Genomic DNA, 54,632 nt, shown 5'->3' on the forward strand with positions numbered 1-54,632 from the left:
TGGACCGTCGTGACAAAGGACAGGTCTCTGTCCGCCCAGTGGGAACACATGGTCGCTGTAACGCCTTCAGGGTATGAGGTGCTTACGGCTTGGCCAGGAGGCACAGGTGCTTACGCGCCGGTTTGACCACTCAGCTTGGGCGAGGCCGGGCCCCAGGCAATGGCGTCAATGCGGACAGGTGGCTGATGGTTTCAGGTCTTGCATTGGTCATGTGGGAGCCGCTGTCGAAGGTCTGTTTATGGCCGCATCGCGCCAGTCAGAATTGGTTGCGTCGCGGGCGAAACCACCTACCCCTTCCATCGAGCGGCCATCAAGCGGAGTACAGTTAGCCTTCGCTCATAACCAGAGTTGGAGCGCATTTCGTACCACTCCAATGGAATTCATAGTAGGTATCCTTCTCGCATTGGCAGTTTCGCTGTCAGCCTCCTTCATCGGGCTTGATAGAGACCGCGCCTTCTATCCAACCGTGTTGATGGTCATTGCCTCCTACTACGGCTTGTTCGCAGTCATGGGCGGCTCAATGCAAACACTTGCCGTCGAGTCAGCGGCGATGCTGGTCTTCCTGGCGATTGCTTCGGTGGGGTTTAAGCGCAATTCCTGGCTGGTTGTCGTCGGTCTGGTTGCACACGCCATCTTTGACTTCGTGCACGGACACATCGTCGACAATTCGGGCGTCCCTCGTTGGTGGCCTGGCTTCTGCCTCGCATATGACGCAACTGCTGGTGCGTACCTGGCCGCTCTTCTTCTTCTTCGAGCAAAGACTCAGAAGAATGCGTCTAACCCTTTCATAGAGAAGATGCCCAAAAGGCAGCGACTTTTGGCCCGCCCTCGTGTCAAACGTAAGAGGTAGACTTAAGACCGAAGCCGGAAATCTGCCTTGGACGCACCAACCACCAACCGCTACCGAGGCGACTTTGTCGCCTGGGTTGGTGGGTGCGGGTTCATCGGCGAGGGCCGGGGCGCTCCGATTTCGCCTCACTCTCACTACGCGATACAGCTTGTGATTGGCGCGCCGACAGGACTGCGCGTTCAGTTCGGCCGGCGCGCACAGTGGCAATCCTGCCCGGCAGCGCTGGTCCCATCGCGAGCGACGCACAGCATTGACGTCAATGACTGCGAATGGAGCGCTGTTCTGTTCATTGAGCCGGAGACACCTGAAGGCAAGGCACTCTCCTCAAGGCTGCAAGGCGGACTTGAGGTTCTCGATGCTGACTTAGTTGCGGCGAGCGCCAAGCGTCTAGACAGGGCTTGGCGCATTGAGAAGAGCTACGACGCGGTCAAAGCCGTGTGCCTTCAACTCGTGCAGGACATCTCGCAGACTACCTTGCGCGAGCCATCAGACCCGCGCGTATTGGCGGCCGTTGAATACATCCGCCAACGGGTAGACCAAACCGTTTTGCTGTCCGAGGTCGCTGAAGCGGCGAACCTGTCTCCGGGGCGATTCCGGCACCTCTTCGTGGAAGAGACCGGCATGCCTTTGCGGACGTACCTGTTGTGGCGGCGGCTCTTGCACGTCTGGACGCTGTTGATGCAAGGCGAGACGCTTTCGACTGCAGCCCATGCTGCCGGGTTCGCGGACTCGGCGCACCTGTCCAGGACGGCACGTTCGATGTTCGGCCTCGCACCCTCAGCCCTGCAGATGAACGGACCGCTCAGTGCCCGCTCGCGAATGCCGCAGCATCACTTGGGCTGATTTACCGGGCCAGTCAGCGTACCCAGGAACGCGACCAAGTCCTTGACGTCGTCGGCGGAGAGTTGAATGGCTTGCCGCTGCGCGTGCGTTTCCCCGGTCTGCGCCAGTTCGCTGTGGCCGATGACGGCTTTGGGCGAGGCCGCGTAATGCTGCACGACCTGCTCGAGGGTGGCGAACTGACCGGCGTGCATGTACGGAGGCCTGGCCGCAACGTTGCGCAAGCTTGGGGTGCGGAACGCGGCGAGGTGACCAGGGTCGTTCGTCGACAGGAACTGTAGTTCACCGCATTGCTCCGGTTTTGCGTCGCTATAGCGACTCAGGCAATTGAATTCATCCTTCAGGAGCTTCTTGAGCCCTTCGGCCCGTCCGCGGTCAGGGTTGGCCGGGTCGATGGGTGGAACGCCGGTGTTATGGAATGCATGGTCCGTGAGGAGTGGTCCGTTGTGGCAGGTCACGCACTGCCCCTTGGTCAGGAAGAGGCGCAATCCCCGAACTTCCTGCCCGGTGAGCGCCTCTTGGCCTCGCCCGTCGCCAGCGACTGTTGCTTGGGCGTACTGGTCGAAACGTGACACGCCATAGGAAACCAGCCGTTCATAGGCAGCGATTGCCTTGCCCATGTTCGCGAAGACTCGATTGACGCTGTCACGTGTGGCCGGTGCAAGCGCGGCCCAGGCGGCGCGTTCGGCTTCGGTTCCGCTTGGAGACGCGTCGTCCGGCAGTTTGCCGACTTCAGGTACTGCGCCGAACACCTTGCCGTACTGGTCCTTGTACTGCGCCAGCACAAGCCTGACGAAGCGGGCACGATTGCCACCGTGCTCTGCCGCGTCTTCAAGAGGTCCGAGGGCCTGCGACCAGGCGCTGTCCTTGCGCCCGTCCCAAAACAGGAAGGAGGAGTGCGCGGCACCCATGACTGGCATAGTCCGACGTTTGCCGGTTCCGATTCCTTTGCCGAACTGACGCCCATCTTCGAACTGGTTGTTGGCAGCGTGGCAGCTGACGCAGGCGACCTGGCCATTCTTGCTGAGCCGGGTGTCATTGAAGAGTGCGCGCCCAAACGTGGCCGCCTCGGTGCGCTTCTCGTATGCGTTCGAAGCGTCTGCTGGCCGTTCGCCAGCCTCTTTCAGGCGCATTGAGGCGATGGTGGTGACTTCCTGAGCTGACCACCTGTCCCGCAGCGGCGCCTGCTTCAAATCCTGCGCGACCAAGACGGAGACGGCAAGAGTGCCAGCCGCAGCCGCAAAGCCGATGACGCGCCTGTTCATGGCGCGCTCACTGCCACCAAGGCCGGGTTTTTAATCATCGTGTTGAAGGTGACCTTGTCCACGCCCTGAGGGCCCTGGATGGTTAACTTCAGCTCCCACCAGCCTGTCATGCTGAACTTCATCCCGTCCAACGCGTAGGTACCGTCTTCAAGCTCGCGAGTCACGCGAGGTTGGGTGGGCAGCCCGTGACCGTGCTGGGGCATACCGCCATCGACCAGGAACTTGGCGCCATGCACTGGCGTGCCTTCTGGCGTGGCAAGCTTCACCTTCCAACTGTGCATCTGGTTGATGGCCGGCATCTGAGCAGGCGGCACTAGCGCCACACGGTAAAGGTCGGAAGCCGATTTCTTGTCGAGAGAAAGGTTCAGGTCCGTTGGCTGCGTGACACAACCGGTCATGAGGGTGGCGAGCGCAGTCAGGGCAGCCGAAGCGGTGAGCTTACGAAGCATGATTTTCCCGGATGCAGGTGTGTTTGCGACTCGAGCAGCGTCGAGCGCTTGTTGCAGGTCCTTCGGAACAGGCATGCGCCGGAACGCACTGACGTCAGTACCGCCGGTGTTGCCTTCGGGCACGAGCCCAGGGGCCGTGAAGATGGAGGCCGCCACCGACCGCCAGAGTTGTCCGTAGGCTTCGCCGTACAGGCTGTTGCGCAGCGCAAACCGGAACATGCGCCAGTGCACGCGGACATGCTCGATGGTTGTCGCTTGACCCAGCACATGTGCTCGCTCCAGGTGCTGGAAGGACGTGTAAAAGTGCCCGCAGGCTTCTGCTGCTTTGGCCGCAGCGAGTTCTGTATGCACACTGGGCTTGATGCGAATTGCGAAGGTGGTCACAAGGTGCTCCGAAGGTTGGTTTCGATGCACTTGATTCTTCCTGCTCCCAGCCCTTTGGGCTTGAACGAAGGGGCTGTTTTGGCAGCCCTTTTGTTCAAGTCGAAAGTTCCTCCCCTCCTGCAGGTGGCGGACGGGTCACAGCGCTGGTCGCTGTCGAGTCGCTGAGGATTAGCTTGGATTCCGGTTCACGTTGCACTTGGTCTCGCGAAGGGGTGCGACCCACCCAGGCGCCATGCAGCCGGCTCCCGGATTAATTTGCCCTCAGCTTTAGGGACGTTCTTTTGAACGTCCGCTTGTGCCGCGAGGTTCACCTTCGGGTACGGTCAAGCTCGAACGTTGAATGTCAGCAATCGGGCTTACTCTTGACGGCCTGCTCCTGGTCGATGGCAAGTGCTCCAGCCGACGAAATCATCGCCACATTGTTGACCGTCGGCCTGTCGATGCCAACTTCAGGCTTGGAGTCAGCAATCCCGACTGGCGTAGGTCGGCTGTCAGTCCACCTCTGCCTCAAATCAAAACAGGTCGCCTGTTGGGTCAGCGGGCTTCTGCGTTGGAACGGGCGGGGACTTTTTTGGCCGTTTTTGAAGCGGCGCGGGGTCCCCGACCAGTTCGCCATGCCATTGTTTGCAATATTTCTCTTTGGCTTCAGCTACCGGGCAGGTAAGCCACTCGTGGAAATCCGCTGGCTCCAGGATGACGACCATCCTTTTCTCGTCGTCAGGGGCGTGAAATTGCTTCATGAACGGATGGTCGTCAGCGTTCACGGTCAACATTGAGAACGCGAACATCTCCCGACCATCAAGATTGGGATACTTGCGGTATATCCCCGCAATGCCCATCGGCTCGCCGTTGGCTTTGCGAATGCGCCAACGGACAGACTGGCCAGTCTCGTCGTATTTTGGCTCGTAAAAAGCCTCAGAGGGAATGATGCAACGGTGACCTTCAGCCCAAGCCTTTTTGTAAGTGAATTTGGTGTCAACAGTTTCAGCCCGAGCGTTGTACGTGTTGCGGGCCCATTCGACCTTTGCAATGAAATCGGGCACAAAGCGAAAGATGCCGTCCGCAACTGTGCGGACCAGTTCGCCCGAGTCCGTGCCGTCCGGTGCAAGCCGAAGAAATGGCGCGAGCCCCGAGGGGAAGACTTCGCGCGTAGGCTCGTCAATGCCACGCACCACTCCAAAAAACTGGAGGAGGCGCTCGGCGCTGGTGACTGGGACGTAGTTGGCGCACATGGGTAATGTGAATCTTAGCGTTTGCTGCAAAAGAACGGTCGAGTCTCTCCGTTCAGTGCGGAGCCGGAGGTCCGACTATCATGTTCACCAGTGAAGTTGAGAAAGCACTTTGAGGGATGAGACTCGCAACCGGAATTGGATTTATCGTATTGGCTGCCGCGCTGGGGGCTGCGATGCTGTGGACGCCCGGCGCAATGGGCGGTTGGCTTCCGAATGGAGCCATGGTGGGTGCGGGACTCGGCGTTATTGTGGCCGCTTGGGTTGTGGGAGCGTGGTTGCGCAATCGTCAGCGCCGGCGGTTGATGGATACGCGAGATTCGGCACTTTGGTAAAACGTCAAACAGACGGCGGCCAAGCACCATCGTTTGCCCGGACGACGGCACCTCAGACCTGAGTCGAGCGCCCGTCGATTGCCCCCTGGGTGTCCCGCCTTCAATTGAACGCAATGGCTGGATATCCATAAAACCGGTGACTTCAGAAGGTGCCGCTTGAACAATGGCGTTGACCCAGTTCAACGGTGGTCCGCCCGAGGTTTTCAGGCTGCGGCATCTCTGATTTGACGCAAATCAATCAATCAGTAAATCAGCTACTGAAACGTACTGAAATCCTCTCCCATCAAACGCTATCGCGCTTGGAAGGAGTATTCCGCGTGAAACTTGATGAACCGGACTGAGCTCTACGGGGGGCTAGGGCGGGACTTGCGGGCTACGGTCCAAAGCAAGATACTGCCAACCGAGCAACAATTTCGTTGCTCTCGTTGTCCGGAGGTTAACTATGCAATTTGCAAGCAACGCACCACCCAATGCACCGAGCAAAACCCCTAATCCGTCAGGCAAAGGCCGTGGCAACAACCCGCCAAAAGGGAAGTAAGGCAGAGGGTAAAAATTTGCGTTTACCCACGCGAAGAAATACGTTGCAAGCTCCTTGCGCCGCGTCGCGTGAGCAAGGCAACAGGCTAATGCCCGGCACCCAACGCCGCTCCGGCCAAAGAGACAACACGCCCAAGTCGGTGCGAAGCAGTCGATTAACCGCTGGCGCTGGACATCCGCGGAATCAGGCAGCACAGAATGTCGCTGCAGTGACATCCGCAGCGCACAGAATATGCCGACCGGTTCCGCAGGTCTTTGCTACTGCATAAACCACCAATGAAATCAAAGCCTTTTGCTTGTTCACGACGGAGACATTGGGCGGTTGGAGCTGCGGCGCCAGGGTGCATTTGTCAAATTTTCGACTGTCGAGTTTCTTTACAACCCCATCTACCTGTTGACCCGAATCTTCAAAATAATTGATGAAGCGTGCGCCTAGTCATTTGATTTCATTGAATATTTCTACAGAGCAATCCTCGATGGCGCACAAATTGCTTTAAGTCAAGTGTTTACAACTGCTTACAAAAAGGGAGTCTTCTTGATTACTAGGAAACTAATCGCCGCAGTATTGCTGGCAGCAGCCGTAACGTCCCATGCTGGAGTTGTCGTCGGGGGCTCAACCCTTGTCGACTCAAGCGGTCTGGCACAACTTGAGAGTTGGCTGGGGCAAGGCCAACTCACCCTGACCAACATTTTCACCAAAACTGTCGGCAGCACGGGCCCAAGTTTCCACGCAGCGGCCGATGGCAAGGGGCCTACGTTTTCACTGATGAGCGCATCGGAAAATGGCGGAGCCACCTGGAAGACGATTGGCGGCTACAACCCGTTGAGTTGGAGTTCCAGTTCCGGCTACAGCTACTCAGCCAACCCAATCGATTGGACCGCGTTCATATTCAATCTCACCGATTCAGTGGAAAAACTTCAGACTGGCCCATACCAGGCATACAACCACGGTGCCTACGGCCCAATCTTTGGTGGCGGGTTTGACATCTATGTCGACCCGGCATTGTCAACAGGATATTCCTTCGGGCATTCCTACGGGACCGACTATCAAAAATCAATTGTTGATGGCTCTTCGTACAACGGCGTAAACATACAAATCGCCGCGCTGGAGGTTTTTACAATTTCACCATTTGCTGTTGTCGATGCCGTGAATGCTGTGCCCGAGCCCGGCACCATGGCCCTGACCGGCTTGGGACTGCTCGGGGTGGCAGCAGTGCGACGCAGAAAAGCAAAGATTGCCAGCGAGTTGGTGGCGTAGACGCCCTTATAGACGCGTATGAGTGCGCCGGCCTTAGCCTGGCGCTGCAAGTTACGGGCTTCAGACGTCGATAGCGCGGTCGAGAAGAGCAGCTCTTCAGCGGGCGTGGGGAGGCGTGTGGATTTCATGCAGGGTCGGTCGTTTTTCACTAAGAAGTCAGTTTCGGATGTCGCTGGGGCGCTAAAAAAGAAGCTGATTTGTCGTCTAGCCACTTAGTTTCTTCTCATCGCAGCTCACGCCCGCTCACCCGGCTTCATCGTGAATCACCAAGAAACCGGAGCTCCAGCCTCAAATTGCCGCACAGGCACTAAGAAGATGCAAGTTTTGTCGCTTAGACACTAAGAACCCGCCCGGCTGTGCTGCCGGGAACTCTGTAGCAATCGAGCTATAGCTGCGTACAACGCTGGCAGCGCTTGGACGGACCGCGCGCTGCCGTGCAGTGGCTGACACCCCACCGAGAGTTACTAAGAAGGCGTGCCGGCCGTCTCTACTGGTCTGCGTTTCTTGAGTGACCCCTAGCCCGTCGGGGACGCTATTCAAGCGCTTCCACAAGCCGCAGACTTAAAGGGCATCGCTGTTCATACCTGGCGGGTCCGCCAGGGAGTACACGTGGCCACTGCGGTTGAGAGCCAGGCGTTTCAGCGGGTCGAGAAGAACAAGGGGCATGCTCACTCGGCACCTGCAGCTTTCACGCACGAAGCCCGTCAAGTGCCGCGTTGGTGGATTGCCCGGGCCATCGAACGGCGCCTCATACACCAACCCAGCGTCCAGGGCCTTGTCGGGCTCCAGGTCGACCGAGCCGACTTTCCATGAGGTGTTTCGGTAGGCAACGTGGTCTTTCGGACACTCTAGGCGCCGGGGCTGAGTAACGGCCCAAAAATCTCTGGAAGAACGCCCCAAATGGGTCCGAAACCCGTGCCAGTGCTAGGTCTACCCGTTTTCTTGGGCCACCAGAGTAGTAAAACCCCCTCTGCGGCGTCAGCCCCACCACGCTGGGCGGGGTCTCAGAGCAAGGCCTTGCACCTGGCGGCGGGACTCCAAGCCAAACGCAAACACGACTTCAGCCATGCGTTCATGACGGATACGCGAGATTGGATGCTTTGGTGAGAAGGCAATGCGCGCTCCAGTATCGCAATCGTTCGCTTGCTACCAAATTGATATTCCGTCCAGGACCGCGGACACGTTGCACCCTCCAGAACCGCGCTGCGAGCGCCAGCCAATTTGGCCGCTCCAAAGTGAAAACAGTTCAGTGGCCACGGAAGCTCACCCTTCTGCCCCAAGTATTTTTGCTATTGAAATCAACACACGGTAGGCGCTGCCGTTGTCTGGCTTGGCCGGGTCGTACCGGTGCTCCAAATACTCCAGCGCTGGCCCTATTTGGTCGGCCGTTAACTCGAGTTCTTCCGCCGCAGCCGTGAGCACTCGGGCGTCGGGGTGCTCATACCCGTCGGCCAGGTCCCCGAGGGCAGCCAGGGCGTAAAGGTATACCGCTTCAAACGCAAAGTCTGCCCGCGAACGCCAAGGCGTCGCCTCACGCTGGGCATCTTTCATAAACGCGTCCGCTATCGTGCGCCGCCCTTGCGATTTCTTGTCAGAGTCAGTCATTTTTGGCACCAATTTTGTCAAGTCCAAGTTCTGTAATCCCGGTTCTTTCATGTATTCGCAAAAAGGTAGCACAGGGCCAAGGTGGTCCGGAAGCGCCTGGTGCGTCATCTCGATTTCGCACAGGCTCAGACCTCAACCAGGCAGGCCCACTGAAACGCGTTATTCTCAAATACGAGTTCTTTGGCGTTCGACGCCGAGTGTCTGTTGCGCGCATAGCCGGCAGGGTTGGCGACGACTCTGCAGCCAAGGACACTGTAGTCAAATGAGTCATGGACGTGGCCATGAATCCACAGGTCAGCTTTGGGCAGGAGTTCGCTCAAATTGCTGACGAACGCTGCATTCAGGGCTTCGCCGACGTAGCGGGGGTGGACTGAAAGGCGATGGGGCCCATGGTGGCTGACGACCACGGTTTTGCCATCATAGGGTTTGTTCAGCTCTTGCTCGAGCCAGGCACGTGACAATTCATGTTCGTCGAGCGCTTGCTGAGCAGTAAATTTACCAGTGCCAACGCGAATTTGGTAATGGTCATTGATTCGCAGTTCAGCGTTCTCCATCAGTTGGCGCTGAGTGCGATTAAGTTCCAGTCGGTAGTCAGTCCAAAGCGTGGTACCGAGGAAGCGAACGCCGCCGAAATCTGCAACGTCATTGTCCATAAACGAAATGCGTGTTCCAGCTGCAGCTCCTCGCAGGGCCGCACGGGTTTTTTTGAAATCGGCGCCGTAAAATTCGTGATTTCCGGGCAAATACAGCACAGGAACGGGCCAGTTTTTGAACAGCTCAATTGCTTGGGTACCGTTAGCAATGTCGCCGGCCAGCACCAGAATGTCGGCATCCACGGCAGGCGAAATCAGTCGCTCTCCGGGGAACTGGTCCTGGAGGAATTCGAGATGGAGGTCGCTGGCAATTTGAAGTCTCATGTTCAGGCTTGAGTTTTGATGTTGGTGTCGACTGCTGCTTGCAATCGCAGTGCGATTGCAAGGAGCCCATTGAGCCGGTCGTGCCCGCAAAGTGGCTCGTACCAGTCTGCAAGATGCTTCACCGCTATTGCCATGTCCCCAGCGTTCCAGTCCAGCCTTTCCGCTGCCCCGGTTAGTACGCCCGGGTGTGGATGCCGGAGTTCTTCGTCCGCCCCGGCCATTGCGACACGAGAGTACATATACGCGGCGTCAAAAGCGGCATCGGCTCGTATGCGCTGCGGCAGCTCTTCGCGCTTCGCCTCTTTCAGCCAGCCGTCACCCGTGGCGCGGAACGCTTCAAGTTTTTCCGGTGTCATGGGCCGTATTTCCTATCCTGAACCGGGCCAAACCACTCTGGCAAGGCGTGATGTGCAAGATGGATTTCCGAACCAAAAGGGTAGTGCCTTAGAAGTGCTCGTGCCTGTTTGCGAACGGCGTCTGGAACGTCAGGGGTTAGCCGTTGGCTCATCAACTCCTCCAGGAAACGTCTGGTTTCAATAATCGCGCGGGTTCGCTCGGATGGGATAGTCATGAGGTCAGGCGTCAGGGTAGGGGTTGTCTGCAGAACGACAGGTGGCGGTGCGAGCCACGGCAGAAATCGACGAAAGAAAGTACGTCGACAGGCGCGGGAGAATGCCTTTTCGACGGCTTCGCAGTCCGTGTGCCAGTACCAGACGCTGATGGCATCCAACTCAGCGGAGACGGCGTAACCGTCGCTATGCTGGGAGCGCCAGCCTGTTTGAAAACCCCAGAGACTGAACAATTCAGTTGCCATGTTTGGTCATGCCCAAGAGTATGTGCACTGTTTCCAGTCCGTCGCCGGGCCCGGGCAGGGAGTGCTTAATGCTCATCTCAGCACAACCCCTGGGTCACCCCCGCTGTCGTCGTCGAACTCGAGCCAGCTTGTGCCGCCTGGCTCGTAGCTGTCGATGCTCGTGTCAAGCTCCTGCAGCCGCACAGACTGCACGACACTGAGGTACGGCCCATGGGCGCGTATTTTCATCTCGGCGTCGTATCGAACGTCTCTCCGCAGCACAACTCGCGCGTCCGGATTTTGCTTTTGCAGAAGTGTTATTAATTCAGCAACTTTCATTCCAGTTCCTCTATCACTATCACGTCCAGCGGTGGCCTGTCGCCTCGGCACTGTCTCTACCGCAGGAGGGGAGCCTTCGAGGGCTGCCGACCGCCTCCCGCTTTCGAGCTCTTTGTCATCAAATTTGCTGGGCAATTGAAATTCACTTTCGTCATGGGAAATACACTTCCCACTTTCGTCATTGGGGTTGTCGCCCCCAAAATCCCCGGACTCAGCGCCGCACTTGTCGAAAAAGTACTCTGATGACTCTTGACCCTGCGTTTTGCCAAATTCCGCTGACCGATGCAACGCTTCGTCTGGTAGGAGGCTATCGATGACCTTCCCGTGCTCCCTCGGCTCAGCATTGGCGAGTACTGCATACTGCTCAGGGGTGAGCGGTTCGAATTCACTGTCACCAAATTTGTCGAAATCCTCGGACTCCGGTACGCCACGGGAGCGCAGCCAGGCAATGACGCGGAAAGGCCACGCGTGGTGCAGCCACAAGTGAAGGCGAAGGCGGGTCTCAGGCCAGTCAATCATGCGCACATCTCCTTGAGTTTTTGTTTGAATTCAGCTTGCACGGCTGGGTCGCTTATGCCGGCGTGCTTGTGCGTTCGAGCGTAGTGCGGAAGCGCGTGCTCCGGCCAGCCAATATGCACGTCATCAAGCGCTAGCCAGTCCCGGGGCTTGCGCCGCATTACGTCCTGCCAAACCTGTAGCCCACGTGGGGTATCAACAAACTCCGCGCGTGACATCCTGCTGTGATACGTTGCACCAACCACGCGCTGGCGTAACGCTGGGCGTAGATTTTTGGCGGATTTGGCACAGCCGTAGCGCACTACCCACATCGTGCTTAAAACAATCTGCACGTACGGATACGGCTCCAACATCTTCTCCAGCAGTTCGCAGTGCTGAAAAAGAACGTAACCCTCACCTTCGCACAAATATGGCCCGATAGTCGGGTGCCAAAGGCAATTTTCGTGATGCAGGACCCCATCGAAATCTAGGTATAGCAGAAGGTGTCCTGTGCCCTTCATTTCTGCACCATCAGTTTCTGGATTTCGTCGGTAGCGTCAGCGATACCGGTGAGCCACGAAGGCGCGTCAATAGTGACACGGACGGTGTCCTTCTTCTCACCCATGAAATCCGGTAACGAAAGCACTGCAAAACTCCACTGGTCGGCCGCTAGGAAGGGGAATCGGGCCGTGTTTTTCGGACCCGCCGCGCACCAGACGAGAAGGAGCCTGTGGCCCCAGGGCGTTTCGCCGTCACTTTCTGCACCAATGCTTGAGAAGCCGGCGTCGCTTTCATCCCAATACACGGTGCCCTGCACGTCCTTTGCCGATAGAAAGGCGGGGCAAATCGTTGCCGTATTTTGTTGGCCGCTTCGGCATTCGACGTACAGACTGATTTCCTCCAATGCTGTGCTCGGCTGTCCCTGTTCTTCATTCATCTATATATCCGGAAGATAAAAACGGAACTGTGTGCCAACTGAGCATGAAATCGCAAGGGGCATAAGACATGGTGGCACTTCATGCCGCGGAACGGTTTGTTGGCGCTAGCTACACAAGGTGACGGGACTTGCCGTCGCACCAATTGAGGCAATCAGATGAAAGACGGAGACACGAAGAATGAACAGAAAGTTAAGAACGCGCTGAAGCGAGGGGGCGCGCAACCGCTCGTGCGCGCGCTCGTTGTCGAGGCGGCGCGCAGAGGCGATACGCTGGCTGAACTGGCGAAACAGCTGGGGGTCACGTATGTGCGGCTGGCGCAATGGCGGCGCCAGGAGGCCGACATTGGCAAGGCGCATGCCTCGGTTCATGAACTGGCGGGGCAATACCTTGGCATTCCGACGGTGTTGGTCCTGGTGATGGCCAAAAAGGTTGGGTTGCTGCAGTTGGTCTGGCCGGCCACGGCCTCGTTGACCGAGCGCATCGGTCGGGAAATGGAGAAATTGCGTCAGAACCCGTTTTTTGGGGCGTTTGTTCCGGCGGAACTGGCCGCGGCGTCACCGGCGCTTCAACTCTTTGTGGTTTTCCTGGTCCACGAAATCGAAGGACGAGGGGCAAACGAGGCTTCGAATTACCGCTGGCTGCGGGCCCTGCACCAGGCAGCGGCAGGTGACTTGCACGGGCAAACTGAGCTGGATGAGCTGCGCAAGCAGTCGAGTGAAAGGGCAGGGATTTTCTAGTCTCTGGGTGGTTATTTTGATTTGCGCCCTTCTGCGGAGGGGCGCTTTTTTGGGCCGGAGGGTCGTCGTTCCTGGCGCCATGAAGCGGGGCTTGTTATTTTCATGAACCCATTTCATGCCGGAGCCCTATATTTCAAATATATTTGGTATTGAACCGATGAGCTCTTGTGCTGCTACCCGAGTTACGGTAGCCTTAAGCGACACCGGCGTTTCGAGAACGCAGTGGCAGCAACGGATACGAGAGGCCGGGGACAGGTCCCGTCCACTCCGCCATAGTTTAAAAGCCTTGTAACTCTTTGAGTTACAAGGCTTTTTGCTTTCTTTCTTCGTTACCATGTGTTCGAGACTTGCAAAAAAAGTTGACGCTGGACGTTGGGTGGGTGAATCGTTCGGTTTGACCCTTTTCATACATAAGTTATTCACGGTACGCAGTCTCATAGCAGTAAACTTATTCAGGATACTAAAGGACATGATGATGCGTAAAGATCAAATGACACAAGCGGAAATCGAGCCTACGGTCGAGGACGATGAGTTGATGGAAGACAGTCTCGTTGACTCGATCACGTTGCGGCCCGATGGCTATTACTGGCAGGCGCCGGACGGCAAGCAAGACATCGGACCATTTGAAAGTATCGAATTGGCCCTGGCTGACATGGAGGGCGCTGCTGAGGAGCAAGGGCCGGAGCCCGGTGAAACACTTCGGGAGGCCGAAGACGAGATTGGTATCTCCGACTGGATTGACCCCGAAACAGGTGAGCCCGCAGAAGGGCAGTCGCATCCACGTCTCGAAGAATAAACCTGCCGTGCGAGCTTGTTCGGCAGTCTGAATAGAGTTCGGCACAAGGACTAAGCTGGCTCAGCGCACACCCAGCGAACCTAAAAGTGCGTCCTTCAGTATGGTTTGGCTATTGATGGTTTTGAGAAGCCCCAGACTGTTTACGCCTGTGTTAATGACGGTAAGCGTCTGTATCCTCTGGTCATTGAGGCTGTTCTGAATCAATGTGCCCCCTCCCAATTGCGATCTGACGCCGGCATCCACAAAGTTGTCTGCGCCATTTTGCACAATGCCAGCCTCGGCAATGGCTGCGCTGGCGATTCTGGCCTGCTCCGTCGTTATCTTTGTCACGTCGGGCAAATTGAAGCTGGTTCTGTTGACGAGATCACCGTTGACCATGACGGTCCTGACGATTCCGAACGATACCGTCAGCCCTGAGCCAGTATCAAACCCGCCACGCATGTTATCCAGCTTTTCGTTGCTTACCGCCACCCACTCATTGGGCCGGAACGAACCTCCTTCGTCAGATTCGACACCTACGCCAAAGCAGGCATTCCCGGCTGTCAGCAAGAGACACAAGCTGAGCAACTCCTTTGGCAAATTGTTCTTCATGATCGTCCAATGACTAAAAATCACCAGGACCAAATTTACTCATGGTCACGCTACCGAGGCTGTCCAGATTGACCCCAACAGCCAAAGGTGCTCGAGGTGCCACTTGCCAGTCAGCATCAATATTAAATTTCGCCAGTTTCTGCTTGTTGTGAATCACAAACAGTATCTTATTGACCCAAGTAGATTCGAAACTGTCTCGCGAGACGGCCCGCGTACCATTTGAAGGATCTCCCATCAAAATCCGGCCGTCACGCATGCCCTTGATCACAACAAAATGGTGATAACCCTTGTCTGCGATCAAAACAATGGCTGGCAAACCCGACTCCAGTAATTTGGCAAGAGGCAATTCAAATCCATCAGCCTGAAACTGGTGCGCATTCAAATACGATTTCATGTCCAACAGCGAAAACCCCTCACGGCGAATTTTTGCCTGGTCGCCGCGTGCAAACATTTCCTCAAATACCGACTGCTCGGTCACGGGGTACTCGTAGTGGTGCGTGAGCAAGGTCGCCACTGCGGCAGATCCACAACTGAAGTCAAACTGCTGCCGCGTGGTCGCCTTGAAACGTGCTTCCTTCAGACTGGTGACCTTCAACGCATACCGTCCGCCCCCTATGCCATATAACTCCATCGTATCGGCATGAGCCGTTGCACCAGTTATGGCCACGCCGAACGCAATTAATAGGGATAAAGTTCTCATGGCTTACTGCAATTGCAGATTAAAAATAGTGGCGTTCTGAATCAGCACGTTCGCGCCCGAGTTCTGTATCACTATCGGAAGCCCGCTTGAATTGGCAAATGAGCCATCCGCAATGTAATTACTTCCTGTCGTGAAATTGCGGGCAGAATTGTCCGCCACGGAGCCGCTCAACTGCATATCGTTTTTAACCAGGTCAAAACCACCGCGATAGTCCTCCAATTGGCCGCTCACCAATGGCATGCCAAAACCGGAAACCTCAACCGGGACAGCGGGGACAACAGGTGGTTCGGCTGGCACGGTTATCTCCACTTGCATCACGGCAACCTCAGTCGCAATTTGTGCTGCCGGTGGCATGTCATCCGAAGGTACTACTTCACTGGCGAGGGACCAACCTGATGAAGAACATAACGCCATGACCAGGGCGGCCTTGGCGACAGTTATATTGGTTTGCATCTTCTTCTCCATGTAAGTGCCGATCGCCGGATGAAATAAACGTCATTCAGCGATCGGCCCAGCTGCTTACCTGCCCAGACTTAAGTTGGCTTGCACGTTAACTGCGGTCTGCACCATCGAGTTGATGCCGCTGTTTTGTACAGCTGTCATGATGCCGGCTGCGGATTGCCCGACGCTGGTCATGCTGTTGTACATGTTGAACTGGCCAGCATCAACTGTGTTGGTGCCGCCGTTGCCACCAGCACCGCCAAGCGCGCCGTTGCCGACTGCGCCAGCACCGCCGATACCACCTTCGCCAGTGCCACCAGCAGCACCAACTGCGCCGCCTGCACCTGCACCACCGCTGCTGGATCCACCAGCCGCACCAGTTGCACCAGCAGCACCGTTACCTGCGGTCGCGGTAGAGCTGCCATTGGTCGCGGAAGTCGAAGCACTGCCATTGGTTGCGGCACCACCGGCGCCACCAGCACCGCCGGTGTTGCTGGCTGTTCCACCGTTGCCACCGGTTGAAGTCGTTGCACCGGAAGTTGCGCTAGCCGTACCTGTGTTTGTACCACCGGTGGCCGATGCCGCGCCAGATGTTCCTGCCCCGCCAGTGGACGTTGGCGTACCCGTACTTGCGCCGCTCGAAGCTGTTGAGGCTCCGCCGGTACCTGCGCCGCCGCTAGCGGTCGTCGTACCGGTAGCAGCACCAGCTGTCGAGGTTGCCGTTCCAGTGGCTGCGCCTCCGGTGCTAGTAGATGTCTGGGTGTTTGCGCCGGTGCTTGCTGCACCGCCAGTACCCGTAGCGGTGCTACCCGTCGCGCTGTTGCTGCCAGTTGTAGCAGCTCCGCCACGTCTACCGCTTGAGGCCTCATTAGTCGCCTCGGCGCCGCCGGCTCCGGCCTTGGAGATCGAGTCAGCGCCACCGGTACGGGCTTTTTGGAGGGAGGATGCGCGGCCTGCTAGAGACTCATTCTCAGCCTTGGCGGAGCCGCCCTTGGCGGCAGTTTCACCTTCCGCAGACCCACCCTTGCCGAACGAGGCGGCGCGGGCAGAGCCGGTTTTGGATGCGTTTTCCGCCTCGGCGGAGCCACCCTTGGCTACACTGGTAGCGTCAGAACCCTTGGCCGACTGCAGGTTAGCTGCCTTGACGCTGCCGCCTGTTGCTTCAGACTCGCCGCCGTTGGCTCCCTTGGCGTTCCTGGCGTTGCCGCCATCACCACCGTTGCCAGCCTTGGCGCTGCCATTCTCGGCATCGCCAGCCTTGGCGCTACCGTTGACGGCGTCTGCATAGCCACCATAGCCACCCGACCCGCCGGCGCCGCCGTTACCGCCATTACCGGCGTTGCCACCGTTGCCACCGCTGCCGCCCGCGCCGCCGTCGCCGCCTTCGCCACCATGGGCGTGTCCGCCAGCGCCACCGTAGCCGTCACCACCGCGGCCACCTTTGGCTCCATTGGCGTTACCATAATTGGAGGCATTGTTGCCGATGTTGTATACAGTGTTGCCGGTTACCTTACCTTCGAGGTCGATCTTGGCAATCGCCTTGTTGGTATTGAAGGCGTTGTTGAAATTGGACGTGGCCGTACCGCCGCCGGCTGCAGCTGTGCCGTAATCCTTGGCTTCGGCTTCACCCTTGTTGTTCCGGTTGTCACCAGTACTCTTGTTGTTGTCCTGATCCGAACTGTTGGTCGAGGCTGTGCTGGCATTGTTGGCAGAGGCTGCCTGATCCTTAGCCTTGGATTCACCGCCAAAATTGCCGGTCTTGGTGTCAGTGTCGGTCTTTGTAATCGTCTTTGTGTCAGTGTCGTTCTTCGTAATCGTATTGTTGCTGTTCTTGGTGATGGTCTTGGTGTCAGTGTCGGTCTTGGTGATGTTGTTGGTCTCCGTGTCCGTCTTGGTGATGGTCTTGGTGTTGACACTGCTGTCCGCTATAGCCTTTGAATACTCATTGGCAGTAGGGCCGGTGTTCGCAGACTGTGTGGACGTCGCAGTCGCAGTTTGAGTATTGCTGTCGGCGGTCTCAGCAGTGTTGTTGTTGACGGGGTTCGCCCAAGCGGTACCTGCCCCAAAAGCCAGTGCTATCGCCGTCGCCAAGAGTGTCTTTTTCATGTTAGTTCCTTCAAAAGTTACTAGTTGAGATTTACATGGCTCGACGCACGAAATACGTCAATCCGTGCAACCTATTGCAACTTCAGTGCCAGGTAAAACATGGTTCCTGTAAGTTATTGATTTATAAGGAAAAAATATGTTTCCAAAGTCCTTGAGATCAGCTTTTTCGGTGATCAAAAACTTGAAAAATAGTCTCGTGACGAAGGTGGTGTATCAGCCGCGTTACAGTGCGACTTGTCAGGGGGCGCTACAGTATTTGAGATATCGCAAGAAGCACAAAATGTCTCCTTTAAATTCAAGGTTGGAGACCATTCCTCCGCAATTGGTGTGATCCACGCGATGTGTATCGTTGTTGAGACATTGGTTACCGACATGTAAAGATTGCAGACAAATGTGTGGCCCAGTGGACCACTTCCCTGTTTGAAATCGCGCGTTGGATTGCTGACGGAGTTCAGGGGCTGATGCCGTGTTTTTCCATCAAACGATAGAGCGTCATGCGGGACACCCCCAAATCACGAGCTGCGCGGCTGACGTTGCTGCCGCTGCCTTGCAGGCAAACGTGAATGGCATCACGTTCGGCGCGAATGCGGGCTTCCTCCAGCGGTTCGCCATTGCGCAAGCCTTTGGGCATGAGCAGGTCGAGGTCTTCCGGGGTAATCAGGCGCCCCTCGGACATCACCATGGCTCTTCGGATGCGGTTGATGAGTTCTCGCACATTACCCGGCCAATCGTGCGCCTTGATGGCGAGCATGGCCCGGTTGCCGAATCCTGTGAGCCTGGGATTCTTGTCATGCGCGAACACTTTAAAGAAGTGCGTGGCCAATAGCTCCAGATCTTCTTTTCTTTCGCGAAGCGCCGGCACTGACAATGGCAGCACGTTAAGCCGGTACAGCAGATCCTCCCGAAATATGCCCGACTTCACAGCGTCGTCAAGGCGCATGTGCGACGCCGCGATAACCCGCACATCGACCTCGATACTGTGCGACGAGCCGACCCGGTTGATGGTTCCCTCCTGGAGGAAGCGCAGCAGGTTCGTCTGCAACTCCAGTGGCAAGTCGCCAATCTCGTCGAGAAAAAGTGTGCCGCCGGCGGCAGATTCGATCAGCCCGCGCTTGTCTTTGGCTGCACCCGTGAATGCACCCCGCTCATATCCGAAAAGTTCCGACTGGATCAAGCTGGCGGGAATGGCACCGCAGTTCACGGCGATGAAGGGTCTGCCTGCTCTTGACGAATGGTCGTGAATGGCATGCGCCGTCAGTTCCTTGCCGCTGCCGCTCTCGCCTGAGATCAGGACCGGCGCAGTGGCATGGGCGACTTTGGTAATTTGTCGGCGCAAATGTTCGATGGCCTCGCTCTGCCCCACCAGAGCCATGTCGCCCTTGCCGGAGATCACTACGTCGGTCAGCCGGCTCAGTTCAGCATATCCGTAGGCATGGCCCAGGGTGTGGTTGAGCCTGAAGGGGTCAATCGGCCAGGTATGAAAATCAAACAGGTGCTGGACTATCAAGGCCCGACAGGCGGGCAGTTTGATCATTTCCGCTGGGAAAACACCAACCCATTGGGTTGATTGGTGCGCTTCCAGCAAGGCGTCCACTTCGGCGACATCAGAGCTCTTGGTGCTGTTGAGTAACAGGAGGCCTACCGGACAAGGATGATCGCCCAGCGCTTTACGGGCGGTACTCAGGTCATTGACGGCACGAACATCCCAAGATGAAAACAACAGGGCGGGAACGGTCAAGAGCGATGCATTCCCTAACGTCACGCTCACCAACATTCGCATCGACATGTGCAATTCCTTTTTCTTGTTCCCTTTGTGTCCTGGCTATTGCGTGCCAGCACTCTCGTTCAAGAGGCAGGCGCCACATTGATTCGCCGTAGCGTAAGCGGCACCTGTTTTTGGTGAATTGATATTTGTCACGATGTCCTATGGCTGTGGGCCATTGGCATCACGCCAATCCACTTTCCAAAGGACTTGATTTTTCTCAATGTTGAATTCGGCATGTGCTTGAACACTCATCGTGCGAATTGGGTCTTTTTGTGTTTCGGTTAAGTGGAGAAAAATAGTCATGACATATCTGAAACTACCTGCCCTCAGTGCAGTGGGATGCGCGATTATTTTGCTGCTGGGGGGCACGGTCCACGCGCAATCGACGACGGGTAATGCGCAGGAGATGGAGGCACGGCTGGAGTCGCTGACTCAGGAGCTGGCCGAGCAAAGAAAATTGCTGGCAGATCTGGAGTTATTCCGTCAACAATATTTTGAGCAAAGAACCCTGCTCAAGTCCCTGGAGCAACAGGTGACGCAACAGCAAGTGGTACTGGATGAATTGCGGGGCGTGATCAGTTGGGACAGGCTTGCCACTCAACGCGGTGCAGGAAAGGCCGGCGAGCCAGTGCTGTTGGCTCAGGCCCAGTCAAAGGAAGCGCCGGTTGGACAAGCACCCAGCACGGACGGGCGCCCGCCGGAGGTGGCCCCCCTGTTCGAGCAACCCGGTGTGCTCACCCCCAAAGACCACTATGTGCTTGAGCCCTCGCTTCAGTATGGCTACTCGTCCAGCAACCGGGTTGCCCTAGTGGGGTACACCATTATTCCGGCGCTCTTGATTGGGTTGATTGATGTGCGCGAAGTCAAGCGCAACACGGTCACCGCCGCACTTTCGGGCCGTTTTGGCGTTACCAATCGGCTCGAACTGGAAGTCCGGGCGCCCTATGTCTATCGAACCGATGCGACGGTGAGCCGCGAACTTTTTGAAGGAACGGCCACTGAGGGCGTGTTTTCTTCGAGCGGCATGCACATGGGCGACATCGAGTTGGGTGCACGCTACCAGTTGAACGACGGCGGCATCGACTCTCCGTTTTACATCGGCAGCTTGCGTTTCAAAACCCGCACCGGCAAAGATCCCTTTGATGTTGTAACCGACTGCAGTCAGCGCTGCGTCGGCACCAATGCCACCGGGACAGGTTTGCCACTGGACCTACCGACCGGCTCCGGTTTCTATTCTCTGCAAGCGGGCCTGACCGTGCTCTATCCTTCCGACCCTGCTGTGTTTTTCGGGAGCCTTACCTACTTGCACAACTTCGGGCGTGACAACATCAGTCGCAAGGTCTTGAATGGTGAAGAGGAGTTTCTGGGGTCGATCAAACCGGGGGACGTTCTCGGTTTCAACTTCGGGATGGGCCTGGCCTTGAACGAAAAGTCCTCCTTCAGCATTGGCTATGACCATAGCTCGGTGGGTAGAACCGAAAACAATGGCCAGGTTGTACCGGGTTCAGTCAGGACACAGTTGGGTACCTTGCTGCTTGGCTACTCCTACCGGCTCAGCCAGAAAACAACCTTGAATGTGTCGGTCGGCGCCGGACTCACGCGCGACACGCCGGATGTGTCGCTCACGGTTCGCTTGCCGATGAATTTCTGACCTGTCAGCCATTGGCCATGACGAAAATTCTGGTGCTCTACTATTCGCGAACCGGATTCACGCGAACCATTGCCCTACAGATTGCTGGCGCTTGTAGTGCAGACCTGGAGCCCATCGAAGATGCGGCCGAGCGCAACCCTGCAAGCGGCTATGTGCGATCGGCCCTTGAAGCGGCCCTGCATGTGGCGACCCCCATTCGACCCGCCCAGCATGTGCCGAGCGACTACGACATCGTCGTGATCGGAACACCGATCTGGTTCAGAAATGTTCCCAGTCCGGTACGCTCCTACCTCACACGGCATCGCCGTCAATTTCGCCGGGTGGCTTTTTTCTGTTCGCACGATGGCTCGGGGCAAGCCAAGGTACTGCGCGATCTTGAGTCGCTTTGTGGCAGGCCTGCGGCCGCCACATTGGCCATTGCCGATGCCGATGTCACAGGCGAGTTATACCGCGACCAATTGTCGGAATTTACCGACACGCTTAAGGACTCAGACGAATCGTACTGGCAGCCCGGTCGCGGTGTAAGGAGCGCCGCCACGTCCCCCATGGGTCTTTAGTCAGGCACGCCATGAACATCAACAAACCTGCAGATCTGCCGGATGCTGAGCCGGATGCCAAGCGTGAACGAGGCATGCGCCTTACTCGCAAAAGATACTCGTGTCGATTGCCGCTTGAGCTGGCGTCCCGGCTGGAGGCCCTTTGCGAGATGCATCCCGGGAAAACACGAGCCCAGCTCATGGGTGATCTGCTTGGCTTGGGCCTGGCTGAAGTTGAGCGCGCGTGGTCTGGGCGCGCAACAGGCGTGGTCGGATTTCATCCAGACACCCGTCAGCCCATCTACCTGCTGGGCGGGCCGTTTGCGGAGTTTCATGGTTTGATCCACAAGCATCACCTTGCGATGGAACACGATCTGGCCAAGGATGACCCAGAGGCGTCGTACCCGGTTGACGACTACACGCTGGGAGACGATACGTAGTGTCGTTTGACCAGGAGGCTAGGGCAGGTGCTGGCGCGCAACATGCCGTAGCAGGGCCGTCAGCCCCAGCGCCGCCACGGTCAAGCCGACCACCAGCGCAATCCAGAAACCCTCGGCCGCCAGCGGCTGCGACGGCGCCCAAGGGAGCCACGGCGGCGCCAGACCAAGCACGTAACCCAGCGGTAGCGAAAACACCCAGAACGCCGTGAGGTGAATCACCATGGGCGCGCGTGTGACCTTGTAGCCGCGAATGGCGCAGCTGGTGGCGACCTGCGTCGCATCCGACAGTTGAAAGACCGCAGCCCAAAAAAGCAGGTGCGCCGCCAGGGCGGCTACGGCCACGTCGCTGGTGTAGGCCGCTGCAATTTGTTGGTTGAATAGGGCCATGAAGGCGGCAGAAACCATCGCAAAAAGCAGGGCCACGGCAATGCCCACCCAGGCGCGAAAGCGTGCCGCCACCGGGTCGCCGGCGCCCAGCGATTGACCGACACGGGTAAGAATGGCCACGCCCAGACTCAAGGGCACCATGAACACCAGCGATGAAAAATTCAAGGCAATCTGGTGGGCCGCGATCTGGGTGCTGCCAAATTTTGCCACCAGCAGGGCAATCAGACTGAACGCGCTGGTCTCGGCAAAATAGGTGATGCCGATGGGCAAGCCGAGCTTGAGCAGGGCGCGCATCTGTGGCCAGTGGGGTGGCTCATAGCGGTCGAGCGGCCAGGTGCTGCGGTAGGCCTTGGCGCGCTGCATCCACCACAGCAGCGCCAGCAGGTTGAACCACACGCACAGCAGCGTTGACCAGGCGCAACCCAGGCCGCCCAGACGGGGAAATCCCAGCTTGCCGAACACCAGCAGCCAGTTCACCAGCACATTGAGCATCAGTGCCCCAATGGCAATCACCATCAAAGGTTTGGTCTGGTTCAGGCTGGTGCTGTAACCGTAGAGCACGCGGTAGCAGGCAAAAGCGGGCATGGCAAAGCTGGTGACATGCACAAAGTCCTTGGCCAGATCGCGCACCCGTGGTTCGAGCCCGAGATGATCGAAAACGGCTGTGGACAGGTTGGCGGCCAGGAGGGCGATGAGCCCCACGCCCAGCGCCTTCCACAGGCCCTGGCGCACCACATGCGGCACTTGGGTGAACTCGCGCGCGCCCACATGGTGGGCCACGATGGGGCTGATCGACATCATCACCCCCATGAGGGTGATGATGACCATGTTCCAGATCGAAACACCCAGGGATACACCGGCCAGGTCTTGCGCCGAGGCGTGCCCGGCCATGGCCACGTCCACCACGGCCATCGCCACAGTGGCCAGTTGACCGATCAGGATCGGCCAGGCCAGCAGCCACAGGGCGCGGGCTTCAGAACTGACTTGGGCGCGGTCCGGGGTGGAAAGAAGTCGACGCAGGGTCGCGGGCGAGGGCATTGGCTAAGGCGCTCAACGTCCGCGCAAAAACAAGGCGTCCAGCTCTTTGATGCTGACTTGTCGCCAGGTCGGGCGTCCGTGGTTGCACTGGTCGGAGCGGTCCGTGGCTTCCATCTGACGCAGCAGCGCATTCATTTCCTCCACGGTCAGGCGGCGGTTGGCGCGCACCGCGCCGTGGCAGGCCATGGTGGACAGCAACTCGTTTTGGGCGCGCTGTATCACGGTACTGGCGTCATGCTGCGCCAACTCCGCCAGCACGCCTCTGGCCAGCTCGGCGGCGTCGCCCTGGGCCAGGGTGGTCGGCACGGCCCGCACTGCCAGGGTTTTGGGCGAAAACGGGGTGATTTCCAGACCCAGGGTTCTGAGTGTCTCAGCATGGGCTTCGGCGGTGGCCACTTCGGTAGGCGTGGCGGCGAAGGTGGCGGGGATCAGCAGCGGCTGACTCGCCAAGGCGGGCACGGCCTGAGCTGAACCCGAGGCGCCGGCCGCGTTCTGGACCAGCAGCTGCGCCTTGAGTCGCTCGTAGACGATGCGCTCGTGCGCGGCATGCATGTCCACGATGATGAGGCCATGGGTGTTTTCCGCCAGGATGTAAATGCCTTGCAACTGGGCCAGGGCGCGGCCCAGGGGCCAGTCGCCGGCTGGCAGAGGCGCGGGCAGCCCCGCCGTGGGGGCGCGGGTGTTGCTCTGGTCAGGGCCGGCACTGGCCCACACGCCAGCCGACTGCGCTGGATTTGCGCCCACCGGTGTCTGTGCCGGCTCACCTTTGTGCCACAGCATGGCCAGGTCGCTGACCCTGTGCCCGTCTGTTGCTTCAAAATTGATAGCTGGTTGCGCAGAGTACATGGGGGCTAGAGGCCTATTTGACTCATAAATCCCCGGTGTTGCGGCATTTGGCAGGGCGGGGGGACTTGTCCCCTCCGTTTGCCCGCTGGACGTGCCGGCCAGCGCGGCGGCAGCGGCACGCGGTGCGGCCAGCGCATCCTCTACCGCGTGGCGCACGGCCTGGTGCACTTCGCGGCTGTCCCGAAAGCGTACTTCGATCTTGGTTGGGTGTACGTTCACGTCCACGCGCGTCGGGTCGATCTCGACGTACAGCGCATAGACCGGCTGGCGGTGGCCGTGCAGCACGTCTTCGTAGGCGCTGCGGGCACCGTGCGTGAGCACCTTTTCGCGCACAAAGCGGCCGTTGACGTAGCAGAACTGCTGGTCGGCCCGCGAGCGCGCCGCGTCGGGAATGCCGGCGCGGCCCCACACCCGCACGGTGGGCGCCGTCTGCAAATGGCTGTTGGCGCTGGTGCGGAAGTCCACCCGCACCGAGCGTTCAACAAAGTCGGGACCCAGCACATCGGCCAGGCGCTGATCCAGCAGGGCTGCGGCATGCTCGCGACTGGCTCCTGTCGCGTCATTCGGGTCGGAGTCGTCCTGACCCTGGCAGCGGCGCCATTGCTCCACCAGCCGGCCTTCATGCCAGATGGCGAAGCCCACGTCGGGCCGCGCCAGCGCGTGGCGGCGCACGGCCTCCACGCAGTGCGCCAGCTCGGTGGCGTCGGTTTTCAGGAATTTGCGCCGTGCCGGGGTGCTGAAGAACAGCTCCTTGACTTCGACCGTGGTGCCGGTGCTGCGCGCCACGGGTTTGAGCTCGCCGGTGCGCCCATCCAGAAAAAATGCACTGCTTTGGCCTGTAGCCCTTGACAATATTGCGCAGTCAGCTATCGAGTTAATAGCGGCCAGGGCTTCGCCGCGAAAGCCCATAGTGCCCACCGACTCCAGGTCGTGCAGGCTGCTGATCTTGCTGGTGGCGTGGCGTTTCAGTGCAATCGGCAGTTCTTCACGCAGAATTCCCGCGCCATCGTCCTCCACCGAAATCAGCCGCACCCCGCCAGCCAGCAGGCGCACGGTCACCTGGCTGGCGCCGGCGTCCAGCGCGTTGTCCACCAATTCACGCACCACCGAGGCCGGGCGCTCCACCACCTCACCGGCGGCAATCTGGCTGATCAGCTCGTCGGGCAGTTCGCGGATAGGCCGACGGGGGGAGGGGGATAGGGCAGTGTTCACAGGGATGCATTTTAGGTGGCGGGGATAATCCATCCCCATGGAAATCATTAGCTATCTCTTCGACTTCATTCTCCATGTAGACAAGCATCTGGAGGCGTTCGTGCAAAGCTACGGCCTGTGGGTCTATGCCTTGCTGTTTTTGATCATTTTTGTGGAAACCGGTGTCGTGGTGATGCCGTTTCTGCCGGGCGATTCACTGCTGTTTGTGGTGGGCGCCATGTGCGGGGTGGGATTGATGGACTACACACTGTCGGTGGGCCTGTTGCTGGTGGCAGCCGTGCTGGGCAACCAGTCCAACTACGCCATAGGCCGTTACTTTGGTCCCCGTGTCTTCAAGTGGGAAGACTCGCGCTTGTTTAATAAAGCCGCCTTCAACCGCGCGCATGATTTTTACGAACGCTACGGCGGCATCACCATCGTGGCCGCGCGTTTTATGCCTTTTGTCCGCACGTTTGCGCCCTTTGTGGCCGGTGTAGCGAAGATGAGCCGGGGCAAGTTCACTTTTTTTGACGTGACCGGTGGCGCGTTGTGGGTGGTGGGCATCATCACCGTAGGCTATTTCTTCGGCAACTTCCCGTTTGTGAAGGCGCATCTGGACAAAATCATCTGGGCCCTGATTCTGATTCCCGGCGTGGTGATCATGTTTGGCGCCTGGAAGTCGCGCCGCAAGCCCGTACAGGTTTGACGGCGCCTGCAGGAAAGGGCTGCAGCGCGACGTACTTCGTTCGTAACCGGCACTAGCGTTTTCCCTGTTGTTTAATTAAATCAATATGATTTAATTTACCATCGTGCAGTCGCGCGAAGAACAGAAAAAACGCTGATGAAACTCAATAATCTTCGAATCTCCACCCGCCTGGCATGGGGCGCCGCCGGCCTGATTGCCATGGTGGCCCTGGTCGCGTTATTTGGCGTTTATATCGCCAGGGACAGCAACCGCTCCATTCAAACCATTTACAACGATCGCCTGGTTCCTCTGGCACAGCTGAAGAACATAGCCGACATCTACAAGTCTGATGTTCTTGATGGAGCTAACAAGGTGGCGCAGGGATCGCTGGACGCCAAAAATGCGTCGACGCAACTGACCAGCGGGCTCGCCACCGCTGAGGATAGCTGGACGCACTACAGCCAGGCAACTCGTTCAGATGAAGAGAAACAAAACATCGCCGTCGCCAACGAGCTCATGGCCAAGGCCAGGCCCGCCTTGTTGGAGCTGAGTGCCTCGTTGCAAAAAGGCGACCGGCTGAAGACGACTTTGGTGGTTCTGGATCTGGACGCCCCCTTGAATGCCCTGGACAAGGTCTTGAACAAGTTGATGCTGCTTCAGCTTGGAGCCGTCAAAGTTGAATACAGCCGCGCGGACAGCCGGTACCAGGACAGCATTACGGTGTTCGGCGCCATTGTGCTGGCCGCTTTGGTGATGGGGTGCCTGGCGGCTTGGTTCATGATCCGGGCCATTACCGCCCCAATCAACCAGGCGGTCACCATTGCACGCCATGTGGCCGGCGGGGACCTGACCCAGCACATCGACAGCGCGGGTCGCAGTGAGACGGCCCTGATGCTTGCGGCCCTGAAGGACATGCAGACCAGTCTGGTCGACGTGGTGTTCACCGTGCGTGCGGGCTCTGAAGGCGTGGCCACGGCCAGCTCCGAGATTGCCCAGGGTAACCATGATCTTTCCGCCCGCACCGAACAACAGGCCAGCGCCCTGGAGCAAACGGCGGCGTCCATGGAGGAACTCAGTGACAACGTCAAACACAACGCCGAGAACGCCCGCCGGGCCAATCAGCTGGCCATGACGGCGTCGACGGTTGCTATTCAGGGCGGTGAAGTCGTTGGCGAAGTGGTGGAGACCATGAAGCGCATCAACGAGTCTTCGCGGCAGATTTCCGACATCATCAGCGTCATTGACGGAATATCCTTTCAGACCAACATCCTGGCCCTGAACGCGGCGGTGGAAGCGGCCCGGGCGGGTGAGCAGGGCCGCGGCTTTGCCGTCGTGGCCAGTGAAGTCCGCAGCCTGGCGCAACGCAGTGCCACGGCCGCCAAAGAGATCAAGAACCTGATTGACGCGAGCGTGCAACGGGTAGAGCAAGGCAATACCCTGGTCGACCGCGCCCGGACCACCATGACCGAAGTGGTCGATGCGATCCAGCGCGTGACGCTCATCATGGGGGAAATCAGTGCCTCCAGCCATGAACAGGCCTCGGGCGTTGCACAGGTGGTTGAGGCCATTGCGCAGATAGACGAGGCGACGCAGAAGAACGCGGCCCTGGTGGAGCAAATGGCCGCCGCCGCATCGGGCTTGAAGAGCCTGGCCAACGAGCAGGTGCAGGCGGTCGCTGTCTTCAAGCTGGGGGCCGATCATCCCCGTGCGGCACCGGCACCTGCACGCATCACGGCCATCGGTCTGACGCGTTAATCGCCTGTCACGCGTCGGCCAAGCGCCTGCTAAGCGCCAACTTTCAGAAACAAATCCTGGTCCGGTGCAAAGTTGGCATGCAAGGGCAAGAGTGCACCGCCGAGCGCGCCGGCGTCCGGGCCGACATTGCCCGCAATGACGGTGGCCGGCCACAGCCCTTCCCAGTTGTAGCGTTGCAGGGCCTCATTCGTGTGTTCAATAACCCGGCTCAGCAGCGGCCGGCAAAACGAGCCGTCGATCACCACTGCGTCGATGTCCAGAAAAGCCGTTCCAGTCACGACGCAGTGCGCCAGTGCGTTGGCCGCATGGGCGACCCAGGCGCTGGTTTCAAGCTCGAACGGGGCTGACAGGGCGCGCTCATCGTAGGCGGCAGTGGGGTCCAGCCCCTGGGCGATGAAGCGTTGCTCCAGTTCCCACAAGGAGGCCTGGCTGATGAGTTGTTCAGGCGGCGTTGCGCCCTGGGTCATGGACGTGGGCAGCGAGGCGACGGCACCGGCGTTGCCGTGGAGCCCGAAGTGCAGGTGCGAGTTGAGCACCAACCCGCCGCCGACAAAGGTGTCGACAAACAAATACAAAAAACTTTTCAGATCGCGCCCGCGCCCCGTGACCAGTTCTGCCACACAGGCCGCCGCAGTGTCCTTGGCAAAGCTCACCGGCGCATCCGTCATGGCCTGCACCTGCGCACCCAGGTCGATCTGGTTCCACTGGTCCGACTGCGTCTCTGACAGGCCCAGCATCTTGTGCCAGCCGCCCATCAGAAAGGGCGCCGCCACGCCCACGCCGACCAGGCGCGCGCTCAAGGCGCCGAGTTCATCCCGCATGGCATTCATGCGCTGGCCAATGGCGGGCAGCAGCGTATTGGCGTCAGGAAATGCGTAGTCGAGGGTCTGGCGTTGCCGCACCCGCCCGGTGAAATCGACCAGCAGCCATTCCGCGCTGCGGCGGCCGATCTTGATGCCCATGGAAAAGGCGCCATCCGGATTGAGCGCCATGGGGACTGACGGCTGGCCGATGCGCCCGCGCACCCGGTCATGCCGGATCAAGAGTTCATCCTCTTCCAGCCGGGTGGTGATCAGGCCAATGGTTTGCGCAGTCAGCCGGGTCAGGCGGGCCAGATCGGCCTTGGGCAGGCTGCCGTTCAGGCGGATGGCCTGCAGCACCACGCGTTCGTTGAAGGCCCGCATGCCCACGTGGTTGGAGCCACGGGGCCGGAGCAGTTTGGGGGAATCGGCGGTGAGAGCGGTGCTGCGGGGTGTCATGGACGTAGATTTTCGCCGATGACACCTTTGCGCAGAATAAAGTTGCCGAACGGCTGGCGTTCGCCGGTGAGGACGATGGCGTAGGCCGCCCGTGCCCGGTCGTAAAAGATGAAGCGCTCGACCGCTTCGGGGCTTTGGCCGGGCAGCAGTTCAGGTGTCAGGATGCTTAAAACATCACGCTGCAGTTCGGACCGGTAAGGGCTTTGCGTGCCGCTGACCTGCATGAACGCGACCGGATGATCCACATCGGCGGCCAAGGGCAGCACCGAGCTGACGGCCTGCACCGCCTGCGCCATGGAGCTGCCAGGCAGGCGCAGCACGGGTTTGCCGGCGGCGATGCTCATGGCGGTGAAGTTGGCATCCGCCAGCACCAGCGCGTCATCGTGGCCCATCTCCATGAGCAGCTTGAGCAGCTCCGGGGTGAGCAGGGGGTTGATTCCTTTAAGCATATGAATAGTTGTTAAGGCTTGGCGTGACAGTTAGGGCGTTGTGTCTAGGCATGGGCGTCTTCGGGCAACTCGTCCACGGTCTTGGCGCCGGTCATCACCGCCACGGTGTCGCTCATGCTGATGGTCTTGGGGTTGACCACGGCCGCACGTTTGCCCAGACGCTGGATATGGATGCGGTCGGCAATCTCGAATACGTGCGGCATGTTGTGGCTGATCAAGATCACCGGCAGGCCCTTGTCGCGCACCCGGCGAATCAGCTCCAGCACCATATTGCCTTCCTTGACGCCCAACGCTGCGGTGGGCTCGTCCAGAATCACGACGTGCTGAGCGAAGGCCGCCGCACGCGCCACGGCCACGCACTGGCGCTGACCGCCCGACAGTGTTTCTACCGCCTGGGTCATGGACCGAATCCCCACTTTCAGCTCGGCCATGCGGCTGATGGCCTGTTCCAGCATGCGTTTTTTGTCCAGCAGGCGAAACAGCTGACCGAATGCCCCCGGCTTGATCAGCTCGCGACCCAAGAACAGGTTTTCTGTGATGCTCATGGCGGGCGCGACGGCCAGGTCCTGGTAGACCGTTTCAATGCCTTTGCGCCGCGCGTCGATCGGTGACTTGAAGTGCACCAGCTGGCCATCCAGCAGCAACTCGCCTTCGTCAGGCACCGTCGCGCCCGAGAGGGCCTTGATGAGCGAGGATTTGCCGGCGCCGTTGTCGCCAATCACCGCCAGAATCTCCCCGGCCCGCAGCTCAAAGTCGGTGCCATCCAGCGCGGTCACCTGACCGTAACGTTTGATGATGCCCTTGGCCTGCATGACGAGCGGCGACGAGGCATTGGGTGGCGCGTGGTGTGCAGTTTCGGCGTTCATTAACGGGCTCCTTTGCGAGACATCTGATCGGCAGCGACGGCCAGAATGACCAGAATGCCGGTGATCAAGGTTTGATAAACGGAGGCCACGCCCATCAAGGTGAGGCCATTGCGGAATACGCCCACAATCACCGCCCCGACCAGCGAGCCCAGAATAATGCCGCGCCCGCCGAACAGGCTGGTGCCGCCCAGCACCACGGCCGTGATGGCGTCCAGGTTTTCGGTTTGCCCTGCATTCGGGTCACCCACGCCGGTGCGGGCCACCGACAACAAGGCCGCGATGCCGTAGAAAAAGCCGGCCAGGGCGTAAACCGTGACCAGCACGCGGTCCACGCGAATACCGGTCAGACGGGCGGCCTCGGGGGCATTGCCCACGGCGTAAAGATGGCGACCGGGTGCCGTATCACGCAGCAGGCGCCAGGCGACGATGTACAGCACCAGCATGGTGACGGTGCCCAGGCTGACTTCGGTGGAGCCGAAGCCGAAGGTGTTCCCCAGAAAAGTCAGTTCACCCGGCAGGTTGGGAATGATTTGCGCCTGGGAGTAAAGCTGCGTGATTGCAAAAGCAATGTTCAGGGTGCCCAGGGTCACGATGAAGGGCGGTAGCTTGAAGCGCGTCACCAGCAAGCCGTTGATCAGACCGAAGCCGGTGGTGACCGCCAGGCCGCACAGAATGGCCACGTAGGGGTCGATGCCGTAGTTCACGGCAAATTTGGTCATGACCACGCCGCCCAGTGCCATCACCATGCCGCACGACAAATCAATGCCGGCAGTCAAAATAATCAGGGTTTGCCCAATCGCCAGCACGCCCACCACCATGACTTGCTGAAGGACCAGCGACAGGTTCTGAGCCGTCAAAAAGCGGGTTGACTGGGTTGCAAAGAAGATGCAGGTGACCAGCAAGGCCAGCCACGGGCCGAGGACCCCCCATGGGATGTTGCGTGCAGAGGATTTCATATTAGAAGCCTAATAAGTTTAAAAAAAGAGGCGCGTCCGAGCGCGCCTCAGGGGCTAGCCTTGGCTATGTGATTACTTGGTGCCCCAGCACATGTCCAGACCTGTTTTGGTGTCCTTGCTGTCCACGCCCTTGATGGCCTTGGCTGAAATCAGCGTCACGCCAGTGTCGGTGTAGCCGGACGATTTTTTGCCACCCTTGGCGTAGCTCACACCCGCGGCGACGCCCAGAGCGGCCATCTTCAGGGGGTATTGCTGCGAGGTCGCGTTGATGATGCCAGCCGTTGTGTCCTTGATGCCCTGGCAGCCACCGTCCACGGACACGATGGTCACGCCTTTTTCCTTGCCGGCTTTTTTCAGTGCGTTGAACGCGCCTGCAGCGGCTGGCTCATTGATTGTGTAAACGACATTGATGTCAGGATTTTTTTGCAGGCAGTTTTCCATGGCCGTCTGGCCCTTGGCAGGGTCGCCATAGCTGTCAGCCATACAGACGATCGCAGCGTCTGTTGACAGCTCGTTGGAGCTGGCATCCGCCGCTGGCAGGCCGAAACCCTTCATGAAGCCGTTGTGACGCTGTGCGCCCACTGGGTGACCGGGGAACAGGTCAAGCGTGGCAATCTTGGCCGGCTTGCCGCCCATGGCTGCCTTGGCGTACTGGCCAATCAGCACGCCGGCTTTGTAGTTGTCGGTGGCGAACAAGGCGTCGGCGCCATTGAACGGGCTGTCCAGTGCAATCACTTGCACGCCCTTGGCCTGCAGCTTTTTCACGGTGGGAATGATCGCATCGCCACTGGCCGTGATCAAAATGGTCTTGGCGCCGGCGGCAGCCATGTTTTCCAGGGCCGTGATCTGGCCGGCGGTGTCGCCGTCGATTTTTCCGGCAGCGGTCAGCAGCTTGGCGCCGAGTTTCTTGGCTTCAGCGTCGGCGCCTTCCTTCATCTTGACGAAGAAGGGATTGGTTTCAGTTTTGGTGATCAGACCGATGACAATTTCGTCGGCCGCAAAAGCGCTGGCGCTGGCGATGGCCAGGGCGGACAGCATCAGACTGGTGGTAATTTTTTTCAAAGGGAGTCTCCTCAATTTCGGGCATTCAGTTATTGCAAAAGGGGTCTGGACCCCCGGGAATTTACGCTTTACGTTGGAGCGCAGGTCGACTATATTCGGAATGTGATTACTAAATCAAGTTACTTTAGTTATGGAAAACCCTAGTATGGTACAAAAAAATACGCATGTGTTTCAGGTTGCAACCGCTGGTGAAGCGCTGATTGACTTGATTCGCAATGAAGACGGCCGGTTCGAGCCCTGTCTCGGCGGTGCGGTCTACAACCTGACCCGCGCGCTGGCCCGCCAGGGGGTTGAAACGCTTTACTTGAATCCCCTGTCACGAGACCGCTTTGGTCGGGAGCTGGCGGCGGCGCTGCTGGACGACGGCGTGCACCTGGCCGTGCCCGAGCCCGTGCAGCAAGTAACCTCGCTCGCGGTGGTCGGCGTGGGGCCGCAAGGTCACCCCGACTACTCGTTTTACCGCGAGGGTGTGGCCGACCGCGCCATCACGGCGGCTGTGATGACGAATGCCTGCGCCGAGGCCGAAGTCCTGTCGCTGGTGTGCACGGGAGCCCTGGCCTTGTCGCCCGACGATGCCGACATTTATTTGCCCTGGCTGTCCAGCCAGCGCCAGGCTGGGCGCACGGTGGTGATCGATGCCAACCTGCGCCCCTCGGTCATGCCCAATCTGGAGCTTTACCGCCGACATGTCATGGCGGCCCTGCAATTTGCCGACGTGATCAAGGCCAGCGATGAGGACCTGGAATGCCTGAATCTGCCCGGCGCCGACGCGTCCGAGCGCGCCATGCACCTGCTGCGCAACAGCCGGGCACAGATGCTGGCCTTGACCCGTGGCGGCGAGGGCGCCAGCCTGCTGACGCGCCACGGCCAGATGTTTCACGCACGGGAAACCGAAGCGGTGGCCATCGTCGACACGGTGGGGGCGGGCGACTGCTTTCTGGCCGGGCTGGTGGTGGCCATGCTCGACAACGCGCTGGAGGCGGATTGGGGCTCAACTGAGGTGCCCGAAGCGCAGGCCAAAGACCTCTTATCCAACGCCATTGCCAGTGCCAGCCTGTGCGTGATGCGCCGGGGCGCCGTGCCCCCCACGCGCGATGAAGTGCGGGCTCGCTTGGCGGGCCATGCGGTTGATTTCACGGTTGCCGCGCGCGTCATTATTTAAGGCTACCCATGCACCTTTCACCTGCGTATCTGGATCATCTCGCCCGCTTTATTGTGCCGGGGCAGCGCAAAATTTTGGGCCTGGTTGCGCCACCGGGCGCGGGCAAATCAACGCTGGCCGAGGCCATGCTGGCTGCATTTCCGGGGGATATTCAAATCGTTCCCATGGATGGCTTTCACCTGGCCAATTGTCAGCTGGCCCGGCTGGGTCGGTCTGAGCGCAAGGGCGCGCCCGACACCTTCGATGCCGCTGGTTTTGCGAGCCTGATGCGCCGCATCAAGGCCCAGCGCGAGGGCGAAATCATCTACGCACCCGACTTTCGGCGGGATCTGGAGGAGGCCGTTGCCGGCGCCATCGCGGTGGAGGCGCACACACCGCTGATCATCACGGAAGGCAACTACCTGCTATTGGACGAGGGGCCATGGGCCGAGGTTCGCAGCGCGCTCGATGAGGTCTGGTATCTGGAGGTGAATGACGCGGTGCGCCAACAACGCCTGCTGGAACGCCATATGCGTTTTGGCCGAAGCCAGGCGCAAGCCCTGGCGTGGGTGAATCTGACCGATGAACCCAACGCGCGGCGCATTGCACAAACCCGCCATCGCGCCGACCGGGTCGTGCCGTGGGACGAGGAGCAGGCTTAAACCGTGCGATTGCGGGCCAGCGGCGGGTTTTTCGAGAAGTAGCGTTCGATGCCGCGCATCAGGGCACTGGCCAGTTGCTCCTGGTAAGCGTCACTGTTGAGTCTGGCTTCTTCCTCGGGGTTGCTGATGAAAGCGGCTTCCACCAGCACGCTGGGGATATCGGGCGCCTTGAGCACCGCAAAGCTGGCTTGCTCCACCCTGGGTTTGTGCAGTTTGCCGACCCGGCCGATTTCGCCCAACATGGCGCCGCCGAGTTTCAGGCTGTCGTTGATTTGCGCGGTGGTGCTCATGTCGAACAGGGCGCGTTTGACTTGCGCATCCTTGGCCTTGACGTTCAAGCCGCCCACCTGATCGGCCTTGTTTTCCTTGGCGGCCATCCAGCGCGCGGCCGTGCTCGATGCGCCGCCCTGGCTTAGGGCAAAGACGCTGGCACCTTGCGGCCGGGGTGTGAAAAACGCATCGGCATGCAGGCTGATGAACAAGTCTGCCTGCACATGCCGCGCTTTTTGCACTCGCACATGCAGTGGCACGAAAAAGTCGGCATCGCGCGTGAGGTAGGCACGCATGGTGTTGCCGTTGATGCTGCTGGCGTTGATGCGGTCGCGCAGTCGGTGCGCCAGGCGCAACACCACGTCTTTTTCGCGGGTGCCGCCGGGGCCGACGGCGCCGGGGTCTTCACCGCCATGACCGGGGTCCAGCGCAATGATGATCAGGCGGTCGGTTTTTTCGGGCGTGTCTGCCTTGGGCTTGGGTGGCGCTGGTTTGGACTCCGGGTCACTACCCTTGGCGACTGGCTTGTCGTGGTGCTTGGCGATGAGATCGCCCAAGGGGTCGGCGGGGGGATTCGCCGGACTGCTGTCCGTGAACCGCTCGGCAATCAGCGCCTCCAGCGGATCGACCACCTGGGTCGGATACAGGTCAAACACCAGCCGGTGCTGGTAGGCCGCCACCGGCGTCAGCGTGAACACCTGCGGTGCAATCGCCTGCTTCAAATCCATCACCAGACGTACCACACCCGGCGCGTTTTGGGCCACGCGAATCCCGGCAATGTTGGGGTCGTTGGCCGCCACCTTGGCGACCAGTTCCTTCAAGGCCGGATTGAGGTCGATGCCCTCGATGTCAACCGCCAGACGCGGCGGACTGGCGACAAAAAACTGCTTGACCTTGAGTTGGGTGTCCGATTCGATGGTGACGCGCGAGTACTCGGGCGCCGGCCATATCCGGACGGCCAGGATGGTGGCGCCACGGGCCAGGTGTTGCCGGCCCAGCAACAGCACCAATACGCCAGACTGCACCAGGCTGCGGCGCTTCAAGATTGGCCCTCTTGAGGCATCGCCGGGCTGGTCGCCTGAAGCAAGGCCGCACCAATGTCGGTTTGCGCGCTCAGCGTCACCTGCCGGGCGTCGTCATCCATCGCGTCGAGGTGAATCGCCAGATCGGCGCGCGGGAGGAAGCCGGCGGCTTTTTCCGGCCACTCGGCCAGCTTGAGGCCGGGGCTGGCGAAGATGTCGCGAAAGCCGGCATCTTCCCATTCACGCGGGTCGCTGAAGCGGTAAAAGTCAAAGTGCCAGACGTTGAGGCCCGGCAGTTCATAGGGCTCGACCACGGCGTAGGTCGGGCTCTTGACCCGTCCCTGCACGCCCAGGGCACGCAGCAGATGGCGCACCAAGGTGGTCTTGCCGGCGCCCAGGTCGCCGTGCAATTCGATGAAGGCGTGGCGCAGGGCAGGCTGCGCCGCCAGGGCCGCGGCAAACAATTGCGTCGCCGCCTCGTCCTGCCAGTACAGGTTTTTTACAATGGGGGTGTGAGCAATCTCCAAACGCATATCAGCAGCAGTCAATGGGTGTCCAAAATTCAGGCCTGGGCCCGGGAACTTGGATTCTCCCAAATTGGCGTGGCCGGTGTGGATTTGTCTTCATCTGAGCAGGGATTATCGGCTTGGCTGGCACGGGGCTTTCATGGTGACATGGGCTACATGGCTGCGCACGGCCTCAAACGCGCCCGCCCGGCCGAACTGGTGCCCGGCACCGTGAGCGTGATCACGGTCCGGATGGACTACCTGCCTGCCAGCACCACACCCGGCTGGCAGGCGATCGAGTTTGACCGGTTGACGCGACCCGCCGAGGGCATCGTGTCAGTCTACGCCCGGGGACGCGACTACCACAAGGTTTTGCGTAAGCGCTTGCAACACCTGAGCGATCGCATTGCCCAAGAGCTGGGGCCGTTTGGTCATCGTGTTTTTACCGATTCGGCGCCGGTGCTGGAGGCCGAGCTGGCGGCGCGCAGCGGCCAGGGCTGGCGCGGCAAGCACACCTTGCTGCTCAGCCGCGAGGCGGGCTCCATGTTTTTTCTGGGCGAAATTTATGTCGATCTGGCGCTGCCCTTGAGCGAGCCGGTGACGGAGCACTGCGGTAGCTGCAGTGCCTGTATCGACATTTGCCCGACGCAGGCGATTGTGGCGCCGCAGCAGCTTGACGCCCGGCGCTGTATCTCCTACCTCACCATCGAACATGCGGGGCCGATCCCGCTGGAACTGCGCCCCCTGATCGGCAACCGCATTTACGGTTGCGACGACTGCCAGCTGATTTGCCCATGGAACAAGTTCGCGCAGCGCAGCGCCTTGCCCGATTTTGACGAGCGTCAGGGCCTGGTGGGCAGCCAGCTGGCAACCCTGTTTGCCTGGACCGAAGAAGATTTTCTGCGCTTCACCGAAGGCAGCCCGATCCGGCGCATCGGGCATGAGCGCTGGTTGAGGAATATCGCGGTGGCTATGGGCAATGCGCTGCGTGCGGGGGCTGATTCCGCGGGAGGCAAAGCGCAGCGCGATGGGCAAGATGCTGAACTGCTTCAGGCGCTTGCTCTGCGTGCCAGTCACCCCAGCGTGCTTGTGCGCGAGCACGTCGCCTGGGCGTTGGATATTTAAGCGTTTTAGGCCTCTAGCCCTCGTCCAGTATGCGCAGGAAGCTATAAAAATAATAGTATAAATTTCAGACTGCAGATGCTGCCAAAGTTTCATACAGCTCCAGCGGTAAGTCGTCTGGGTCGGCAAAAAAAGTGAAGCGCTGGCCCGTGAACTCATCCACGCGCACCGGTTCAACCGTCACCCCTTTCGACTGGAGATGCGCCACGCTGGCATTCAGGTCTGCCACGGCAAAAGCCAGGTGTCGCAGGCCGCAGGCCTCGGGGTAGGACGGGCGCGCGGGGGCGCCGGGAAAGGAGAACAATTCGAGCTGCGTGCCGTCGGGCAGCGCCAGGTCGAGCTTGTAGGACTGGCGCGTCGCGCGGTAGGTCTCGGCGACGATTTTTAAACCCAGCACCTCGGTGTAAAACTGCTTGGACCGCTCATAGTCGGCGCAGATGATGGCGGCATGGTGTATGCGGGAGAGTTTCATGCGTGTGCTGCCGTCCTTATGTGAAGCCTGTGGCGAATTGATGGGATCGGGCTAAAGCGACCCCAGCACGCCGAGCGCAAACGGCAAACTTACCATGCCCAGCAGCGTGGACAGCGTGACCAGCCCGGCCACGTAGGCGCCGTCATAGCCCATGCGTGCTGCCAGCACATAGCAGCTGGAGGCGGTCGGCAAGGCGGAGAAGGCCAGTAAAACGGTGGTTTGCACCGGATCGAGCTGAAACAGGTGTGCGAACCCCAGTGCCACCAGGGGCAGCAAGAAATGACGGATGGCCAGCACCGCCACGGCCAACGCCTTGGCTTTGCTGAGCGCACCGAACTGCATGCCGGCGCCGGCTGCCATCAGGCCCAGTGCCAGTGAGGCTGCGCCAATGCGGCTGACTGTGGGCTCCAGCCAGACCGGCAGCGCAAAGCCCAACAGGTTCGCCGTCAGGCCGGATGCCGTGCCAATGATGAGCGGGTTGCGCGCCAATTCACGCAGGAAACCGCGCTGGGCATGGCGCGCCATGGGCCACACGGCACCAACGTTGAAAAGCGGCACACACACGCCTATCAGTACCGCAATCAAGAGTAAGCCCTGGGGCCCGGCCAGCCGCTCCGCCAAGGCCAGGCCGATGAAGGAATTGAAACGAAAAGCCACTTGTGCGCTGGCCGCGTGTTCCCGTTTAGGGATATGGCGGCCCAGCCACGGCCAATGCGGGAGCGAATAGGCCAGCGCGATGCCGGTCAGCCCCATGGCCCAACCGGCACCGATCAGGCTGGAGGCTGCGCTGATGTCCAGTGGGCTTTTCACAATCGAATGAAACAGCAGGACCGGGAAGAACAGGAAGTACACCAGGGTCTCGACCTGTTCCCACACCGTGCGGTTGAGGGCGGTGTAACGGCATACGAGGTAGCCACACAGAATCAGGGAAAAATCGGGGAAAAGAAGTTGAGCGTAATTCACTCGACGAGAATACCAGCGAACGCTGCCGTTCTGCGGGTTTGCCCCTATGGGTTAACCACATGGGAGGGTGGCCCCTGAATAGTTACCATAGGTTTAGCTAAACATGAAATCCACCACCCTGATTGCCCCCGTTTTGTGCCTTGCCGCCTTGGTTGCGCCATGGGCCGGCGCGGCCACGCTGGAAGGACAGCGCTTCGAGGACAGCACCCGGCTGGCCAACAGTGAGTTGCGGCTCAATGGCCTGGGTCTGCGGGCGGTGTTCATCATCAAGGGCTATGTGGCGGGGCTGTATCTCAACGAGAAAGCCACCACGCTGCAGGAAGTGGCCGCCATGGCCGGACCCAAACGCCTGCAACTGCGCATGCTGCGCAGTGCCGGCCCGGACGACTTTAACAACGCCCTGGTCGCGGGTATCCGCAAGAATGCCAGCGACGCCGAGTTGGCCCGACTGAATGAACGCATCGGTCAACTGGAGCGCACCATCAATGCCATCGGTGCCACGGTGACCGGCGATGTCATCAACCTCGACTATGTGCCTGAACGCGGCACCACGCTGGCCGTGAATGGCACCGTCAAGGGTGCAGCCATCGCGGGGCCTGATTTTTACAATGCCGTGCTCGGCATTTTTGTCGGGGATCACCCGGTGGACACACGGCTCAAGAAAGGTCTCTTGGGGCAGTAATCTGCACCCATGGATCAAACGTTTTTGTCACCAACCTTTGTCAGGAGAAAAATCACATGCAACGCCGCTCCCTCTTCGCCTTGAGTCTGCTGTGTGCCGCCACTTCGGTGATGGCGCAGGGCTATCCCAACAAGATCATCAAGCTGCAGGTGCCGTTTGCGCCGGGTGGCACCACCGACATCATTGCGCGAACGATCTCGGATGCGCTAGGCAAGGCATTGGGCCAGACAGTGGTCGTGGAGAACAAGGCTGGCGGCGGCGGCATTATTGGTGCCAACGAGACGGCCAAGGCCGCGCCTGATGGCTACTCGCTGGGCATGGCCACCGTGTCCACCACGGCGGCCAATCCCGCGATCAACCCCCGCACACCGTACAACCCGCTGACTGACTTCACGCCCATCATCAACATTGCGGCCACCCCCAATGTGATTGCCGTGCACCCCAGTTTTCCGGCGAAAGACTACAAAGGCTTTGTTGCCGAACTGAAGAAGAGCCCGGGCAAATACTCCTATTCGTCGTCGGGCACCGGCGGCATTGGGCACTTACAGATGGAGCTGTACAAGAATTTGAGTGGCACGTTCGTGACCCACATTCCCTACCGTGGCGCCGGCCCAGCTTTGAATGACACCGTGGCTGGCCAGGTGCCCATGTTGTTTGACAACCTGCCATCTGCCTTGCCCTTCATCCAGTCCAACCGACTGGTGCCCATTGTGGTGGCGGCTCCCCAGCGGCTGGCACAACTGCCGAACGTGCCGACCTTCAAGGAGGTAGGGCTGGAGCCGGTGAACCGCATGGCTTACTACGGAATTTTGGGGCCCAAAGGCATGCCCAAGGATGTGGTGGACAAGATCAACGCTGGTGTGCGCAAGGCGCTGGAAGACCCGGCCGTGAAAAAACGGATCGAAGAAACGGGTTCCTTCATCATTGGCAACACGCCCGAGCAGTTCGCAGCGCAGATCAAGGCCGAGTACGAGGTCTACAAAAAAGTGGTTGATTCGGCAAAACTCAAACTCGATTGAGCACCGAGGCGCCGCATGGGGATGCGTCTATCGACGCATTCATTGACGCCTTGTGGCTGGAAGAGGGCTTGTCCAAAAACACCCTCTCGGCTTACCGGCGCGATTTGACGCTGTATGCAGCCTGGCTCCAGGGCCGCCAGCGGCTGTTAACGGACACGGTTGAGAACGACCTGAACGGCTACTTTGCCGCGCAGCACAACGCGACCAAGGCGACCACAGCGAACCGGCGCCTGACTGTTTTCAAGCGGTACTTCCGCTGGGCCTTGCGTGAGCATTTGATCGATTCTGATCCGACGCTCAAGCTGCAGGCTGCCAAGCAGGCGCTGCGGGTGCCCAAGACCTTGACCGAATCACAAGTCGAGGCCTTGCTGGCCGCGCCTGACACCAGTACCGATTTGGGCGTGCGTGACCGCACCATGCTGGAGTTGATGTATGCCAGTGGCCTGCGGGTCAGCGAGTTGGTGACGCTCAAGGTGTTCAATGTGAGCTTGTCGGAAAACGTGTTGCGCGTATTTGGCAAAGGCAACAAGGAGCGGCTGGTGCCCTTTGGCGAGGTCGCCAGTGTCTGGCTCACGCAGTACCTGGCCAGATCCCGCCCCGGTCTGCTGGCGGGCAAGCAGACTGAAGACCTGTTTGTGACCTTGCGCGGCGTCAACCCCGGCACGGCCATGAGCCGCGTGATGTTCTGGATGATTGTGAAAAAATATGCGCGCGGCGCGGGCATCACGGCACCGTTATCACCGCATACCTTGCGTCATGCTTTTGCCACGCACCTGCTGAACCACGGTGCGGATTTGCGCGCAGTGCAGATGTTGCTCGGTCATGCCGACATTTCGACCACAACCATCTACACCCATGTGGCACGCGAACGACTCAAGACCTTGCATGCCCAGCATCATCCGCGCGGGTAGCGGCGGCGGGCGGGTTGTTTCAGTCGGTGAGCGTTTCGGCCCAAGTCAAGGCTTGCAGATGGGCCCAGTTCACTTGTTGGTTGCTCAGCTGCAAGGACTCGGCCGTCCTGGCAAACACCTCATCGTCGGCACTTTCGCAGGCCTTCGTTAATTCCAGAAATGGGGCCAGAATGCCCGTGCCATGCAGCAGCGCATTGACCACGGTTTCAGGCAGGGAAATGGACTCAAGCGCCTTCTCCAGCGGTATGCCCAGCATGGTGTCGAGCAAAGAAAAGACCCCGACGACAAAGGCGTTGTCGCATTCGTCCGGGGACAGGAGTTCGGCGGCCAGCAGTTCCATCAATCGCCCGCGCACAACGGCCATGCTGCCGACCGCGGGCGGTACGCCGTTGGTGCGCGAGGTGGTCAATAAAAGTGCCGCCCAGCGAAACAGCTTTTTCAGGCCGAGAATCATCACCGCATGGCGAAAAGACGTAATTTCGCATCGCAGTCCAAAGCCCGACGAATTGATAAAACGAAGCAGGTTGAATGACAGCGTTGGATCCCGTTTGAGAACCTCTTCAATTTCAATGGTGCTGGCCTGCTTGCGCACCAGATTGATCAGCTGAATGATGGCGGCTTGCGCGGGGCGGACGGTTTGCCCCGTGAAGAGCACCGGCTTTGCAAACCAGTAACCTTGAAACAGTTTGATCCCCAAGCCTGCTGCCAGTTCGTGTTGGGCGGAGGTTTCCACTTTTTCCGCAATGAGCTGGGCTGAAGAGCTTTTTTGCGCCAGGCGGGTGATCGAACTGATGGCCTCGGGTGCGAGTTTCGAGAGATCAAGTTTGATGAATGAGGCCAGCGGCAGCCAACTGGCGTAGGGCGGGGTCAACACGGTGTCATCGAAGGCCAGCCTGAAGCCCCGCCTGGCGATGTCTGTGAGTGTCTGTATGCGCGCTTCGATCTCTTCCGCTGAAGTGCCGGACAGTGGCGGTATCTCCAGCACTACCCGGTCAGGTTGAATCAGTTCCAGATGCCCGCCGGCCAAGGTCTCATGGGTGCAATTGATGAAGATGTTTTTTCGGTCAATCAATACCTCGGTGTCGGCGTGAGACAGGACATTGAAGAGCAACGCGGCATCGCTTGCCGCCGTGTGTGAGCTGGATGCCAGTGAGCGGTCAAATAATTCATAGCCGAAAATAGCGCGATCAGCGCCCAGAATGGCTTGACGCGCAATCGGGGTGGCCTCATGGGTGAGGGCAGCTGATGCACTTTCGGTTGCAGATGAATTAGACATGACGCGCCAGAAATGAGAATGAATTCATTTTACGGAGCATTGACATGGCGGTGGCGGCTCATGCATCGAGTTGGGCGAGCTCTGCTTCATCGAACCCCGCCGCCCGCCGTGCTGCGAGGTTGAATGGGCCTTTGAGCTTGGGTGCGCCATAGGCCTCCGCCAGGCGGGCATAGGTGCTGATGGGGTCCAGGCTTTTCAGGGTGCAAAGATGGCGGTACCAGTGGTTGCCGATGGCCACATGCCCGATTTCATCGCGAAGGATGATGTCAAGAATGTCCGCACCTTGGCGGTCGCCCACCGAAATCAGTTTATTCTTGATGGCGGGAGACGCGTCCAGGCCTCGGGCCTCCAGCGTTCTGGGCACCAGGGCCAGGCGAGCCAGCAGGTCGCCACGGGTCTTCTCGGCCATTTCCCAAAGTCCGTTGTGCGCCGGGAAATCCCCGTAGGCAAAGCCGATGCTGTTCAGATGGCCACTCAGCAACTGGAAGTGCAGCGCTTCTTCCCGCGCCACCCGCAGCCAGTCGAGATAAAAGCGTTCAGGCATGCCGTCAAAATGCCAAATCACATCCAGCGCCAGATCGATGGCGTTGGATTCGATGTGTGTCAGCGCATGAATCAGCGAAGCGCGGCCTTCGGGTGTACCAACCGCCCGGTGTTTCAATTGGGAGGGATGCACGAGGAGCGGGCGCTGCGGGCGGCCGGGAATCCCGTCAACATCGCCGATGACATCCGTCGTATCGATGTTGAATGCGTCAGCGGCAAGATGCCGGACCGTGGCTGCTTTTTCTTTGGGGCAACAAATCAAAAGCAGTTGCTGGGCCTGTCGTCGTAGGGGATTCGTCATGCTGGGTGTTCCATCCTTACAATTCTAGGCAAATTGAAGGAATGGAATCGACATGGCAATCTACGAACTTGACGGGGCGACCCCCCGGATTTCAGACTCGGCCTGGGTGGCCGACAGTGCCCAGGTGATAGGAAATGTGGAGCTGGCGGATGACGCCAGCGTCTGGTTCGGCGTGGTCATCCGGGGCGACAATGAAACCATCCGGATTGGGCGCCGTACCAATATTCAGGACAACAGCGTGTTGCATTCTGATACCGGCATGCCGCTGACGCTGGGTGACGACGTGACGGTGGGGCATCAGGTCATGTTGCATGGCTGCTCGATCGGCGATGGTTCCCTGATTGGCATCGGTGCTGTCGTGCTCAATGGTGCAAAAATTGGCAAGGGCTGCCTGGTGGGGGCCGGGTCTTTGGTGACCGAAGGCAAGGAATTCCCGGATGGCTCGATGATCCTGGGCAGTCCGGCCAAAGTCGTTCGCCAGCTAACACCCGAGCAATTGGAGGGCTTGCGATTGAGTGCGCAACACTACGTGATGAACGCACGCCGATTTCGCGTGGGCTTGAAAAAGATTGCCTGAAACTCTTAATCATTGAAATCATGAATCTGCGGGAAAAATTGCGTGTCTGAAATTCACAAGTTTTTATTTGATGGTCTGCCGGTGCGCGGCGTGTTGGTGCGCCTGACCGGTGCCTGGACTGAGATCCTGCGTCGACGTGCCTCCAGCAGTGCCGCCGGCGTTTACCCTTTGCCTGTGCAAAACATGCTCGGTGAGATGGTGGCTGCGGCAACCCTGATGCAGTCGAACATCAAGTTCAACGGTTCGCTGATTCTCCAAATTTTGGGCGATGGCCCGGTCAAGCTGGCCGTGGCTGAGGTTCAGCCTGATTTTGGTTTGCGCGCCACGGCAACCGTCACTGGGGAGATCACGCCAGACGCGAGCCTGAGCATGCTGGTGAACGCCGGCAACCAGGGGAAATGTGCCATCACGCTGGACCCGAAGGATAAGTTTCCGGGGCAGCAACCGTATCAAGGCGTCGTTCCATTGTTCGGGGACAAGCATGAAAAACTGGAGAAGCTGAGTGAGGTGCTGGAGCACTACATGCTTCAAAGCGAACAGCTTGACACGACGCTGGTGTTGGCCGCTGACGATAAAGTAGCAGCCGGCTTGCTGATCCAGCGCTTGCCGCTGCAGGGCGCTGGTAACCTGGCGGGTAGTTTGGTGAGCCAGGCCAATGAAGATGAAATTGGCATCAATGAACACTACAACCGCATTGCCATTCTGGCGTCGAGCCTGAAGCGTGAAGAGCTTTTGACGCTGGATGTGGAGACGATTCTCAGACGGCTGTTTTGGGAGGAAAAATTGTCACGCTTTGAACCGTTGGTGGGCGACGCCGCGCCGCGTTTTTCTTGCACCTGCGGTCGTGATCGTGTGAGCCGCATGATTCTGGGGCTCGGTATGGAGGAGGCTCAAAGTATCATCGCCGAGCGCGGTGACATTGAAGTGGGATGCGAGTTTTGCGGTGCGCAATACCGGTTTGACCCGATTGATGTGGCCCAGATCTTCAGGGTAACTGGCGACCTGCCGCCATCAAGCGCCGTGGTTCAGTAAGTCAATACCCAATTCTTTGAATGGGCAACGCACGGCATGACCAAGCCGTTTATGTCTTTCCAGTTTTGAGTAGGCCCGTGAACATTCGATGTTCACATTGCGGATCACTGCATTTTTCGCAAGACCATTGCCAATTGCTCCTGGCGCTCGAATCTGGCTGGACCCGGTCGTGTCGCAATGGTGAGATGGCGTTAAGCGCCGCCTCCACCCGGGCGGGGCCCAATCCATAAACCACGGTGTACGCAATCTGGCCACGCGCAAGTGTCGCGCGCAACTGCGCATCGACTGCTTCGCGTGACAATGATGCTGCGTCGTGTTGTCCGTCACCGCGCCAGGGTATGTCCAGGCCAGCCACCAGCGTCAGGTCGTAGGTCTTGTGATGGGCCAGGGCCGACTCGTAAAGAGTTTGGTCGCCATGTAACAAGTCAGCATAGATGGCTGCCATGAGTGGCGCCATGTCGGCGATGATGCATGCCAAGTCATTGCGCAAATGCAGACAGCGCGACAGATCGCATGCGAGCTGGGTCTTGCCGCTGCCCTTTGCACCCACGATCGCGATTCTCATGGGGGAAGGTGGGCCAGGTGTTGACCGTGCAACACCTTACTTGGTCACCTGCACGTAAATTTCGTTGGCCTTGACCATGCCGAGTTCCATGCGGGCTTTTTCTTCAACCATTTCCAGACCTTCTTTCAGGTCCCGGACTTCGGCGGCCAGTTGATTGTTGGCGAGCAGCGCCTGTTGATTCTGCTGGTTCTGTGTATTGAGCTGTTCGGTCATTCGCGCAACCGCGGGCACGCTGCCACGGCCAAACCACAGCTGTGCGTGAAGAATCACGAGCAGTATGATCAGCGCGGCCGGGACAACGCGATTGCCCATCAAACGTTTCAGTGCAGGTTATAAAAGGCTGCGCGTCCCGGGTAGGTGGCGATGTCACCCAAGTCTTCTTCGATGCGCAGCAACTGGTTGTACTTGGCCATGCGGTCCGAGCGGCTCAGACTGCCGGTCTTGATCTGACCCGCATTGGTACCCACGGCGATATCGGCGATAGTGGAGTCTTCGGTCTCGCCCGAGCGGTGGCTGATCACGGCGGTGTAACCGGCGCGCTTGGCCATCTCGATGGCAGCAAAAGTTTCGGTCAGCGTACCAATCTGGTTGATCTTGATCAGGATCGAGTTGGCAATACCCTTGTCAATGCCCTCTTTCAGGATTTTGGTGTTGGTGACGAACAGGTCATCGCCGACGATTTGCACTTTTTTGCCGAGTCGATCGGTCAGCAGTTTCCATCCGTCCCAGTCGTTTTCGGCCATGCCGTCTTCAATGCTGATGATCGGGTATTTGTCAACCCAGGTGGCCATGATGTTGATCCACTCTTCCGAGCTCAAGACCAGGCCCTCACCGGCAAGGTGGTACTTGCCATCCTTGTAGAACTCGCTGGCAGCGCAGTCCAGTCCCAGGGCAATTTGCTCACCGGCGACGAAACCGGCTTTGTCGATCGCTTCCAGGATCAGCTGGATGGCTGCTTCATGGCTGGTCACGTTGGGGGCAAAGCCGCCTTCGTCACCCACTGCCACGCTCATGCCTTTGTCGTGCAGGATTTTCTTGAGTGCATGAAATACTTCGGCACCGTAGCGGACCGCTTCACGAAAGCTGGGCGCGCCAACCGGGATGATCATGAGCTCCTGCAGGTCCAGATTGTTGTTGGCGTGCGCGCCACCATTTACAACATTCATCATGGGCACGGGCATTTGCATCGAGCCCATGCCGCCAAAATAGCGGTACAGCGGCAGGCCGGACTCTTCAGCAGCGGCACGCGCCACCGCCATCGAGACTGCCAGCATGGCGTTGGCGCCCAGGCGTGACTTGTTCTCGGTGCCGTCCAGATCAATCAGGGTCTTGTCCAGAAACGCCTGCTCGGAGGCATCCAGGCCCAGGACGGCTTCAGAAATCTCGGTGTTAATGTGTTCCACGGCTTTGAGCACGCCCTTGCCCAGGTAACGGCTTTTGTCGCCGTCGCGCAGTTCAATGGCTTCACGGCTGCCGGTGGAGGCACCCGACGGCACGGCGGCGCGGCCCATGGTGCCGGATTCCAGAAGGACGTCACATTCGACGGTGGGGTTGCCCCGGGAATCCAGAATTTCACGGCCGACGATATCAACAATTGCACTCATGTCTTCTCTTTCAAAATAATACAAAATCAAAAACTGCAGAACTCAAATCCAGGGGACCTTGGCCCAAAGACAATGCAATGATGCATGGGTTCAACTGAAATCATTCTCCAGGAAAGGAGTTTTTTTGGTTACGTAATCCAGTGCCACCAGTGTTTCCAACAAGGCTCGCATGTGTTTGAGCGGCACGGCATTGGGTCCGTCACTGAGTGCTTGGGCGGGGTCGGGGTGGGTTTCCATGAACAAGCCCGAGACACCAACCGCCACTGCGGCGCGGGCCAGCACCGGCACCATCTCGCGTTGCCCGCCGCTGCTGGTGCCTTGGCCGCCCGGCAACTGAACCGAGTGGGTGGCGTCGAACACCACCGGGGCGCCGGTGTCACGCATGATGGCCAGGGACCGCATGTCGGACACCAGGTTGTTGTAGCCAAAACTGGCGCCACGTTCACAGGCCATGAAGTTGTCCTCAACCAGGCCTTTTTCACGTGCAGCAGCGCGCGCCTTGTCGATCACGTTTTTCATGTCACCAGGAGCGAGAAACTGGCCTTTTTTGATGTTGACCGGCAAGCCCGACTGGGCCACGGCACGGATGAAGTCGGTCTGGCGGCACAAGAACGCTGGGGTTTGCAGGACATCCACGACAGAGGCGACCTGGGCAATCTGCTCTTCCGAATGGACGTCAGTCAAAACGGGCACATTGAGCTCTCTTTTGACCTTGGCCAGAATTTCCAGCCCTTTGTCGATGCCGGGGCCGCGAAACGTGCCGCCGCTGGAGCGGTTGGCCTTGTCAAAACTGCTCTTGAAGATGAAAGGAATGCCCAGGCTGGCCGTGATTTCCTTCAAGGTGCCCGCGGTATCCATTTGCAATTGTTCCGACTCGATCACGCAGGGGCCGGCGATGAGAAACAAGCGCTGCTGCAAACCAATGTCAAATCCACACAGTTTCATCAGGCCACCGCTTTCAAACTTTTACCAGCCGTTTGATGGTCCAGCGCGGCCTTGACAAACGCATTGAAAAGCGGATGCCCATCCCAGGGTGTCGATTTGAACTCGGGGTGAAACTGCACACCCATGAACCAGGGGTGGACGGTCTGCGGAAGCTCGACAATTTCGGTCAGTTGTTCACGTTGCGTCAGGGCCGAAATAACAAGCCCGGCCTTGCGCAAGGTGTCCAGGAAATGCACATTGGCTTCATAGCGGTGACGGTGCCGCTCGGTGACCACGTCGCCGTATATCTCGTGCGCCAAGGTGCCTTTGACCACGTCAGAACTCTGCGCACCCAGGCGCATGGTGCCGCCAAGATCGGAATTTTTATCGCGGGTCTTGATGGTGCCGTCTTCGTCTTTCCATTCAGCAATCAGCGCGATGATCGGATTGGGGCTGCCGGGTTCAAACTCAGTGCTATTGGCGTCCTTGAGGTTGGCGACGTGGCGCGCGAGTTCGATGGTGGCCACCTGCATGCCCAAGCAGATACCGAGGTACGGCACCTTGTTCTCCCGTGCGAAACGGGCTGTATTGATCATGCCCTCGATGCCGCGCTTGCCGAAACCGCCGGGCACCAGGATGGCGTCGTACTTGGCCAGGCGCGACACGACATCATCGGTCATGGTTTCCGAGTCGACGTGCACGATTTTTACGCGCACATGGTTCTTCATGCCGGCGTGGCGCAGTGCCTCGTTAACGGATTTGTAGCTGTCGCTCAGGTCGACATACTTGCCAACCATGGCAATGGTGACCTCGCCCTTGGGATGCTCGGTCTCATAGACCAGGTCGTCCCAGCGCTTCAAATTGGCGGGTGGCGTATTCAGTCGCAGTTTGTCGCATATCAGGCCGTCCAGACCCTGCTCGTGCAGCATGCGCGGCACCTTGTAGATGGTGTCCACGTCCCACATGGAAATGACACCCCAGTCGGGCACGTTGGAGAAGAGGGAGATTTTTTGCCGCTCCTCTTCCGGGATGGGCCGGTCGGCGCGGCAGATCAGGGCGTCGGCCTGAATGCCGATCTCGCGCAACTGTTTGGCCGTGTGCTGGGTGGGTTTGGTTTTGAGTTCGCCGGCCGCTGCGATCCATGGCACGTAGCTCAAATGCACAAAGGCGCTGTTGTTGGGCCCGAGCTTCAAGCTCATCTGGCGCACAGCCTCCAGAAACGGCAAGGACTCAATGTCACCCACGGTGCCGCCAATTTCGACAATGGCGACATCGACCGCATCGGGCGCGCCAAAGCGGGCGCCGCGTCTGATGAAGTCCTGGATTTCGTTGGTGACGTGGGGGATGACCTGAACCGTTTTGCCCAGGTAGTCGCCCCGTCGTTCCTTCTCCAGCACGCTTTTGTAGATTTGGCCCGTGGTGAAGTTGTTGGCCTTGCGCATCCGTGTTTCCACAAAGCGCTCATAGTGGCCCAGATCGAGATCGGTTTCGGCGCCATCTTCGGTGACGAACACCTCGCCATGCTGAAAGGGCGACATGGTGCCGGGATCGACGTTGAGGTAGGGGTCAAGCTTGATTAAAGTGACTTTGAGGCCTCGCGATTCCAGAATCGCTGCTAAGGAGGCTGAGGCGATTCCCTTGCCAAGGGAAGACACCACACCGCCGGTGACGAAGACAAATTTGGTCATGTCAGAGGGAGCTGCACGCTCGGGGAGGTGGTAAAGAGAGATTATAGAGGGCTGACCTGCCGCTTTGGCTGGGCATTCGGCAACATTACAGTCTGCTACATTGCGGCCCATGAATGACCTTGCTGGAAAACATATTGTTCTGGGGCTGACGGGTGGCATTGCCTGTTACAAGTCGGCTGAACTGTGCCGCGCACTGCTCAAGGAGGGCGCAACCGTGCAGGTGGTCATGACCGAGGCGGCCGAGCAGTTCATCACGCCAATCACCCTGCAGGCCTTGAGTAACCGCCCCGTCTATAGCTCTCAATGGGATCCGCGCGAGCCCAATAACATGCCCCACATCAACCTGAGTCGCGAGGCCGATGCGATTCTGATCGCGCCGTGCAGTGCCGACTTCATGGCCAAGCTTGTACATGGGCGGGCCGATGAATTGTTGAGCCTGATGTGTCTGGCGCGTCCGCTGGACAAAGTTCCTCTGCTGGTCGCGCCCGCCATGAACCGTGAAATGTGGGCGCATCCCGCCACGCAACGCAACATGGCGCAGCTGACATCGGACGGTGCCATGATTTTTGGCGTTGGAACCGGCGATCAGGCCTGCGGTGAAACGGGCGACGGTCGCATGCTGGAGCCCCAGGAGTTGCTGGAAGAGGTAATCGCGTTCTTTCAACCCAAGACGTTGGTAGGCGAACACTTGCTGGTGACGGCCGGGCCCACTTACGAGGCGATTGACCCGGTGCGCGGGATTACCAATTTGTCCAGCGGGAAAATGGGTTTTGCCATTGCGCGGGCGGCCCGTGAGGCCGGGGCCGAGGTGACCTTGATCGCTGGACCCGTACACCTGACCACCCCCCGCGGGGTGACGCGTGTCAATGTGACGTCGGCACAAAATATGCTAGAAGCCACCGTGGATTGTGCGCAGTCAGCTCATATTTTTATAGCAACTGCGGCGGTCGCGGATTGGCGCCCGGCGAACCCGGCGGAGCAGAAAATCAAGAAAGATGGCTCCGGTGAGGTGCCCGCGCTGACCTTTGTGGAAAACCCGGACATCCTGGCCACTGTTGCCCAGTCGCCTCGTGGCCAGTCGGGTGCGCTTTATTGCGTGGGTTTCGCTGCCGAGAGCCAGGATTTGCTCGCCAATGCCCAGGCCAAGCGCTTGCGCAAAGGAGTTCCCCTGCTGGTGGGCAATATCGGCCCGGCCACTTTTGGGCAAGATGACAACGCATTGTTGTTGGTGGACGAGTTGGGCACCCAGGATTTGGCGCGCGACTCCAAACTCGCGCTTGCTCGTAAATTAATAGCAAAAATAGCAACAAGGACAAGGGCTAAAGGCCAAAAAGTATGAAATTAGATGTCAAGATCATGGACGTACGCATGGCAGAGCAGTTGCCGGCGTATGCGACGTCCGGCAGTGCCGGACTCGATTTACGGGCCTGTTTGAGTGAACCGCTGACCTTGCCGCCCAACGCCTGGCAACTGGTGCCCACCGGCATCGCTATTCACCTGGCTGATCCGAGTTTCGCGGCCATCATCCTGCCGCGCTCCGGCTTGGGGCACAAGCACGGGATAGTTCTGGGCAATCTGGTGGGGCTGATTGACAGCGATTACCAGGGGCAGCTCATGGTCAGCGCTTGGAACCGCAGTGATGTTGCCTTCACCATCGAACCCATGGAGCGCATTGCCCAGCTGGTGATTGTTCCGGTAGTGCAGGCGCAGTTCAACGTGGTGACCGAGTTTCCCGTCAGTGAGCGTGGCGAGGGCGGCTACGGTTCCACCGGCAAGTCCTGAGTCAGTGCAAGGTGTCGTTGCCCGGGGGCGTTGCGTGCAGCGGCTGAATCTTGAAAAAACCGGTTCCGGCGGAGCCGCGCCCAATCTCTTCTTCGGTGGCTTCCCGAATCGCCTCGATGGTCAGGCTTAGCCGCAAAGCGATGCCCGCCAGCGGATGATTTCCGTCCAGCACGACATGCTCGGGATAGATTTCAGTGACCGTGTACAGCGCATCTTTGGGGGCGTCCGGGTTACAACCGGCTGGCAGTGACGCGCCTTCAAAAGTCATGCCCTCTTCCAGTTCTACGGGAAAAAGACTGCGTGCTTCCAGGAACACCAACTGGTCATTGAAATCGCCGAAACCTTGTTCGGGTTCAATTTGCAGGTTGAGCTCGGCCCCCACTTCATGACCTTGCAGGGCTTCTTCGATGACCTGAAAGAGATCTTCGCCGCCAACGAGAAACTCGACCGGGTCGTCCAGCACGTCAAGTTCTTCACCCAAGGTGTCTTTCAGCGTCCAGGTCAGAGCGACCACGCATTGTTGTTTGATTTCCATAGGAGAATTGTCGCAGTTTGAAAAGTAACCCCGAAAGTGTCTGGAGATTCGTATGGATGTCAATCAAGCCCTGCCATTGCTGGGCGGCCTGAGCCCCCAATTGTTCATGAAGCGGCATTGGCAAAAAAAGCCATTGCTGGTGCGCCAAGCCATTACGAACTTCAAGCCTTTGCTGGACCGGGGGGCTCTGTTTGAACTGGCCTCGCATGAGGACACGCAGGCGCGGCTGGTGATTCAGGAGCCGGGGAAGACGCCGGGCTGGGGCTTCAAGCACGGGCCGTTTGAGCGCCGTGCCTTACCGGCCCTGAAGCGCCCGGGCTGGACCCTGTTGGTGCAGGGAGTTGATCTGCAACACGATGCTGTCCATGATTTATTGAATCAATTTCGTTTTGTGCCGGATGCGCGACTGGATGATTTGATGGTCAGCTATGCCACCGATGGGGGCGGCGTCGGACCGCACTATGACAGCTATGACGTTTTTTTACTGCAGGCACAGGGTCGCAGGTGCTGGCGAATCGGGCGTCAAAAAGACAAGACCTTGCAGCCGGATGTTCCGTTGAAGATCCTCGCCAACTTTGAGCCCGAGCAGGAGTTTGTGCTGGAACCCGGGGATATGCTGTACCTACCGCTGCTGTATGCCCATGACGGCATTGCCGTGGGTGAATGCATGACGTATTCAATCGGTTTCCGGTCGCCCAGCCGGGGGGAACTGGCCCGTGAACTGTTGCAGCGCCTGGCGGAAGATGCGGAAGATGCGGTCGGGATCGCCGTGTACCGGGATCCGCAGCAGGGTGCGGTCAGTCAGCCCGGGGAAATTCCCAGCCAGATGGTCGAGTTTGCACGCGATGCCTTGCAAGGGGCGCTCAAGGATCCAGACGCATTGGGGCGCGCCCTGGGGGAGTATTTGACCGAGCCCAAAGCCAATGTCTGGTTCGACGCCATGGAGCCTGGAGCTGCACAGCCGCAAATGCAATCAGATGGGCAGGTGCGCCTCGATCGCCGCACGAAAATGATGTTCGATGCGAGGCACATTTTTATTAACGGGGAGAGTTTCAGGGCATCTGGAAGGGACGCCACCCTGATGCGGCGTTTGTCGGATGAGCGTTGTCTTAGTCGAGCGGACTTGGGTCGGACCAGTACCGGAGCCCGGTCTTTGCTGCAAACATGGGGTGAAGCAGGGTGGTTGCATGGGCTCTGACAAACCCGCCATACCGGCGAATACGCCAGCTGAACTCTTGGCCAGTGGCCGATTTTCCGGCCGCGAAGCATTTGAGCAACTGGTGCGTGCCGCGCTTGACCGCGCCGCCAGTGACGGGTGGCAAGAGATCATTTTGAGTGATGCAAGTTTCGAGGACTGGCCTCTGCACGAGCGCTCAGTGCTTGAATCCTTGCATGCCTGGTCAAGAACGGGTCGCCGCGTGACCATGTTGGCGACCCGGTACGACGAGGTCATGCGAAAGCATGCCCGTTTTGTGTCCTGGCGAAAAACATGGGGGCATATTATCGACTGCAGAGTTTGTCGTGTGGCGGCCCCAATTGACTTTCCCAGCGCCATCTGGAGTCGGACCTGGTTCATGCATCGGCTGGACCCACAGCGCAGTATTGGCGTTTGTGGATATGACCCGGAGCGCGGCGTGCAGCTCAAGGAACTTCTTGACGAGAAAATCCGCAATAGCACGCCTGGATTTCCCGCGTCTACATTGGGTTTGTGATTGTTCCAGTGGTCACCAAGCAGCTGGATAGCAATTTTCTTGCTTTATAATATGAGGCTAAGCAAAAAGAGCTCGAGTCATTTTTGCTTAGTTATTGCAGTTTCTCTGCATTAACAATTTCCGGAAATTGTTTCGTTAACTTATTAGGTAATTTTCAAATGAATAAATCGCTCGTTTTGGCCGCCGTTATTGCTGCCGCTGCTCTGGCTGCTTGTGGTAAAAAAGAAGAAGCTCCTGTCGTTGTGCCTGCACCTGCTGCTGCGCCTGCGCCTGAAGTTGCTGCACCCGCACCTGCTGCCTCTGAAGCCGCTATGCCTGCTTCCGCTGCGACTGACGCTGCTGCCGATGCTGCCAAGAAGGCCGCTGATGCTGCTACTTCCGCACCAGCGAAGTAAGCTTCTGCTTTCTCAACTCAGTTGATAAAAAAGCCACCGCAAGGTGGCTTTTTTAATGTCTGGATGAATTGACAAGGTGAGTTGTTTTGCCGGAGCAATAAGCAAGTCACCACTGTCCGTAATTCAGAATCGCAGCATTCTGCGATTTGACTACTTCAGATCGTCGGCAATAACGTTGACGATTCTCTGGGCATTGCTGGTCGTGTCTGGCATGCCACTGGCATTAAGCACGGAGACTGTTGATGACTCCCCTTGACTGACCACGGCAATGCGGTATTTCAAAGGCGCTGCATCTGCTTTCGAACCGCCAAAGAGTTTTCCCAGGAAGCCTGGCTCGGATTTGTCGGCAACAGGCTCCACATAGCGGACGAAATAAATGCCCTTGCTGCGATCCCGATCTTCCACGGTGAAACCGGTGCGATCCAGCGACAAGCCAA

The 54,632-nt window shown here is 58.9% G+C and carries 59 protein-coding genes and 1 pseudogene (1 of these 60 running past the window's edge); 24 read left to right on the forward strand and 36 right to left on the reverse strand.

Annotation, left to right across the window (positions count from 1 at the left end; genetic code table 11):
* The 3 genes and pseudogenes from C5P05_RS34590 to C5P05_RS17535 form a co-directional block, all read left to right on the forward strand.
* Window positions 1–126 (forward strand): annotated as a pseudogene (locus tag C5P05_RS34590) (type I methionyl aminopeptidase); the annotation flags it as partial.
* Between the two features lie 112 nt (window positions 127–238).
* Complete coding sequence (locus tag C5P05_RS34050) at window positions 239–850, forward strand: hypothetical protein (RefSeq protein WP_198674765.1); 612 nt, start codon at window positions 239–241, stop codon at window positions 848–850.
* A 27-nt stretch (window positions 851–877) separates the two neighbouring features.
* Window positions 878–1,693, forward strand: a complete 816-nt coding sequence (locus tag C5P05_RS17535) for a helix-turn-helix domain-containing protein (RefSeq protein WP_114971131.1) — start codon at window positions 878–880, stop codon at window positions 1,691–1,693.
* Here C5P05_RS17535 and C5P05_RS17540 read toward each other — a convergent pair.
* From C5P05_RS17540 to C5P05_RS17550, 3 genes are all read right to left on the reverse strand, one after another.
* Window positions 1,681–2,955, reverse strand: coding sequence for a cytochrome-c peroxidase (locus tag C5P05_RS17540; RefSeq protein WP_114971132.1), 1,275 nt, complete (start codon window positions 2,953–2,955; stop codon window positions 1,681–1,683). The two genes, C5P05_RS17535 and C5P05_RS17540, sit on opposite strands and share 13 nt — an antisense overlap.
* The gene (locus C5P05_RS17545; protein ID WP_114971133.1) at window positions 2,952–3,788 is read right to left on the reverse strand and encodes a DUF3703 domain-containing protein; all 837 of its coding nucleotides are present in this window, start codon (window positions 3,786–3,788) and stop codon (window positions 2,952–2,954) included. Before C5P05_RS17545 ends, C5P05_RS17540 begins: the two co-directional genes overlap by 4 nt.
* Window positions 3,789–4,300: 512 nt before the next feature.
* The gene (locus tag C5P05_RS17550) at window positions 4,301–5,020 is read right to left on the reverse strand and encodes an SOS response-associated peptidase (protein ID WP_114971134.1); all 720 of its coding nucleotides are present in this window, start codon (window positions 5,018–5,020) and stop codon (window positions 4,301–4,303) included.
* 1,404 nt (window positions 5,021–6,424) lie between these two features.
* On the opposite strand from C5P05_RS17550, the gene C5P05_RS17560 reads away from it, so the two are divergent.
* Window positions 6,425–7,147 (forward strand): PEP_CTERM-anchored TLD domain-containing protein, encoded by a 723-nt coding sequence (locus C5P05_RS17560; protein WP_157979369.1) that lies wholly within the window; start codon window positions 6,425–6,427, stop codon window positions 7,145–7,147.
* Window positions 7,148–8,410: 1,263 nt separating this feature from the next.
* Here C5P05_RS17560 and C5P05_RS17565 read toward each other — a convergent pair.
* From C5P05_RS17565 to C5P05_RS17595, 7 genes are all read right to left on the reverse strand, one after another.
* On the reverse strand, window positions 8,411–8,752 hold the full coding sequence (locus tag C5P05_RS17565; protein WP_157979370.1) for a hypothetical protein: 342 nt from the start codon (window positions 8,750–8,752) through the stop codon (window positions 8,411–8,413).
* A 125-nt stretch (window positions 8,753–8,877) separates the two neighbouring features.
* Window positions 8,878–9,669 (reverse strand): metallophosphoesterase, encoded by a 792-nt coding sequence (locus tag C5P05_RS17570; protein WP_114971137.1) that lies wholly within the window; start codon window positions 9,667–9,669, stop codon window positions 8,878–8,880.
* 2 nt (window positions 9,670–9,671) lie between these two features.
* The gene (locus C5P05_RS17575) at window positions 9,672–10,025 is read right to left on the reverse strand and encodes a hypothetical protein (RefSeq protein WP_114971138.1); all 354 of its coding nucleotides are present in this window, start codon (window positions 10,023–10,025) and stop codon (window positions 9,672–9,674) included.
* On the reverse strand, window positions 10,022–10,483 hold the full coding sequence (locus tag C5P05_RS17580; RefSeq protein ID WP_114971139.1) for a BPSL0761 family protein: 462 nt from the start codon (window positions 10,481–10,483) through the stop codon (window positions 10,022–10,024). The genes C5P05_RS17575 and C5P05_RS17580 overlap by 4 nt, the downstream gene beginning before the upstream one ends.
* A 72-nt stretch (window positions 10,484–10,555) precedes the next feature.
* Window positions 10,556–11,320, reverse strand: a complete 765-nt coding sequence (locus C5P05_RS17585; RefSeq protein WP_114971140.1) for a hypothetical protein — start codon at window positions 11,318–11,320, stop codon at window positions 10,556–10,558.
* A complete protein-coding gene (locus tag C5P05_RS17590) occupies window positions 11,317–11,817 on the reverse strand; it encodes an HAD domain-containing protein (protein ID WP_114971141.1) in 501 nt (166 codons plus the stop codon). The genes C5P05_RS17585 and C5P05_RS17590 overlap by 4 nt, the downstream gene beginning before the upstream one ends.
* The gene (locus C5P05_RS17595) at window positions 11,814–12,233 is read right to left on the reverse strand and encodes a hypothetical protein (protein WP_157979371.1); all 420 of its coding nucleotides are present in this window, start codon (window positions 12,231–12,233) and stop codon (window positions 11,814–11,816) included. The genes C5P05_RS17590 and C5P05_RS17595 overlap by 4 nt, the downstream gene beginning before the upstream one ends.
* A gap of 156 nt (window positions 12,234–12,389) precedes the next feature.
* On the opposite strand from C5P05_RS17595, the gene C5P05_RS17600 reads away from it, so the two are divergent.
* Both C5P05_RS17600 and C5P05_RS17605 read left to right on the forward strand, forming a co-directional pair.
* Complete coding sequence (locus C5P05_RS17600; RefSeq protein WP_114971143.1) at window positions 12,390–12,971, forward strand: hypothetical protein; 582 nt, start codon at window positions 12,390–12,392, stop codon at window positions 12,969–12,971.
* Window positions 12,972–13,461: 490 nt separating this feature from the next.
* Entirely contained in the window at window positions 13,462–13,767 is a 306-nt protein-coding gene (locus tag C5P05_RS17605; RefSeq protein WP_232834555.1) for a hypothetical protein, read from the forward strand.
* A 60-nt stretch (window positions 13,768–13,827) separates the two neighbouring features.
* Here the strand turns inward: C5P05_RS17605 and C5P05_RS17610 are convergent, their stop codons facing one another.
* From C5P05_RS17610 to C5P05_RS33755, 6 genes are all read right to left on the reverse strand, one after another.
* Complete coding sequence (locus C5P05_RS17610; protein ID WP_157979372.1) at window positions 13,828–14,358, reverse strand: hypothetical protein; 531 nt, start codon at window positions 14,356–14,358, stop codon at window positions 13,828–13,830.
* A 13-nt stretch (window positions 14,359–14,371) separates the two neighbouring features.
* Complete coding sequence (locus C5P05_RS17615; RefSeq protein ID WP_114971145.1) at window positions 14,372–15,058, reverse strand: C39 family peptidase; 687 nt, start codon at window positions 15,056–15,058, stop codon at window positions 14,372–14,374.
* 3 nt (window positions 15,059–15,061) lie between these two features.
* Complete coding sequence (locus C5P05_RS17620) at window positions 15,062–15,511, reverse strand: hypothetical protein (protein ID WP_232834556.1); 450 nt, start codon at window positions 15,509–15,511, stop codon at window positions 15,062–15,064.
* Window positions 15,512–15,577: 66 nt separating this feature from the next.
* Window positions 15,578–17,605 carry a hypothetical protein gene (locus C5P05_RS33750; RefSeq protein WP_157979373.1) on the reverse strand — a complete coding sequence of 676 codons (2,028 nt, stop codon included), beginning with the start codon at window positions 17,603–17,605 and terminating at the stop codon, window positions 15,578–15,580.
* 451 nt (window positions 17,606–18,056) lie between these two features.
* Complete coding sequence (locus C5P05_RS17640; protein WP_114971148.1) at window positions 18,057–19,391, reverse strand: sigma-54 dependent transcriptional regulator; 1,335 nt, start codon at window positions 19,389–19,391, stop codon at window positions 18,057–18,059.
* Window positions 19,392–19,529: 138 nt separating this feature from the next.
* The gene (locus C5P05_RS33755; RefSeq protein ID WP_157979374.1) at window positions 19,530–19,673 is read right to left on the reverse strand and encodes a hypothetical protein; all 144 of its coding nucleotides are present in this window, start codon (window positions 19,671–19,673) and stop codon (window positions 19,530–19,532) included.
* On the opposite strand from C5P05_RS33755, the gene C5P05_RS17645 reads away from it, so the two are divergent.
* Genes C5P05_RS17645 through C5P05_RS17655 form a run of 3 tightly spaced genes read left to right on the forward strand, consistent with a single transcriptional unit; the run spans window position 19,672 to window position 21,997 of the window.
* Window positions 19,672–21,021 (forward strand): acetate kinase, encoded by a 1,350-nt coding sequence (locus tag C5P05_RS17645; protein ID WP_114971149.1) that lies wholly within the window; start codon window positions 19,672–19,674, stop codon window positions 21,019–21,021. The genes C5P05_RS33755 and C5P05_RS17645 overlap by 2 nt on opposite strands.
* Before the next feature lie 17 nt (window positions 21,022–21,038).
* The gene (locus C5P05_RS17650) at window positions 21,039–21,578 is read left to right on the forward strand and encodes a flavodoxin family protein (protein ID WP_114971150.1); all 540 of its coding nucleotides are present in this window, start codon (window positions 21,039–21,041) and stop codon (window positions 21,576–21,578) included.
* A gap of 11 nt (window positions 21,579–21,589) precedes the next feature.
* Window positions 21,590–21,997 (forward strand): hypothetical protein, encoded by a 408-nt coding sequence (locus C5P05_RS17655; RefSeq protein WP_114971151.1) that lies wholly within the window; start codon window positions 21,590–21,592, stop codon window positions 21,995–21,997.
* Window positions 21,998–22,015: 18 nt separating this feature from the next.
* Here the strand turns inward: C5P05_RS17655 and C5P05_RS17660 are convergent, their stop codons facing one another.
* Together C5P05_RS17660 and mutL are read right to left on the reverse strand one after the other, a co-directional pair.
* Window positions 22,016–23,422, reverse strand: coding sequence for an MATE family efflux transporter (locus C5P05_RS17660; RefSeq protein ID WP_114971152.1), 1,407 nt, complete (start codon window positions 23,420–23,422; stop codon window positions 22,016–22,018).
* Between the two features lie 12 nt (window positions 23,423–23,434).
* On the reverse strand, window positions 23,435–25,519 hold the full coding sequence (mutL, locus tag C5P05_RS17665; RefSeq protein WP_420130763.1) for a DNA mismatch repair endonuclease MutL: 2,085 nt from the start codon (window positions 25,517–25,519) through the stop codon (window positions 23,435–23,437).
* Between mutL and C5P05_RS17670 the strand changes: the two genes are divergently transcribed.
* Together C5P05_RS17670 and C5P05_RS17675 are read left to right on the forward strand one after the other, a co-directional pair.
* The gene (locus C5P05_RS17670) at window positions 25,518–26,165 is read left to right on the forward strand and encodes a VTT domain-containing protein (protein ID WP_114971153.1); all 648 of its coding nucleotides are present in this window, start codon (window positions 25,518–25,520) and stop codon (window positions 26,163–26,165) included. The genes mutL and C5P05_RS17670 overlap by 2 nt on opposite strands.
* 135 nt (window positions 26,166–26,300) lie before the next feature.
* Complete coding sequence (locus tag C5P05_RS17675) at window positions 26,301–27,899, forward strand: methyl-accepting chemotaxis protein (protein WP_114971154.1); 1,599 nt, start codon at window positions 26,301–26,303, stop codon at window positions 27,897–27,899.
* Window positions 27,900–27,928: 29 nt separating this feature from the next.
* Here C5P05_RS17675 and C5P05_RS17680 read toward each other — a convergent pair whose 3' ends face one another.
* The 5 genes from C5P05_RS17680 to C5P05_RS17700 form a co-directional block, all read right to left on the reverse strand.
* Window positions 27,929–29,158, reverse strand: a complete 1,230-nt coding sequence (locus C5P05_RS17680) for an ROK family protein (protein ID WP_114971155.1) — start codon at window positions 29,156–29,158, stop codon at window positions 27,929–27,931.
* Entirely contained in the window at window positions 29,155–29,607 is a 453-nt protein-coding gene (locus C5P05_RS17685) for an RbsD/FucU family protein (protein ID WP_114971156.1), read from the reverse strand. The genes C5P05_RS17680 and C5P05_RS17685 overlap by 4 nt, the downstream gene beginning before the upstream one ends.
* 44 nt (window positions 29,608–29,651) lie before the next feature.
* Window positions 29,652–30,473: an ATP-binding cassette domain-containing protein gene (locus C5P05_RS17690; RefSeq protein WP_114971157.1), complete on the reverse strand. Its 822-nt coding sequence runs from the start codon at window positions 30,471–30,473 to the stop codon at window positions 29,652–29,654.
* Window positions 30,473–31,429: an ABC transporter permease gene (locus C5P05_RS17695; protein WP_114971158.1), complete on the reverse strand. Its 957-nt coding sequence runs from the start codon at window positions 31,427–31,429 to the stop codon at window positions 30,473–30,475. Before C5P05_RS17695 ends, C5P05_RS17690 begins: the two co-directional genes overlap by 1 nt.
* 72 nt (window positions 31,430–31,501) lie before the next feature.
* Window positions 31,502–32,467 carry a sugar ABC transporter substrate-binding protein gene (locus tag C5P05_RS17700; RefSeq protein WP_114971396.1) on the reverse strand — a complete coding sequence of 322 codons (966 nt, stop codon included), beginning with the start codon at window positions 32,465–32,467 and terminating at the stop codon, window positions 31,502–31,504.
* A 169-nt stretch (window positions 32,468–32,636) separates the two neighbouring features.
* Between C5P05_RS17700 and C5P05_RS17705 the strand changes: the two genes are divergently transcribed.
* Together C5P05_RS17705 and C5P05_RS17710 are read left to right on the forward strand one after the other, a co-directional pair.
* Window positions 32,637–33,653, forward strand: coding sequence for a PfkB family carbohydrate kinase (locus C5P05_RS17705; RefSeq protein WP_232834557.1), 1,017 nt, complete (start codon window positions 32,637–32,639; stop codon window positions 33,651–33,653).
* Between the two features lie 8 nt (window positions 33,654–33,661).
* Window positions 33,662–34,294 (forward strand): nucleoside/nucleotide kinase family protein, encoded by a 633-nt coding sequence (locus C5P05_RS17710; protein ID WP_114971160.1) that lies wholly within the window; start codon window positions 33,662–33,664, stop codon window positions 34,292–34,294.
* Here the strand turns inward: C5P05_RS17710 and C5P05_RS17715 are convergent.
* Both C5P05_RS17715 and tsaE read right to left on the reverse strand, forming a co-directional pair.
* Complete coding sequence (locus tag C5P05_RS17715) at window positions 34,291–35,607, reverse strand: N-acetylmuramoyl-L-alanine amidase (RefSeq protein WP_114971161.1); 1,317 nt, start codon at window positions 35,605–35,607, stop codon at window positions 34,291–34,293. The two genes, C5P05_RS17710 and C5P05_RS17715, sit on opposite strands and share 4 nt — an antisense overlap.
* The gene (tsaE, locus tag C5P05_RS17720) at window positions 35,604–36,119 is read right to left on the reverse strand and encodes a tRNA (adenosine(37)-N6)-threonylcarbamoyltransferase complex ATPase subunit type 1 TsaE (RefSeq protein WP_114971162.1); all 516 of its coding nucleotides are present in this window, start codon (window positions 36,117–36,119) and stop codon (window positions 35,604–35,606) included. The genes C5P05_RS17715 and tsaE overlap by 4 nt, the downstream gene beginning before the upstream one ends.
* Before the next feature lie 27 nt (window positions 36,120–36,146).
* On the opposite strand from tsaE, the gene queG reads away from it, so the two are divergent.
* Entirely contained in the window at window positions 36,147–37,217 is a 1,071-nt protein-coding gene (gene queG, locus C5P05_RS17725) for a tRNA epoxyqueuosine(34) reductase QueG (protein ID WP_198674786.1), read from the forward strand.
* Window positions 37,218–37,281: 64 nt separating this feature from the next.
* Here queG and C5P05_RS17730 read toward each other — a convergent pair whose 3' ends face one another.
* Entirely contained in the window at window positions 37,282–37,686 is a 405-nt protein-coding gene (locus C5P05_RS17730) for a VOC family protein (RefSeq protein ID WP_114971163.1), read from the reverse strand.
* A gap of 51 nt (window positions 37,687–37,737) precedes the next feature.
* A complete protein-coding gene (locus C5P05_RS17735) occupies window positions 37,738–38,649 on the reverse strand; it encodes an AEC family transporter (protein WP_114971164.1) in 912 nt (303 codons plus the stop codon).
* Between the two features lie 103 nt (window positions 38,650–38,752).
* On the opposite strand from C5P05_RS17735, the gene C5P05_RS17740 reads away from it, so the two are divergent.
* From C5P05_RS17740 to xerD, 3 genes are read left to right on the forward strand one after another with little or no spacing between them, the layout of a single operon-like run.
* Complete coding sequence (locus C5P05_RS17740; protein WP_114971165.1) at window positions 38,753–39,331, forward strand: chalcone isomerase family protein; 579 nt, start codon at window positions 38,753–38,755, stop codon at window positions 39,329–39,331.
* Window positions 39,332–39,387: 56 nt separating this feature from the next.
* Window positions 39,388–40,350 carry a tripartite tricarboxylate transporter substrate binding protein BugE gene (locus tag C5P05_RS17745; protein WP_114971166.1) on the forward strand — a complete coding sequence of 321 codons (963 nt, stop codon included), beginning with the start codon at window positions 39,388–39,390 and terminating at the stop codon, window positions 40,348–40,350.
* A complete protein-coding gene (gene xerD / locus C5P05_RS17750) occupies window positions 40,347–41,261 on the forward strand; it encodes a site-specific tyrosine recombinase XerD (protein ID WP_114971167.1) in 915 nt (304 codons plus the stop codon). The genes C5P05_RS17745 and xerD overlap by 4 nt, the downstream gene beginning before the upstream one ends.
* A 19-nt stretch (window positions 41,262–41,280) precedes the next feature.
* Here xerD and C5P05_RS17755 read toward each other — a convergent pair whose 3' ends face one another.
* Together C5P05_RS17755 and C5P05_RS17760 are read right to left on the reverse strand one after the other, a co-directional pair.
* Window positions 41,281–42,537: an EAL and HDOD domain-containing protein gene (locus tag C5P05_RS17755; protein ID WP_114971168.1), complete on the reverse strand. Its 1,257-nt coding sequence runs from the start codon at window positions 42,535–42,537 to the stop codon at window positions 41,281–41,283.
* Window positions 42,538–42,595: 58 nt separating this feature from the next.
* Window positions 42,596–43,381, reverse strand: coding sequence for a ferritin-like domain-containing protein (locus C5P05_RS17760; protein WP_114971169.1), 786 nt, complete (start codon window positions 43,379–43,381; stop codon window positions 42,596–42,598).
* Window positions 43,382–43,433: 52 nt separating this feature from the next.
* Between C5P05_RS17760 and C5P05_RS17765 the strand changes: the two genes are divergently transcribed.
* Together C5P05_RS17765 and C5P05_RS17770 are read left to right on the forward strand one after the other, a co-directional pair.
* Window positions 43,434–43,958: a gamma carbonic anhydrase family protein gene (locus C5P05_RS17765; protein ID WP_114971170.1), complete on the forward strand. Its 525-nt coding sequence runs from the start codon at window positions 43,434–43,436 to the stop codon at window positions 43,956–43,958.
* Between the two features lie 42 nt (window positions 43,959–44,000).
* The gene (locus tag C5P05_RS17770) at window positions 44,001–44,990 is read left to right on the forward strand and encodes an Hsp33 family molecular chaperone HslO (protein WP_114971171.1); all 990 of its coding nucleotides are present in this window, start codon (window positions 44,001–44,003) and stop codon (window positions 44,988–44,990) included.
* Window positions 44,991–45,039: 49 nt separating this feature from the next.
* Here the strand turns inward: C5P05_RS17770 and C5P05_RS17775 are convergent, their stop codons facing one another.
* The 5 genes from C5P05_RS17775 to C5P05_RS17795 form a co-directional block, all read right to left on the reverse strand.
* The gene (locus C5P05_RS17775; protein WP_114971172.1) at window positions 45,040–45,555 is read right to left on the reverse strand and encodes an AAA family ATPase; all 516 of its coding nucleotides are present in this window, start codon (window positions 45,553–45,555) and stop codon (window positions 45,040–45,042) included.
* Window positions 45,556–45,591: 36 nt separating this feature from the next.
* Entirely contained in the window at window positions 45,592–45,867 is a 276-nt protein-coding gene (locus C5P05_RS17780; protein ID WP_114971173.1) for an FtsB family cell division protein, read from the reverse strand.
* A gap of 8 nt (window positions 45,868–45,875) precedes the next feature.
* Entirely contained in the window at window positions 45,876–47,159 is a 1,284-nt protein-coding gene (gene eno, locus C5P05_RS17785; RefSeq protein WP_114971174.1) for a phosphopyruvate hydratase, read from the reverse strand.
* Between the two features lie 90 nt (window positions 47,160–47,249).
* The gene (gene kdsA / locus C5P05_RS17790; RefSeq protein WP_114971175.1) at window positions 47,250–48,104 is read right to left on the reverse strand and encodes a 3-deoxy-8-phosphooctulonate synthase; all 855 of its coding nucleotides are present in this window, start codon (window positions 48,102–48,104) and stop codon (window positions 47,250–47,252) included.
* Entirely contained in the window at window positions 48,104–49,771 is a 1,668-nt protein-coding gene (locus C5P05_RS17795; RefSeq protein ID WP_114971176.1) for a CTP synthase, read from the reverse strand. The genes kdsA and C5P05_RS17795 overlap by 1 nt, the downstream gene beginning before the upstream one ends.
* 109 nt (window positions 49,772–49,880) lie before the next feature.
* Between C5P05_RS17795 and coaBC the strand changes: the two genes are divergently transcribed.
* Both coaBC and dut read left to right on the forward strand, forming a co-directional pair.
* Complete coding sequence (coaBC, locus tag C5P05_RS17800) at window positions 49,881–51,110, forward strand: bifunctional phosphopantothenoylcysteine decarboxylase/phosphopantothenate--cysteine ligase CoaBC (protein ID WP_114971177.1); 1,230 nt, start codon at window positions 49,881–49,883, stop codon at window positions 51,108–51,110.
* A complete protein-coding gene (gene dut, locus C5P05_RS17805; RefSeq protein ID WP_114971178.1) occupies window positions 51,107–51,553 on the forward strand; it encodes a dUTP diphosphatase in 447 nt (148 codons plus the stop codon). Before coaBC ends, dut begins: the two co-directional genes overlap by 4 nt.
* Window position 51,554: 1 nt before the next feature.
* Here the strand turns inward: dut and C5P05_RS17810 are convergent, their stop codons facing one another.
* Window positions 51,555–52,088 (reverse strand): FKBP-type peptidyl-prolyl cis-trans isomerase, encoded by a 534-nt coding sequence (locus C5P05_RS17810; protein ID WP_114971179.1) that lies wholly within the window; start codon window positions 52,086–52,088, stop codon window positions 51,555–51,557.
* Between the two features lie 52 nt (window positions 52,089–52,140).
* Here C5P05_RS17810 and C5P05_RS17815 point away from each other — a divergent pair, with 52 nt between their 5' ends.
* From C5P05_RS17815 to C5P05_RS17825, 3 genes are all read left to right on the forward strand, one after another.
* Window positions 52,141–53,286: a JmjC domain-containing protein gene (locus C5P05_RS17815; RefSeq protein WP_114971180.1), complete on the forward strand. Its 1,146-nt coding sequence runs from the start codon at window positions 52,141–52,143 to the stop codon at window positions 53,284–53,286.
* Entirely contained in the window at window positions 53,276–53,800 is a 525-nt protein-coding gene (locus C5P05_RS17820) for a hypothetical protein (protein ID WP_114971181.1), read from the forward strand. Before C5P05_RS17815 ends, C5P05_RS17820 begins: the two co-directional genes overlap by 11 nt.
* A gap of 189 nt (window positions 53,801–53,989) precedes the next feature.
* Window positions 53,990–54,220 carry a hypothetical protein gene (locus C5P05_RS17825; protein WP_157979375.1) on the forward strand — a complete coding sequence of 77 codons (231 nt, stop codon included), beginning with the start codon at window positions 53,990–53,992 and terminating at the stop codon, window positions 54,218–54,220.
* Between the two features lie 125 nt (window positions 54,221–54,345).
* Here C5P05_RS17825 and bamC read toward each other — a convergent pair whose 3' ends face one another.
* Window positions 54,346–54,632, reverse strand: partial view of an outer membrane protein assembly factor BamC gene (bamC, locus tag C5P05_RS17830; protein ID WP_114971183.1) — the 3' portion only. It continues 796 nt past the right edge of the window; the window shows 287 of its 1,083 coding nt (coding positions 797–1,083); its start codon lies off the right edge, out of view — the gene reads right to left on this strand; its stop codon occupies window positions 54,346–54,348.

The organism is Rhodoferax ferrireducens (genome assembly GCF_003347515.1).
Classification (GTDB): domain Bacteria; phylum Pseudomonadota; class Gammaproteobacteria; order Burkholderiales; family Burkholderiaceae_C; genus Rhodoferax.

What these genes read in the sequence shown, in the direction of transcription:
- C5P05_RS17640 (WP_114971148.1), bottom strand. Translation starts at nt 19,391, where the DNA reads ATGTCGATGCGAATGTTGGTGAGCGTGACGTTAGGGAATGCATCGCTC.
- C5P05_RS17815 (WP_114971180.1), top strand. Translation starts at nt 52,141, where the DNA reads ATGGATGTCAATCAAGCCCTGCCATTGCTGGGCGGCCTGAGCCCCCAA.
- C5P05_RS17795 (WP_114971176.1), bottom strand. Translation starts at nt 49,771, where the DNA reads ATGACCAAATTTGTCTTCGTCACCGGCGGTGTGGTGTCTTCCCTTGGC.
- C5P05_RS17810 (WP_114971179.1), bottom strand. Translation starts at nt 52,088, where the DNA reads ATGGAAATCAAACAACAATGCGTGGTCGCTCTGACCTGGACGCTGAAA.
- C5P05_RS17755 (WP_114971168.1), bottom strand. Translation starts at nt 42,537, where the DNA reads ATGTCTAATTCATCTGCAACCGAAAGTGCATCAGCTGCCCTCACCCAT.
- C5P05_RS17600 (WP_114971143.1), top strand. Translation starts at nt 12,390, where the DNA reads ATGAAAGACGGAGACACGAAGAATGAACAGAAAGTTAAGAACGCGCTG.
- C5P05_RS17615 (WP_114971145.1), bottom strand. Translation starts at nt 15,058, where the DNA reads ATGAGAACTTTATCCCTATTAATTGCGTTCGGCGTGGCCATAACTGGT.
- C5P05_RS17550 (WP_114971134.1), bottom strand. Translation starts at nt 5,020, where the DNA reads ATGTGCGCCAACTACGTCCCAGTCACCAGCGCCGAGCGCCTCCTCCAG.
- C5P05_RS17575 (WP_114971138.1), bottom strand. Translation starts at nt 10,025, where the DNA reads ATGACACCGGAAAAACTTGAAGCGTTCCGCGCCACGGGTGACGGCTGG.
- C5P05_RS17705 (WP_232834557.1), top strand. Translation starts at nt 32,637, where the DNA reads ATGGTACAAAAAAATACGCATGTGTTTCAGGTTGCAACCGCTGGTGAA.
- C5P05_RS17675 (WP_114971154.1), top strand. Translation starts at nt 26,301, where the DNA reads ATGAAACTCAATAATCTTCGAATCTCCACCCGCCTGGCATGGGGCGCC.
- tsaE (WP_114971162.1), bottom strand. Translation starts at nt 36,119, where the DNA reads ATGCGTTTGGAGATTGCTCACACCCCCATTGTAAAAAACCTGTACTGG.
- C5P05_RS33755 (WP_157979374.1), bottom strand. Translation starts at nt 19,673, where the DNA reads ATGACTATTTTTCTCCACTTAACCGAAACACAAAAAGACCCAATTCGC.
- kdsA (WP_114971175.1), bottom strand. Translation starts at nt 48,104, where the DNA reads ATGAAACTGTGTGGATTTGACATTGGTTTGCAGCAGCGCTTGTTTCTC.
- C5P05_RS17645 (WP_114971149.1), top strand. Translation starts at nt 19,672, where the DNA reads ATGACATATCTGAAACTACCTGCCCTCAGTGCAGTGGGATGCGCGATT.
- mutL (WP_420130763.1), bottom strand. Translation starts at nt 25,519, where the DNA reads ATGGGGATGGATTATCCCCGCCACCTAAAATGCATCCCTGTGAACACT.
- C5P05_RS34050 (WP_198674765.1), top strand. Translation starts at nt 239, where the DNA reads ATGGCCGCATCGCGCCAGTCAGAATTGGTTGCGTCGCGGGCGAAACCA.
- C5P05_RS33750 (WP_157979373.1), bottom strand. Translation starts at nt 17,605, where the DNA reads ATGAAAAAGACACTCTTGGCGACGGCGATAGCACTGGCTTTTGGGGCA.
- C5P05_RS17680 (WP_114971155.1), bottom strand. Translation starts at nt 29,158, where the DNA reads ATGACACCCCGCAGCACCGCTCTCACCGCCGATTCCCCCAAACTGCTC.
- C5P05_RS17595 (WP_157979371.1), bottom strand. Translation starts at nt 12,233, where the DNA reads ATGAATGAAGAACAGGGACAGCCGAGCACAGCATTGGAGGAAATCAGT.
- eno (WP_114971174.1), bottom strand. Translation starts at nt 47,159, where the DNA reads ATGAGTGCAATTGTTGATATCGTCGGCCGTGAAATTCTGGATTCCCGG.
- dut (WP_114971178.1), top strand. Translation starts at nt 51,107, where the DNA reads ATGAAATTAGATGTCAAGATCATGGACGTACGCATGGCAGAGCAGTTG.
- C5P05_RS17590 (WP_114971141.1), bottom strand. Translation starts at nt 11,817, where the DNA reads ATGAAGGGCACAGGACACCTTCTGCTATACCTAGATTTCGATGGGGTC.
- C5P05_RS17710 (WP_114971160.1), top strand. Translation starts at nt 33,662, where the DNA reads ATGCACCTTTCACCTGCGTATCTGGATCATCTCGCCCGCTTTATTGTG.
- C5P05_RS17730 (WP_114971163.1), bottom strand. Translation starts at nt 37,686, where the DNA reads ATGAAACTCTCCCGCATACACCATGCCGCCATCATCTGCGCCGACTAT.
- C5P05_RS17650 (WP_114971150.1), top strand. Translation starts at nt 21,039, where the DNA reads ATGACGAAAATTCTGGTGCTCTACTATTCGCGAACCGGATTCACGCGA.
- C5P05_RS17745 (WP_114971166.1), top strand. Translation starts at nt 39,388, where the DNA reads ATGCAACGCCGCTCCCTCTTCGCCTTGAGTCTGCTGTGTGCCGCCACT.
- C5P05_RS17670 (WP_114971153.1), top strand. Translation starts at nt 25,518, where the DNA reads ATGGAAATCATTAGCTATCTCTTCGACTTCATTCTCCATGTAGACAAG.
- C5P05_RS17610 (WP_157979372.1), bottom strand. Translation starts at nt 14,358, where the DNA reads ATGAAGAACAATTTGCCAAAGGAGTTGCTCAGCTTGTGTCTCTTGCTG.
- C5P05_RS17780 (WP_114971173.1), bottom strand. Translation starts at nt 45,867, where the DNA reads ATGGGCAATCGCGTTGTCCCGGCCGCGCTGATCATACTGCTCGTGATT.
- C5P05_RS17820 (WP_114971181.1), top strand. Translation starts at nt 53,276, where the DNA reads ATGGGCTCTGACAAACCCGCCATACCGGCGAATACGCCAGCTGAACTC.
- C5P05_RS17740 (WP_114971165.1), top strand. Translation starts at nt 38,753, where the DNA reads ATGAAATCCACCACCCTGATTGCCCCCGTTTTGTGCCTTGCCGCCTTG.
- C5P05_RS17605 (WP_232834555.1), top strand. Translation starts at nt 13,462, where the DNA reads ATGACACAAGCGGAAATCGAGCCTACGGTCGAGGACGATGAGTTGATG.
- C5P05_RS17775 (WP_114971172.1), bottom strand. Translation starts at nt 45,555, where the DNA reads ATGAGAATCGCGATCGTGGGTGCAAAGGGCAGCGGCAAGACCCAGCTC.
- C5P05_RS17685 (WP_114971156.1), bottom strand. Translation starts at nt 29,607, where the DNA reads ATGCTTAAAGGAATCAACCCCCTGCTCACCCCGGAGCTGCTCAAGCTG.
- coaBC (WP_114971177.1), top strand. Translation starts at nt 49,881, where the DNA reads ATGAATGACCTTGCTGGAAAACATATTGTTCTGGGGCTGACGGGTGGC.
- C5P05_RS17700 (WP_114971396.1), bottom strand. Translation starts at nt 32,467, where the DNA reads ATGCTGTCCGCCCTGGCCATCGCCAGCGCCAGCGCTTTTGCGGCCGAC.
- C5P05_RS17570 (WP_114971137.1), bottom strand. Translation starts at nt 9,669, where the DNA reads ATGAGACTTCAAATTGCCAGCGACCTCCATCTCGAATTCCTCCAGGAC.
- C5P05_RS17695 (WP_114971158.1), bottom strand. Translation starts at nt 31,429, where the DNA reads ATGAAATCCTCTGCACGCAACATCCCATGGGGGGTCCTCGGCCCGTGG.
- C5P05_RS17690 (WP_114971157.1), bottom strand. Translation starts at nt 30,473, where the DNA reads ATGAACGCCGAAACTGCACACCACGCGCCACCCAATGCCTCGTCGCCG.
- C5P05_RS17565 (WP_157979370.1), bottom strand. Translation starts at nt 8,752, where the DNA reads ATGACTGACTCTGACAAGAAATCGCAAGGGCGGCGCACGATAGCGGAC.
- C5P05_RS17585 (WP_114971140.1), bottom strand. Translation starts at nt 11,320, where the DNA reads ATGATTGACTGGCCTGAGACCCGCCTTCGCCTTCACTTGTGGCTGCAC.
- C5P05_RS17620 (WP_232834556.1), bottom strand. Translation starts at nt 15,511, where the DNA reads ATGCAAACCAATATAACTGTCGCCAAGGCCGCCCTGGTCATGGCGTTA.
- C5P05_RS17760 (WP_114971169.1), bottom strand. Translation starts at nt 43,381, where the DNA reads ATGACGAATCCCCTACGACGACAGGCCCAGCAACTGCTTTTGATTTGT.
- C5P05_RS17765 (WP_114971170.1), top strand. Translation starts at nt 43,434, where the DNA reads ATGGCAATCTACGAACTTGACGGGGCGACCCCCCGGATTTCAGACTCG.
- C5P05_RS17660 (WP_114971152.1), bottom strand. Translation starts at nt 23,422, where the DNA reads ATGCCCTCGCCCGCGACCCTGCGTCGACTTCTTTCCACCCCGGACCGC.
- C5P05_RS17580 (WP_114971139.1), bottom strand. Translation starts at nt 10,483, where the DNA reads ATGGCAACTGAATTGTTCAGTCTCTGGGGTTTTCAAACAGGCTGGCGC.
- C5P05_RS17655 (WP_114971151.1), top strand. Translation starts at nt 21,590, where the DNA reads ATGAACATCAACAAACCTGCAGATCTGCCGGATGCTGAGCCGGATGCC.
- C5P05_RS17540 (WP_114971132.1), bottom strand. Translation starts at nt 2,955, where the DNA reads ATGAACAGGCGCGTCATCGGCTTTGCGGCTGCGGCTGGCACTCTTGCC.